At 62.0% G+C, this 56,181-nt stretch carries 53 protein-coding genes and 2 pseudogenes (2 of these 55 running past the window's edge); 35 read left to right on the top strand and 20 right to left on the bottom strand.

The features are described 5' to 3' along the window. The 5 genes and pseudogenes from ACN6KF_RS00540 to ACN6KF_RS00560 form a co-directional block, all read left to right on the top strand. Positions 1-112: the 3' end of a YceI family protein gene (locus ACN6KF_RS00540; RefSeq protein WP_434954952.1), read on the top strand. It extends 479 nt beyond the left edge of the window; 112 of the gene's 591 nt are visible here — the last part of the coding sequence; its start codon lies beyond the left edge, outside the window; the stop codon is at positions 110-112. A 14-nt stretch (positions 113-126) separates the two neighbouring features. Then, positions 127-687 carry a cytochrome b gene (locus tag ACN6KF_RS00545; protein ID WP_434954953.1) on the top strand — a complete coding sequence of 187 codons (561 nt, stop codon included), beginning with the start codon at positions 127-129 and terminating at the stop codon, positions 685-687. Between the two features lie 76 nt (positions 688-763). Continuing rightward, positions 764-1,423, top strand: coding sequence for a nitrile hydratase subunit beta (nthB, locus tag ACN6KF_RS00550; protein WP_434954954.1), 660 nt, complete (start codon positions 764-766; stop codon positions 1,421-1,423). Further along, positions 1,392-1,652: pseudogene (locus tag ACN6KF_RS00555) on the top strand (nitrile hydratase accessory protein); the annotation flags it as partial. The gene nthB and the pseudogene ACN6KF_RS00555, both read left to right, overlap by 32 nt. Positions 1,653-1,654: 2 nt before the next feature. Continuing rightward, complete coding sequence (locus tag ACN6KF_RS00560; protein WP_434954955.1) at positions 1,655-2,278, top strand: DUF1287 domain-containing protein; 624 nt, start codon at positions 1,655-1,657, stop codon at positions 2,276-2,278. Between the two features lie 320 nt (positions 2,279-2,598). Here the strand turns inward: ACN6KF_RS00560 and ACN6KF_RS00565 are convergent, their stop codons facing one another. From ACN6KF_RS00565 to ACN6KF_RS00580, 4 genes are all read right to left on the bottom strand, one after another. After that, complete coding sequence (locus tag ACN6KF_RS00565) at positions 2,599-4,035, bottom strand: homospermidine synthase (protein ID WP_434954956.1); 1,437 nt, start codon at positions 4,033-4,035, stop codon at positions 2,599-2,601. Between the two features lie 119 nt (positions 4,036-4,154). Then, on the bottom strand, positions 4,155-4,721 hold the full coding sequence (locus ACN6KF_RS00570; RefSeq protein ID WP_434954957.1) for a GNAT family N-acetyltransferase: 567 nt from the start codon (positions 4,719-4,721) through the stop codon (positions 4,155-4,157). A 159-nt stretch (positions 4,722-4,880) separates the two neighbouring features. Beyond that, entirely contained in the window at positions 4,881-6,011 is a 1,131-nt protein-coding gene (locus tag ACN6KF_RS00575; RefSeq protein ID WP_434954958.1) for a type III PLP-dependent enzyme, read from the bottom strand. Between the two features lie 672 nt (positions 6,012-6,683). Further along, the gene (locus tag ACN6KF_RS00580; protein ID WP_434954959.1) at positions 6,684-7,307 is read right to left on the bottom strand and encodes a DUF2239 family protein; all 624 of its coding nucleotides are present in this window, start codon (positions 7,305-7,307) and stop codon (positions 6,684-6,686) included. A gap of 187 nt (positions 7,308-7,494) precedes the next feature. Here ACN6KF_RS00580 and ACN6KF_RS00585 point away from each other — a divergent pair, with 187 nt between their 5' ends. The 6 genes from ACN6KF_RS00585 (at position 7,495) to ACN6KF_RS00610 (ending at position 12,185) form a co-directional block, all read left to right on the top strand. Then, positions 7,495-7,983 carry a DUF305 domain-containing protein gene (locus tag ACN6KF_RS00585; RefSeq protein WP_434954960.1) on the top strand — a complete coding sequence of 163 codons (489 nt, stop codon included), beginning with the start codon at positions 7,495-7,497 and terminating at the stop codon, positions 7,981-7,983. An 11-nt stretch (positions 7,984-7,994) separates the two neighbouring features. After that, on the top strand, positions 7,995-9,449 hold the full coding sequence (locus ACN6KF_RS00590) for a YncE family protein (RefSeq protein ID WP_434954961.1): 1,455 nt from the start codon (positions 7,995-7,997) through the stop codon (positions 9,447-9,449). Between the two features lie 117 nt (positions 9,450-9,566). Continuing rightward, positions 9,567-10,094, top strand: coding sequence for an RNA polymerase sigma factor (locus ACN6KF_RS00595; protein ID WP_434954962.1), 528 nt, complete (start codon positions 9,567-9,569; stop codon positions 10,092-10,094). Then, positions 10,091-10,867, top strand: a complete 777-nt coding sequence (locus ACN6KF_RS00600; RefSeq protein WP_434954963.1) for an anti-sigma factor family protein — start codon at positions 10,091-10,093, stop codon at positions 10,865-10,867. Before ACN6KF_RS00595 ends, ACN6KF_RS00600 begins: the two co-directional genes overlap by 4 nt. A 115-nt stretch (positions 10,868-10,982) precedes the next feature. After that, complete coding sequence (locus ACN6KF_RS00605) at positions 10,983-11,387, top strand: ester cyclase (RefSeq protein WP_434954964.1); 405 nt, start codon at positions 10,983-10,985, stop codon at positions 11,385-11,387. 210 nt (positions 11,388-11,597) lie between these two features. Further along, positions 11,598-12,185, top strand: coding sequence for a GNAT family N-acetyltransferase (locus tag ACN6KF_RS00610; protein WP_434954965.1), 588 nt, complete (start codon positions 11,598-11,600; stop codon positions 12,183-12,185). Between the two features lie 30 nt (positions 12,186-12,215). Here ACN6KF_RS00610 and ACN6KF_RS00615 read toward each other — a convergent pair whose 3' ends face one another. The 5 genes from ACN6KF_RS00615 to ACN6KF_RS00635 all read right to left on the bottom strand — a co-directional run bounded on the left by ACN6KF_RS00615 (position 12,216) and on the right by ACN6KF_RS00635 (position 18,940). Further along, entirely contained in the window at positions 12,216-12,902 is a 687-nt protein-coding gene (locus ACN6KF_RS00615) for a DUF1523 family protein (protein ID WP_434954966.1), read from the bottom strand. Positions 12,903-13,021: 119 nt separating this feature from the next. Further along, positions 13,022-14,356, bottom strand: a complete 1,335-nt coding sequence (locus ACN6KF_RS00620) for a DUF6638 family protein (protein WP_434954967.1) — start codon at positions 14,354-14,356, stop codon at positions 13,022-13,024. A 160-nt stretch (positions 14,357-14,516) separates the two neighbouring features. Then, positions 14,517-16,466 carry an ATP-binding protein gene (locus ACN6KF_RS00625; RefSeq protein WP_434954968.1) on the bottom strand — a complete coding sequence of 650 codons (1,950 nt, stop codon included), beginning with the start codon at positions 16,464-16,466 and terminating at the stop codon, positions 14,517-14,519. A gap of 64 nt (positions 16,467-16,530) precedes the next feature. Continuing rightward, on the bottom strand, positions 16,531-17,673 hold the full coding sequence (locus tag ACN6KF_RS00630; RefSeq protein WP_434954969.1) for a hypothetical protein: 1,143 nt from the start codon (positions 17,671-17,673) through the stop codon (positions 16,531-16,533). Between the two features lie 187 nt (positions 17,674-17,860). Further along, entirely contained in the window at positions 17,861-18,940 is a 1,080-nt protein-coding gene (locus ACN6KF_RS00635; protein WP_434954970.1) for a coiled-coil domain-containing protein, read from the bottom strand. Positions 18,941-19,789: 849 nt separating this feature from the next. Between ACN6KF_RS00635 and ACN6KF_RS00640 the strand changes: the two genes are divergently transcribed. The 3 genes from ACN6KF_RS00640 to ACN6KF_RS00650 are packed head-to-tail and all read left to right on the top strand — an operon-like array spanning position 19,790 to position 21,245. Then, a complete protein-coding gene (locus ACN6KF_RS00640; protein ID WP_434954971.1) occupies positions 19,790-20,158 on the top strand; it encodes a hypothetical protein in 369 nt (122 codons plus the stop codon). Next, entirely contained in the window at positions 20,155-20,439 is a 285-nt protein-coding gene (locus ACN6KF_RS00645; protein ID WP_434954972.1) for a DUF1488 family protein, read from the top strand. The genes ACN6KF_RS00640 and ACN6KF_RS00645 overlap by 4 nt, the downstream gene beginning before the upstream one ends. Next, positions 20,439-21,245 carry a transglutaminase-like domain-containing protein gene (locus ACN6KF_RS00650; RefSeq protein ID WP_434954973.1) on the top strand — a complete coding sequence of 269 codons (807 nt, stop codon included), beginning with the start codon at positions 20,439-20,441 and terminating at the stop codon, positions 21,243-21,245. The genes ACN6KF_RS00645 and ACN6KF_RS00650 overlap by 1 nt, the downstream gene beginning before the upstream one ends. A 109-nt stretch (positions 21,246-21,354) precedes the next feature. Here ACN6KF_RS00650 and ACN6KF_RS00655 read toward each other — a convergent pair whose 3' ends face one another. The 3 genes from ACN6KF_RS00655 to ACN6KF_RS00665 are packed head-to-tail and all read right to left on the bottom strand — an operon-like array spanning position 21,355 to position 22,294. Further along, complete coding sequence (locus ACN6KF_RS00655; protein WP_434954974.1) at positions 21,355-21,618, bottom strand: hypothetical protein; 264 nt, start codon at positions 21,616-21,618, stop codon at positions 21,355-21,357. Next, on the bottom strand, positions 21,618-22,058 hold the full coding sequence (locus ACN6KF_RS00660) for a hypothetical protein (protein WP_434954975.1): 441 nt from the start codon (positions 22,056-22,058) through the stop codon (positions 21,618-21,620). Before ACN6KF_RS00660 ends, ACN6KF_RS00655 begins: the two co-directional genes overlap by 1 nt. After that, complete coding sequence (locus tag ACN6KF_RS00665) at positions 22,055-22,294, bottom strand: hypothetical protein (protein WP_434954976.1); 240 nt, start codon at positions 22,292-22,294, stop codon at positions 22,055-22,057. Before ACN6KF_RS00665 ends, ACN6KF_RS00660 begins: the two co-directional genes overlap by 4 nt. Before the next feature lie 753 nt (positions 22,295-23,047). Here ACN6KF_RS00665 and groL point away from each other — a divergent pair. From groL to ACN6KF_RS00680, 3 genes are all read left to right on the top strand, one after another. Then, the gene (gene groL / locus ACN6KF_RS00670; RefSeq protein WP_434954977.1) at positions 23,048-24,670 is read left to right on the top strand and encodes a chaperonin GroEL; all 1,623 of its coding nucleotides are present in this window, start codon (positions 23,048-23,050) and stop codon (positions 24,668-24,670) included. Between the two features lie 136 nt (positions 24,671-24,806). After that, a complete protein-coding gene (locus tag ACN6KF_RS00675) occupies positions 24,807-25,034 on the top strand; it encodes a hypothetical protein (protein WP_434954978.1) in 228 nt (75 codons plus the stop codon). Positions 25,035-25,162: 128 nt separating this feature from the next. After that, positions 25,163-25,297: a hypothetical protein gene (locus ACN6KF_RS00680; RefSeq protein ID WP_434954979.1), complete on the top strand. Its 135-nt coding sequence runs from the start codon at positions 25,163-25,165 to the stop codon at positions 25,295-25,297. A 148-nt stretch (positions 25,298-25,445) separates the two neighbouring features. Here the strand turns inward: ACN6KF_RS00680 and ACN6KF_RS00685 are convergent. From ACN6KF_RS00685 to ACN6KF_RS00720, 8 genes and pseudogenes are all read right to left on the bottom strand, one after another. Further along, positions 25,446-26,110 (bottom strand): annotated as a pseudogene (locus tag ACN6KF_RS00685) (agmatine deiminase family protein). A 96-nt stretch (positions 26,111-26,206) separates the two neighbouring features. Continuing rightward, entirely contained in the window at positions 26,207-26,521 is a 315-nt protein-coding gene (locus ACN6KF_RS00690; protein ID WP_434954980.1) for a MocE family 2Fe-2S type ferredoxin, read from the bottom strand. A gap of 26 nt (positions 26,522-26,547) precedes the next feature. Further along, complete coding sequence (locus tag ACN6KF_RS00695; RefSeq protein WP_434954981.1) at positions 26,548-27,561, bottom strand: sterol desaturase family protein; 1,014 nt, start codon at positions 27,559-27,561, stop codon at positions 26,548-26,550. Between the two features lie 12 nt (positions 27,562-27,573). Next, positions 27,574-28,365 (bottom strand): 3-methyl-2-oxobutanoate hydroxymethyltransferase, encoded by a 792-nt coding sequence (locus ACN6KF_RS00700; protein WP_434954982.1) that lies wholly within the window; start codon positions 28,363-28,365, stop codon positions 27,574-27,576. Between the two features lie 94 nt (positions 28,366-28,459). Beyond that, complete coding sequence (locus ACN6KF_RS00705; RefSeq protein ID WP_434959581.1) at positions 28,460-29,467, bottom strand: LacI family DNA-binding transcriptional regulator; 1,008 nt, start codon at positions 29,465-29,467, stop codon at positions 28,460-28,462. Positions 29,468-29,729: 262 nt separating this feature from the next. Then, positions 29,730-31,013 (bottom strand): HlyC/CorC family transporter, encoded by a 1,284-nt coding sequence (locus ACN6KF_RS00710; protein ID WP_434954983.1) that lies wholly within the window; start codon positions 31,011-31,013, stop codon positions 29,730-29,732. Between the two features lie 111 nt (positions 31,014-31,124). Next, positions 31,125-32,243 (bottom strand): 3-dehydroquinate synthase, encoded by a 1,119-nt coding sequence (gene aroB / locus ACN6KF_RS00715; protein ID WP_434954984.1) that lies wholly within the window; start codon positions 32,241-32,243, stop codon positions 31,125-31,127. Then, positions 32,240-32,857 (bottom strand): shikimate kinase, encoded by a 618-nt coding sequence (locus ACN6KF_RS00720; RefSeq protein WP_434954985.1) that lies wholly within the window; start codon positions 32,855-32,857, stop codon positions 32,240-32,242. The genes aroB and ACN6KF_RS00720 overlap by 4 nt, the downstream gene beginning before the upstream one ends. A gap of 132 nt (positions 32,858-32,989) precedes the next feature. Between ACN6KF_RS00720 and ACN6KF_RS00725 the strand changes: the two genes are divergently transcribed. The 18 genes from ACN6KF_RS00725 to ACN6KF_RS00810 form a co-directional block, all read left to right on the top strand. Further along, a complete protein-coding gene (locus ACN6KF_RS00725; RefSeq protein WP_434954986.1) occupies positions 32,990-33,154 on the top strand; it encodes a hypothetical protein in 165 nt (54 codons plus the stop codon). Positions 33,155-33,318: 164 nt separating this feature from the next. Beyond that, a complete protein-coding gene (locus ACN6KF_RS00730; RefSeq protein ID WP_434954987.1) occupies positions 33,319-33,573 on the top strand; it encodes a hypothetical protein in 255 nt (84 codons plus the stop codon). Beyond that, entirely contained in the window at positions 33,570-33,989 is a 420-nt protein-coding gene (locus ACN6KF_RS00735; protein ID WP_434954988.1) for a methyltransferase family protein, read from the top strand. The genes ACN6KF_RS00730 and ACN6KF_RS00735 overlap by 4 nt, the downstream gene beginning before the upstream one ends. 135 nt (positions 33,990-34,124) lie before the next feature. Next, positions 34,125-36,182, top strand: a complete 2,058-nt coding sequence (locus ACN6KF_RS00740) for an FUSC family protein (protein WP_434954989.1) — start codon at positions 34,125-34,127, stop codon at positions 36,180-36,182. A gap of 75 nt (positions 36,183-36,257) precedes the next feature. Beyond that, positions 36,258-36,953 (top strand): acid phosphatase, encoded by a 696-nt coding sequence (locus ACN6KF_RS00745; protein ID WP_434954990.1) that lies wholly within the window; start codon positions 36,258-36,260, stop codon positions 36,951-36,953. Positions 36,954-37,012: 59 nt separating this feature from the next. Continuing rightward, entirely contained in the window at positions 37,013-37,951 is a 939-nt protein-coding gene (locus ACN6KF_RS00750; protein WP_434954991.1) for a site-specific tyrosine recombinase XerD, read from the top strand. A gap of 786 nt (positions 37,952-38,737) precedes the next feature. Then, the gene (rfbC, locus tag ACN6KF_RS00755) at positions 38,738-39,319 is read left to right on the top strand and encodes a dTDP-4-dehydrorhamnose 3,5-epimerase (RefSeq protein ID WP_434954992.1); all 582 of its coding nucleotides are present in this window, start codon (positions 38,738-38,740) and stop codon (positions 39,317-39,319) included. Further along, positions 39,319-40,371 (top strand): dTDP-glucose 4,6-dehydratase, encoded by a 1,053-nt coding sequence (rfbB, locus tag ACN6KF_RS00760; RefSeq protein ID WP_434959582.1) that lies wholly within the window; start codon positions 39,319-39,321, stop codon positions 40,369-40,371. Before rfbC ends, rfbB begins: the two co-directional genes overlap by 1 nt. 149 nt (positions 40,372-40,520) lie before the next feature. Next, positions 40,521-41,459, top strand: coding sequence for a dTDP-4-dehydrorhamnose reductase (gene rfbD / locus ACN6KF_RS00765; protein ID WP_434954993.1), 939 nt, complete (start codon positions 40,521-40,523; stop codon positions 41,457-41,459). Positions 41,460-41,521: 62 nt separating this feature from the next. Then, positions 41,522-42,403: a glucose-1-phosphate thymidylyltransferase RfbA gene (gene rfbA, locus ACN6KF_RS00770; protein ID WP_434954994.1), complete on the top strand. Its 882-nt coding sequence runs from the start codon at positions 41,522-41,524 to the stop codon at positions 42,401-42,403. Positions 42,404-42,571: 168 nt separating this feature from the next. Beyond that, a complete protein-coding gene (locus ACN6KF_RS00775) occupies positions 42,572-43,606 on the top strand; it encodes a hypothetical protein (RefSeq protein ID WP_434954995.1) in 1,035 nt (344 codons plus the stop codon). 169 nt (positions 43,607-43,775) lie between these two features. Continuing rightward, positions 43,776-45,617, top strand: a complete 1,842-nt coding sequence (locus ACN6KF_RS00780) for a Hint domain-containing protein (protein WP_434954996.1) — start codon at positions 43,776-43,778, stop codon at positions 45,615-45,617. A 131-nt stretch (positions 45,618-45,748) separates the two neighbouring features. Further along, positions 45,749-46,255 carry a helix-turn-helix domain-containing protein gene (locus ACN6KF_RS00785; RefSeq protein WP_434954997.1) on the top strand — a complete coding sequence of 169 codons (507 nt, stop codon included), beginning with the start codon at positions 45,749-45,751 and terminating at the stop codon, positions 46,253-46,255. A gap of 426 nt (positions 46,256-46,681) precedes the next feature. Continuing rightward, positions 46,682-47,158, top strand: coding sequence for a hypothetical protein (locus ACN6KF_RS00790; protein ID WP_434954998.1), 477 nt, complete (start codon positions 46,682-46,684; stop codon positions 47,156-47,158). A 565-nt stretch (positions 47,159-47,723) separates the two neighbouring features. Continuing rightward, the gene (locus ACN6KF_RS00795; protein ID WP_434954999.1) at positions 47,724-51,605 is read left to right on the top strand and encodes a glycosyltransferase; all 3,882 of its coding nucleotides are present in this window, start codon (positions 47,724-47,726) and stop codon (positions 51,603-51,605) included. A gap of 119 nt (positions 51,606-51,724) precedes the next feature. Beyond that, entirely contained in the window at positions 51,725-54,700 is a 2,976-nt protein-coding gene (locus ACN6KF_RS00800) for a glycosyltransferase (RefSeq protein WP_434959583.1), read from the top strand. A gap of 105 nt (positions 54,701-54,805) precedes the next feature. Then, positions 54,806-55,459 (top strand): ABC transporter ATP-binding protein, encoded by a 654-nt coding sequence (locus ACN6KF_RS00805; RefSeq protein WP_434955000.1) that lies wholly within the window; start codon positions 54,806-54,808, stop codon positions 55,457-55,459. A gap of 7 nt (positions 55,460-55,466) precedes the next feature. Further along, positions 55,467-56,181, top strand: the 5' portion of a protein-coding gene (locus ACN6KF_RS00810) for a KpsE/RkpR family capsule polysaccharide export protein (RefSeq protein WP_434955001.1). 542 nt of this gene lie beyond the right edge of the window; the window shows 715 of its 1,257 coding nt (coding positions 1-715); the start codon lies at positions 55,467-55,469; its stop codon lies off the right edge, out of view.

Below are 56,181 nucleotides of genomic sequence, written 5' to 3' on the forward strand. Positions count from 1 at the left end.
CTTCCGCGCGACCGGGGTGATCAAGCGCCTCGCCTTCAACATGAGCGCGGGCTTTCCGGCGATCAGCAACGATGTCGACCTGATCGTCACCACTGAGGCGCAAGCCCAGTGACGGGAGGCGTGGTGATGAAGGCGAGGCCATCCCTCCGTCATCGCTGGAGTGCGACCGGGCAATTCCTGCATTGGTCCTGCGCCGCGCTCATCCTGTTCATGCTGGGGCTCGGCCTCGTCATGGTGGAATGGGTGGAGGACCAGGGCGAGCGCTTCGATCTCTATCAGCTGCACAAGAGCCTGGGTGCCCTCGTCTTCCTGATGATGGCCCTGCGTGCCGCCTGGCGCCTCCTGGCCAGGGCACCGGTGCTGCCGCAGACCATGCCGCGCCATGAGCGCGTGCTGAGCAAGGCGGTGCATGCGGCGCTTTACGGCCTGATCTTCGCCATGCTGATCACCGGCTATGTGATGATCTCGGCCTCGCCTCTGCCGCTGCCGATCCAGCTGCCGGGGGGAGGGCATGTTCCCAATCTCGTTGCGCCCGATTTCGAGCTTTCCGAGCAGATGAAGGCGCTGCATCACCGGGTCGCCTGGATCTTGATCGGCCTCGTCCTCCTGCACGTGGCCGCTGCCCTCAAGCACTGGCTGTGGGATCGCGACGGCGTGCTGCAGAGCATGCTGCCGGGGCGAGGGTGAGGCTTCATTGCTTTTGCCAAGCGGGACCGACTCCGCGTAAGACAGGCTGGTGGCCTTGCCTTTCTCGGAGTTTGGCATGAACGGTGCGCAGGACCTCGGCGGCATGATGGGCTTCGGACCGATCGCGCCGGAAAAGGACGAACCTTTCTTCCACGCCGCCTGGGAGAAGCGGGCGATGGCGGTGACGCTGGCGATGGGCGCGACCGGCTCCTGGCCGCTCGACGCCGGGCGCTATGCGCGCGAGAGCCTGCCGCCGGCGGACTATCTGTCCTCCTCCTATTACGAGATCTGGATCAAGGCCCTGATCAAGCTCATGCTGGCGAAAGCGCTGGTCAGCGAGGCAGAGCTTGCCGAGGGGCAGGCGATCGAGCCGGGCAAGCCGCTCAAACGCGTGATCAAGGCGGCCGAGGTGCCGGCCGCGTTGGCCGCCGGCACGCGCTGCGATCGCCCGGCGAGCCAGCCCGCGCGTTTTGCCGCCGGCGAGGGGGTGCGGGCACGCAACGAGCACAAGCTCACCCATACGAGGTTGCCACGCTATGCGCGCGGGCATCTGGGTACCATTGTCGAAGCCCATGGCATGTACGTGCTGCCTGACAGCAACGCCCATGGCGAAGGCGAGAATCCCGAATGGCTCTATACGGTGCGCTTCGCCGGTACCGAACTCTGGGGGCCGCAGGCCGACCCGACGCTGACCGTGATGCTCGATCTGTGGGAGAGCTACCTTGACCCCGCTTGACGCCATTCCTTCCATTCCGCGCGACCGCGGCGAACCGGTATTCCGCGAGCCCTGGGAGGCCCGCGCCTTTGCGCTTGCCGTCTCCCTCCACGAAAAGGGCGTGTTCACCTGGCCAGAATGGGCGCAGGCATTGGGCGGCGAGATCGCGGCAGCGCCCGCAGACGACGGCTCGCATTATTACAAGCACTGGCTGTCGGCGCTGGAGAAACTGGTGGGAAGCAAGGGCCTGGTATGAACGAAGTCACGCGTCGACGGGTCCTGCTATCGGGTCTTATTGCCCTGGCTGCCGGAATGGTTGGCGCGCAGAGTGCGGAAGCCGCAGCAGCCGGTTGGCGCGAGAACCTGGTGGATGCGGCGCGGGGACAGATCGGCGTCACCACCCTCTATGATCCCGCCTATAAGCGCATCGCCTATCCCGGCGGCGACGTGGCGCCCGAGCGGGGCGTGTGCACCGACGTGGTGGTGCGCGCCTATCGCAAGGCCTTCGCCCTCGACCTCCAGCGTCTGGTGCACGAGGACATGAAGGCCGGCTTTGCCGCCTATCCCAGGAATTGGGGCATGCGAGCGCCGGATCCCAATATCGACCACCGCCGCGTGCCCAATCTGATCGCCTTCTTCAAGCGCAAGGGCACGGTGCTGCCGGTGACTGCCGATCCGTCCGATTACTTGCCGGGCGACCTGGTCACCCAGATGCTGCCCGGCAATCTGCCGCATATCCTGATCGTCTCGTTGGAGGTCTCGGCCGAGACGCCGGGGCGCAGGCTGGCGATCCACAATATCGGGCAGGGTGCGCGGGAAGAGGACACCTTGTTCGCCTTCCCGCAAACAGGCCATTTCCGTTTCGCGCCGGCGTAGGAGGGCTTTTTCCCCTACGTGCTCAGCGCTTCAATCAACTCGGCCTGCATTCCATCGTTGCAGGATAAGGCGCGGCTGACCTTCTCCAGCGCAGCTGGGGAAGGTGGCATTTCGAAGAAATGACGGATGGGATGTGGGCCGCTAGCGGGGCCTGAACCAGTTGAGCACAGGCTCTACATATTGTTGGGGGCCGGATCGGATGGGTGGAGCTTGCGGGCCACACCCCATCCGACCCGGCCTTGCCGGGTCGCCTTCCCCACTGCGTGGAGAAGGCTTGTCGCGTCTCGCTTTGCCGCCTCTCAATGAGAAGGCAAGATCGTTCACCGCACCAGGATGTTGCGGAACTGCCAGGGATCAGAGGTGTCGATGTCCTCCGGGAAGAAGCCCGGCCGGCCGTCGAGCGGGGTCCAGTCGGTGTAGTAGCCCTTGACCGGGCCGAGATAGGGCTTCTGCACTTCCAGGCAGCGGCGGAAGTCCATTTCGTCGGCTTCGACGATGCCGGCTTCCGGATTCTCCAGGGCCCAGACCATGCCGGCCAGCACGGCCGAGGTGACCTGCATGCCGGTGGCGTTCTGGTAGGGCGCGAGCTTCCGGGTCTCCTCGACCGTGAGCTGGGAGCCATACCAATAGGCGTTCTTGCCATGGCCGTAGAGCAGCACGCCGAGCTCGTCCGCACCGTCCTCGATTTCCTTCTCGTCGAGGATGACGAACTTGTCCTGCGCCTTGCCGGCCGCGCCGAACATCTCGTGCAGCGAGAGCACGGCATCGTTGGCCGGGTGATAGGCGTAGTGGCAGGTCGGGCGGTAGACCGCCTCGCCATTCTCGCGCACCGTCAGGTAGTCGGCGATCGAGATCGCCTCGTTATGGGTGACGAGGAAGCCATATTGCGGGCCGGGCGTCGGGCACCAGCTCAGCACGCGGGTATTGGCGCCGGGCTGCAGCAGGTAGATCGCCGCGCCGCAGCCTTCCTTGTGAGTGCGGCCGGTCTCGGGCATCCAGGTCTCGTGCGTGCCCCAGCCCAGCTCCGCCGGCTGCAGGCCTTCGGAAATGAAGCCTTCCACCGACCAGGTGTTGACGAACACGCCGCGCGGCTTTGGATGCTTGGCGCGCTGGGTATCGCGCTCGGCAATATGGATGCCCTTGACGCCGACCTTATGAGCGAGCGCGGCCCATTCCTCACGGGTCTTGGGGTCGGCGGAGCCATGGCCGGTTGCCTCGGCGACGTCGAGCAGGGCCTGCTTGACGAACCAGGAGACCATGCCGGGATTGGCACCGCAGCAGGAAACGGCCGTCGGGCCACCGGCCGTGCGGCGCTTGGCGGCCAGCATGCTCTCGCGCAGGGCATAATTGGTGCGCGCTTCAGGACCGGCGTTCTTGTCGAAATAGAAGCCGAGCCAGGGCTCGACCACCGTGTCGATATAAAGGGCGCCGAGGCTGCGGGCGAATTCCATCAGGTCGACGGAACCGGTGTCGACCGAGAGATTGACGCAGAAGCCCTGGCCGCCGCCGGCGGTAAGCAAAGGCTGCAGCAGGCTCTTGTAGTTGTCCTTGGTAACGGCCTCCTGCACGAAACGAATGCCGTGCTCCTCGATGATCTTGCGGTCGGCATCGAGCGGATGTGGGTCGATGATGACCATGCGCTCCTTGTCATATTCGAAATGACGCTCGATCAGCGGCAGCACGCCGCGACCGATCGAACCGAAACCAATGATCACGACGGGGCCGGAAATCTTACCGTAGACAGGCCATTGAGCCATTCAATCCTCCAAAATGTGCGAGCCCCAGCGTTTAGGGGCTGGGGCCCGCGGGTGCAAGTTTTGTCGCGAATATGTGAAGACGCGATGACGCCTCGGGCAAAGGGACCCTTCCCCGAAGATTACGCTGCGAAGCGGAAAGTTGCTTCGTTGGCTGCCCTGGCAACGAGCGCCGCGAAGTCGGGTGCGGTTTCGAGTTCGCCGGTGGCGTTCACCAGGCCGGCCGCTCCCACCAGTCCATCGGGCACCAGCTCCAGGCCGAGGAAGCGGTTGCGCTCCACCGGGCCGGGCAGCCAGAGGCGCTCGGTGAGATCGGTCGAAAAGCCGAAACGGCTGTAATAGGGAGCATCGCCCACCAGCAGGATGGCCTTGTGGCCATATTCCTGGGCATAGCCGATGCCGTGCCACATCAGGCGCGCGCCGAGACCTTCGCTGCGATACTGGCCATCGACAGCGAGCGGGCCGAGCAACAGGGCCGACCGGCCCGGGCCGGCGGAGATGTTCCACAGGCGCAGCGTGCCGATCAGCCGGTTGTCATCGACGGCGGTGAAGGCCAGGCCCTTGGCCGGCAGGCGGCCTTCGCGCAGGCGCTCGCTGGTCTTGGCGAAACGGGACGGACCGAAGCAGGCGCCGAGCAGCGCCTCGCGAGCTTCGAGATGGGCAGAGGTTTCGGGAACAATACGGATCATGGCCGTGGCTCCTGGCAAAAGGAGAGCGACAGCCCTCGCACCGATGAAACGGCCGTACGGGACACAACTATCCCCACAGGCCGGATCGGACGCCCGGCTTGGGAGACGACGGAATGGCTGGAGGTCGGAGGAGCGGTTTCTACCGCTCCTCGCTGAATCTCAGATCACCACGGAAGCCAGCGGCGGGAAGCCGTTGAAGCCGATGGTGGAATAGGTGGTGGTGTAGGCCCCGCAGGCCTCGATCAGCACCTTGTCACCGATCGACAAGCTCACTGGAAGATCATAAGGGGTCTTCTCGTAGAGCACGTCGACGCTGTCGCAGGTCGGTCCGGCCAGGACGCAGGGCGCCTTGGCATCGCCGTCCCGCTCGGTGCGGATCGGATAGCGGATGGCCTCGTCCATGGTCTCGGCGAGGCCATGGAACTTGCCGATGTCGAGATAGACCCAACGGATCTCGTCCGTTTCGGCCTTCTTGGACACCAGCACCACCTCGGCCTCGATCATGCCGGCATCGCCGACCATGCCGCGGCCCGGCTCGATGATGGTCTCGGGCAGCTGGTTGCCGAAATGGGTGCGCAGCGAGTTGAAGATCGCGTCGCCATAGGCGGGAACGCCGGGCATGGCGCGCAGATACTTGGCCGGGAAGCCGCCGCCCATGTTGACCATCGACAGCGTGATGCCGCGCTCGGCCATCTCGCGGAAGATGCCGGCAGCCGTGGCGAGGGCGCTGTCCCAGGCCTGAACATTGCCCTGCTGCGAGCCGACATGGAACGACACGCCATAGGCAGTGAGGCCCAGGATCTGGGCATGCTCAAGCACGTCGGGGGCCATGGACGGGGCGCAGCCGAACTTCTTCGACAGCGGCCATTCGGCGCCGGCGCCATCGCACAGGATGCGGCAGAACACGCGCGAACCAGGGGCGACGCGGGCGATCTTCTCGACCTCGGCCACGCAATCGACGGCAAACAGGCGCACGCCGAGCTGGAAGGCGCGAGCGATGTCACGCTCCTTCTTGATGGTGTTGCCGAAGGAGACGCGATCGGCACCGGCGCCGGTGGCCAGGGCCTGCTCGATCTCCACCACGGAGGCGCAGTCGAAGCTGGAGCCGAGGCCGGCCAGCAGGTTCAGGATCTCAGGAGCCGGGTTGGCCTTGACGGCGTAGAAGACGCGGGTGTCCGGCAGCGCATGCGCGAACGCCCGATAATTCCGCTCCACCACGTCGATGTCGACGACGAGCCGGGGGCCGTCGGCGGGGGTGCGTCGGAGGTAGTCGAGGATGCGGTCGGTCATGGCGGGTCTCCCCAAAATCCAAAAGTCTCAAGGATCGGTGCGTCGCCGCGGCCGCCGCGGGGTGGAGCCGCGGACGATCGATGCTGATGCGCCGCCCACCGCCGGAAAGGCCGGATGCCTCGCCGCGACGGGATGCAAATCGCCACGCAACGGAACAAGCCGCCGCATGGTTCGGAACTGCCTTGGATTGGATCGGGATACCCGGTCCGCACGCCTGGCAAAGAGAAACAAGCCTCTTCAGTCGCTGGATATGGAAACCAGCCGAGACCAAAAAAGCCCGCTTCGTCGTTGCTTCAAGCTGCGTCCCCCGCGGAGTACGGGGTTCACCGGTCGCCTCCGGCTGCCGATCGTTGTTCGGGATTCGATGACTTTGGCACCTCAGTGCTTGATCACCTCAAGAGACCACTGCCGCGATCCCTAGTCCATCCCTGGCGACCGTCCAGCCTCTTGTCTGGATGTCCACCGACCGACACGCGGCCACAGGCACGTGCGAAATTGGGCAAGGCGGGAAATAGGAAGAATGGGCGTCATATGCAAGAAAAAATTTTCGCCCGGGCCGAAATTTTTCTGCGTTGCAAAAAGTGAAAATTCGCGTGGCCGGCAAAGGAGTTACGTCAGGGGCGCCCGGCAGGTTTGTCACGAAGGCTGGCCGGAGCCCGATCTTGGCCTGTTTCAGGCGTGCAGGCTCCCGATTGCGGGCTTGTATCGCTCCTGCCCCTTGCCATTGCCTTGCGGTGCAAGCGTGAAGGCCGCCTCCGCCAGCTTGTGCGCGTGCCTGCTGATGTCATCGGGCCAGCCGGCGATCATGGCGGTGAATTTTTCGTTGTCGCCGGCGAACAGGGCGCGAATCGCTTCCTCGTAATGTGGTTCGTTGCCGGCCATGGCGCTCATGAAACGATAGGCAGCCTCGCGCGCTTCACGCAGCCGATCCGTCGCCTCGGAGGCATGGCGCGCTTCGTCCACCAGCCGGCGCAGCACCACCGACGCGCCGCCCGGCTGTGAGGCCAGCCAGTCCCAATGACGCGGCAGCAAGGTGATTTCGCGGGCGACGACGCCGAGCTTCGGACGCCCAGGCCCACGTGGCGGTGGCTCGATCAAGGCATAGCGGGCGCGGATGTCATCCGGCGTGCCGCGCAAATCCAGGTCAACAGGCCGACCGGTGGCATCTTCGAACACCTGTACGGGCAACGCCTCACCCGAATCCTGGGCCTGGCGGATGGCCAGGGCAACGGTGGTTGCGTCACCTTCGGCCAGACGCTGGCGTCCGGCAAAGGCGATAAGGGCAAGATGGGTCATGATCCCGGGTCCTGTTGGGCGCGCAGGATAGGCTTGGGTCGAATGGATGTCAATATTATCCGGGTGAATATGGGTCCGATAGGGAGCCCGAGACAGCAAAGCAGAAAATTTCCCGCGCGATGGAATAAACGCTGCCCCCGGTTGTCCACCCAGTTGAGCTCGTTCGAAACACCACGGGACACCAAACATGATCGTTCAGCGCAAGGCCGCCCTCGTCGTGCTGGCCTGGATCCTGGCTGCCGGCTTCGTGCCGGCTGCCGCCCACGATACCGAGCACCATGGATACGAGGCCATGCCGGCTTCCGCCGAGGCACCGTTCCTCCGGGAAAACGATGCCGCGATGTCGAAGATGATGAGCGCGATGGCGGTCAAGCCGACCGGCAATGTCGATCGCGACTTCATCGAGATGATGATCCCGCATCACCAGGGCGCGATCGATATGGCCCAAACCTATCTGCGTTACGGCAGCAATGAACAACTCAGGCGCATTGCCCAGGAAATCATCGTCGAACAGCAACAGGAAATCGCCGCCATGCGCCTGGCAGTGGGGGATCCGGTGCCTCCTCCGGCCGCCGCTCCGACGCAGGCCCGGCCCTTTGCCGGCGTTCTCCTCAATCCGCCCGCCAACGACAATCCCCCGCCTCCTGCCATGTCGATGACGGGAGCGGGCAAATGAAGGACTCATCCATGCGCCGCACCCTTTTTGCCTTCGGCCTTCTCGCTGGCACCATGCTGGCACCGGTTGCCGGTTTTGCTGGGCAGGTGCCAGGATCGGCGTCGGGTGCCGACATTCCGATCAGCCACAGGGATCGCCTCTATGCGGCCGAGCAGTTCTCGAACACCGTCTCGGTCAGCGATCCCGTGGACAACAAGCTGCTCGGCGTCATCCGGCTCGGTGATCCCCAGCCGGGCAATCTCAGCCCGCTCTACAAGGGTCAGGTGCTGGTCCACGGCATGGGCTTTTCTCCCGACCATAAAACGCTGGCCGTCGTTTCCATCGGCTCCAATTCCGTGACCTTCATCGATACAGCGTCCAACGCGGTCAAGCACACCACCTATGTCGGGCGTTCCCCGCATGAAGCCTTCTTCACACCGGATGGCAGCGAAGTCTGGGTGACGGTGCGGGGTGAGGATTATGTCTCCGTCATCGATGCCGGCACCTTCGAGGAAAAGCTAAGGATCAAGGTTCCCGGTGGGCCGGGCATGCAGATCTTCTCGCCGGACGGCAAATACGGCTATGTCTGCTCGTCATTCAACCCGCAGACGGTCGTCGTGTCCACGGCCGATCACAAGATCGTCGGGAGCGTCAAGCAGGTGAGCCCCTTCTGCCCGAACATTGCGGCCTCGGCCGATGGAAAGCAGGTGTGGTTCACCCTCAAGGACATAGGCAAGACGCAGGTCTTCAAGGCCGAGCCTCCTTTCGATCTCGTCAAGACGCTCGATACGGGGCCGATCACCAATCACGTCAACCTCGTGGTCAACAAGAACGGCAGCTTCGCCTATGTCACCATTGGCGGGTTGAACGAAGTGAAGGTGTTCCGCACCGATGATTTCCGGCAGGTCGCGACCATTCCGGTCGGCAATCTGCCACATGGCATCTGGCCCTCCGGCGATGGCAGCCGGGTCTATGTCGGCCTCGAGAATGCCGACCAGTTTGCCGTCATCGACACCTTGACCAACAAGGTGATCGCCACCATTCCGATCGGGCAGGCGCCGCAGGCCGTCGCCTATGTCCCCAATGCCGTGCCTGAGGGCGACGGCCTGCAGAACCTGGTGCCGCTCGGCACTTCCGGCGAGGCCGCCCATCTGAAGCTTGCGCCCGGGGGAAGAGGGGACAAGACCGCCCCGACCAGCGTATCCTTGTTTGACCAGGGCCTGACTCAAATCCTCCAGGCCGCCGTCAGTGGACTCGAACCGAAGAAGTCCTATGTCCTTGCGCTTTCGAGCCAGCCGGATGGAGGAGGCCCGTTGCAGCCGCTTTCGGCCTTCACCACGAACCCGGCCGGCTCCGCCATCGTCAATGCCGTCGGACCGATACGCCAGATCGTCGAAGCCAGGCACAAGGACGAGAGGCGGTTCCTGGTGGTTGCGGCCTCCACGCCGGGAAAGCCCGACGAAGTGGTCCAGGTGCAGGTTCAATGAGCGACCGGCGCGCTCGCTTCGGCCATCCCGGCGAGCGCGCCATCGAGCGGGAGCAGCGTCAAGGCCATGAGTGATCTAAAGCCATGAGTGATCTAAAGCCATGAGTGACCCAAAGCCATGAGGGACCTGCAAAGGCTTGTCGAGCCGATGATCCCCGCCTTGCGACGGTATGCCCGCGCCTTGCTGAGGGATGCCGTCGCCGCCGATGACCTGGTCCAGGATTGCCTGGAACGGGTGATCGCGCATTGGCAGCAGCGGCGCGGCAAGGATCCGCGCACATGGGCGTTTGCCATCCTGCACAATCTCGCCGTCAACCGGCTTCGACAGAAGGCGCGGCGTGGCGATCATCTGCCGTTCGAGGATGTCGAGGAAGGCGTTCTTGTCCATCGGCCGGCCCAGGAGGACGCCCTGGTCCATGCCGACCTCGTCTCGGCGCTGGCGCAGCTTCCGGATGACCAGCGCAGCCTGCTCCTGCTGGTCTGCGTCGAAGATCTTTCCTACGCCCAGGTTTCCGACATATTGGCGATCCCGATCGGAACCGTCATGTCGAGGCTCTCACGCGCCCGCGAACGCCTGCGGCAAATTCTTGAAAACTCTGACCGATCTGCCACCAGGCGCGGCGGCCATCTGCGGAGTGTGAAATGACTGACAAACCGATTTCCGAAGATGATCTCCACGCCTATATCGACGGCGCCCTCGACGAGGCCCGCAGGGCGGAGATCGCTTCCTATCTCCACGCGCATCCCGACATCGCCGCCCGCTTTGGGTCCTATGCCGGCCAGCGTTCGGATCTGCGTACCGCCTTTGCTGCGATCGCGGACGAACCCATTCCCACCAGGCTCAACCTGGCTCACATGATCGATATGCAGCGGCGGCCCCACGTTTCGCGATGGTGGGCTACGGCCGCCGCCATCCTGCTTCTCGCCATCGGCGGTTCGGGGGGATGGCTTTTGCGCGAGATGACATCCATACCCCAGGAGGGAGTGGGCGCCTTGGCCCGCGAGGCGTCGGCGAATTTCAGTGCCTATGCCTCGGATACCGTCCGGCCGGTCGAAATCCGTGCCGACAAGGCAACCGAGCTCGCCGATTGGGCGGCTGAACGGATGGGGCGCAGGCCTGTCTTGCCGGACCTGTCGAAGGCGGGGTACCGGCTGATGGGCGGGCGGGTCGTGTCAACGCCTCACAGCCCGGCGCTCATGCTGATGTATGACGACGATCGCGGCGGCCGCCTCGTGATGTTGACCAGGCCGATGGCCGTGGACCAGGACAGGGCGATGGCGGCCCATTCGGAAGGCAAGGTCGATGGCTGGACCTGGGCAAGCCGTGGCATGGGCTACAGCCTCGTCGGATCAATGCCGGCCGAGACGCTGCATCCGCTGGCCGACGATATCCGCAAGCAGGTTCTGGGAAACATATAGGCGTTGCGCCTGGCCCATCCGGGGTCGATCATCGCTGCTACGACCGGACAATGATTGCCGGGGCGGGCGTCGGTGGGTGGACAGGTCTGGTGATGGATCTTTGGGGAGGTTGAGGATGGCCGAAGAAAACAAGCAGTTGGTTCGTGACTTCGTGGAGCACGTCATCAATGGCCGGAATCTCGATGCTGCCGGCGATTACATGGCGGAGGACATGATCGAGCTGGTTCCCTTCCCAGGGCAAGGGCCTGGTCTTGCCGGGCTGAAGGATGTGCTTCGCGGCATGTTCGCTGCGTTTCCCGACATGCACTGGACCATCGAGGAACAGATCGCCGAGCAGTCCAGCGTGCTGACCCGCTTTACATGGACAGGCACGCATGAGGGGGAATTCTTCGGTGTTCCCGCCTCGGGCCGCACTGTGTCGGTTTGGGGCATGGTGATCGATGGCTTGGAGCGCGGCAGAATCAAGCGCTCGCGTATCCTGATGGACGTGTTCGGCCTCATGCAGCAAATCGGAGCCTAGCCTACCCGCCAGTTCCGGCGCTTGCCGTTGGCCGGCCTCCGATTGCCGGTTTCCGCATGGCCTGAAAAAGGAGGAAGGCACCGGCTTTCATTCCCTGCATAGCAGCTTTGAGTGCGGTGCAGCAGAGGTCTCTTGCAATTATTGCTGCGGTGCACAATATTTGGCGCACAGGGAGGTGACGACTCGAGGGTAAGCCACGAGGACTGCGAGATGAACCAGGTCACCACCATAGCCCCCAGGGGCATTATCCGGCAGTTGAGACCGTCCGATCTGCCGAAGTTTCGCGATCACCTGCTGCGGCTGGACCGTGAGAGCCGGCATGACCGCTTCAATGGCGGCATCAGTGCCACCTTCATCGCCGACTATGCCGAGCGCAGCTTCCGCGGCGGCGCCACCGTCATCGGCTATGTCGAGGACGACCAGGTTCTCGGCGCGGCCGAACTTCACGAACTGCCCGAATTGTCCGAGCCGACGGCGCAGATCGCCTTCAGCGTCGAGCGTCATCGCCAGCATCAGGGCATTGGCGGACGCTTGTTCGCGCGCCTGCTGCTGCACGCTCTCGGCCTCGGCTATACCCGCCTCGAGGTCACCACCCATGCCGACAATGCCAGTATGAAGGCTCTGGCCCGCCGCTTCAACGCCAAGCTCAGCTTCGCGCAGGGCGAGACCACGGGCGTGATCGAGCTCGATCCGGCTGTGACGTTGGAGCACCCCGCCTTCGAGGCGATCGGCGAAATGCTTCCGGGACCGCTGACCCTGACGATCGTGGGCGATGGTATCGCGCGAGCGGCAGCCTGAGGCATTCAGGCCGGAGACGGATCTCCAATCCTACTTGTAGCGCCGCTGGTTCTTTGGCTTCCAGCTATCCAGCCAGCGCCGGATCCGTGCCATGAAACCCGTGGCCCGGCTCGAGACGGCGACGGCATGATCGTCGACGGCATCAGCCGCGGCGCTGACATGGTTCTCGATACGGGTCAGCATCGGGTCGAGCCGCTCGCGCTTGAAGCGGCGCAGGCGGAAATAGAGCCAGATCAGGGCGATCGCCAGACCGCCGAACACGAAGATCCGCATCCAGGGAATGACGTACTCGTCCGGCCCGCTGGCGGCGCGGATCGAAAGGACGTTCGGGAACATGGTCAAATAGGTGACGCGCCAGCCATAGCTCTTGATCACCACCCATTTCGGGCTTTCGGTACTGGACTGGAAGGACTGGGCCGCCGCCATCAGGTTGCCGGAGTCGAACTTGTAGTACCAGGGAAAGCCCCAGTCGGTATCCTCGTTGCGATATACCCTGAGGGTGCCGCTGGGGTAGACGGTGTTGATGAAGCGTACGTCGCGCGTATTGGTCGCCTGCACATTGGGCGCTTCACTGTCGAAGAAGCCGGAGCTGTCGAGGCGCTTGGTGTCGGTGCCGACGATGCGCACCACGTCATAGCGCGGCAGCACCTGGTCGAGCCAGCAATAGCCGACCGTGAGCACCAGGACGATCAGGATCCATTTGAACAGACGCAGCATGAACCAACCTTGGAGCGCGGACATCCCGGCGACATGCCTTCATGTCGCGGTGTCCGCTCTTAGCGATTTGAGAGGTAGGGTGTTTTTAAGGGGCGGACAAGATGTCCGCGCTCCATTCCTCACCCCTTCGGGATCGCGCCCCATGGTCCGGCCTGGGGCTGGGGTTCTTCCTCCGGCGTGCCGTCGCCGAACAGATCCTCCCAGGCATCGTCGTTCCTGAGTGCTTCATCCCGGGACAGGAACTCCACCACATAATCCTGCTTGCGCGGGGACCAACCCTGATAGGCCTTGTAGAAGGCCGGCTTGTTGCACAGGAAGAGCTGACGGATGTCGAGCGGCGTGAACTCGCTGAGCAACTGGTTGACGAGGTCGCGGTCCGGCAACTGGGCCGCACGATAGAGATAGAAGCAGCCAGGTTCCGACGGGCCGGGAAGGCGCGGATTCAGGCCCTGTTCGGCGGCACGCAGGGCTGCTTCCACCGCCTCGAATTCCGGCGGCAGGTCGTTGGCATGGCGCATGGCGAAGCGGCGCAGATCCTGCCGATTGAGCCGGGCCAGCTCCGCCGGTGCGTCATCCTTGCCGGCGAGGACGCTGGCCAGCATGAAATCGAGCCGCTGGCGCAGCAGCGCCTTGGCGTTGAGGTCAGCAGCCTCGAAGACCGAGGTGATCAGGCCGTTGAGCTGCAGGAAGTGCCAGACATCCACGGCGCTTTCGAGATTCTTGGTCTCCACGGCGCCGATCTTGGGAAAGCCCGGCGCCACGCCACGATAGAGCATGGCAGGGTAGGACATGTCCCGGAACAGATAGAGCCCGTCGAAATAATTGGTGTAGAAATTGCCCTGGCTGTAGTCGGTCTTGCGGAAGCGCACGGGGTTGCGGGTGATATCGCCAACCCGGCCGGCAAGCTTGATCATGCCGTCGATATAGGCGTCGTCCTGCCACAGATCGTCCTTTACGCGGAAGTCCTCGATCAGGCGCGACAATTGTTCGGCTTCGCCGAGCCGGTCGGTCGGCGTGTTGGCCTCGACGGTGACGGTGCGCAGTTCCAACAGGTCGGCCGGGCTCTTGATGCGCCACATCGAATGCACGAGTTCGCCCATCACGGCCTCGCGCACGCTCAACGCCATCAGCTCCTTGGCATTGTCCTGGATGAAGTTGCGCAGCACCGAGCGCATGGTCGAGAACTGGGCGTTCAGCAGCGGCGCCTTGAGCTGGTCGAGGCTGAGCAGGATGAACATCCGGTTGCAGCCCTCGGGATTGAGGTAGCGGATGTCGTCGAGCTCGTCGCCGACTTCCGGCGAGAAGCCGGAGAGGTCGATGTGGAAGTCCTCCAGCCCAGTGCGCTTGCCGATGAGCTTTTCCAGCGCCGCATTGTAGCGCGCCACCATGGTGGGGGAGGAGACCTCGATGAGGTTTCCGAACATCAGCCCCGCTTCGATCAGGCGCTCCATCATGACGATGACCTCGAAAGACTATCTGTCATTCCCGGCGCCGCCGCAGGCGGCGGGAAGGGAATCCAGGGGCTATGTGAACAACCCTTTGGCCCCTGGATCCCCTTCCCAAGGCCTTCAGCCTTGCCGGGGATGACAGAACGTCCAACGCCGATGATCACTATCATGTGCGCTGCTCCAGATAGCGTTTCTTGGCTTCCTCCATGCGGCCCATGTCGCGCACCGCATTGTCGATGGCCGCCTCGTCCGACTTGTCGGCATAGCGGAATTCGCTATCGGCGTAGCGATTGATCTCCTGGATCACCATTTCGACCGTGATGGGCTTGGCGAGCTCGGAGATCATCGCGAGCTTGGTAGCATAGTCCTTGGTGAGGAAGAGCTCGGGCTTTTCCATCCATTCGTCCGGCAGCTCGAAATCCATCGCCCTGACCTTGATGGCATCGGTGATGTTCTTGATGGCGCGGCCGGTGAAGCGCTCGTCTGCCTCCTGGATCGCCTTGAGATAGGCGCCGAGCCTGGCAACGGTGTCGAGCGCCCCGATCTTGCCCTGCACGCTGTCGAACACCTTTTTCAGGGCTTCCTCCTGCGGGCGCGAATGCGCGTCATAGGAGGCGGCCACCGCTTGCCGGATCTCCTGTGCAGCAAAGAGGTCGTGCTCGCCGAGCGGGATCTGGTGGCGCTTGCCGAGCAGCAAGGACAGGAGGTCGATATAGTCCTCCTTGCTCTGCGGCCCATCCACCAGGAAGCGGGCGCCGGCGCGCTGGCGCAGGGCGTCGTCGACATTTTCCGGGAAGTTGGAGAACATGCCGAAGGTGCAATTGCCGCGCACCACGGTATTGGCGCCAGCAAAACTCTCCATCAACACGGCCGTGATCTCGAGCTGGCCGGAGGAGGATTGCCGGTCGCCGCGCTTGCCGGCGAGCTGGTCGATGTCGTCGATGGTGCCGAAGCCGATCACGGCGGGGTCGATGATCTCGCGGATGAAGGCCTTGGCGTTCTGGGCCGACTTGCCCTGGTAGGAATCGATGCTGTCGGTGGAGAGGTTGGCATAGCGGAAGGGATAGCCGGCATTGGCGCAATAATCGTTGAGCAGGCCGGCCATCATCTGGATCAGCGTGGTCTTGCCGGTGCCGGGCTTGCCATCGCCCATGAAGGTGAAGATGAAGCCGCCGAGTTCGGCGAAGGGATTGAGGCGCTTGTCGAAATCATAGGCCATCAGCATCTTGGCCAGCTTCATCGACTGGTATTTGGCGATGTGGTTGCCCACCACCTCGGTCGGTTTCTTGAAGGCCATGATCAGCGCGGTGGAGCGCTTGTGGGTGGAGGGTGCAAAGCCGTTGATCTGGAAATCGTCCGCCTCGACGCGATAGGCGGCGCTGGTGAAGGCCTCCAGGCGCGGGGCGGTGCCTGCGCGCATGGCGACCGCCTCCATCAGCCGTTCGCACCAGGCCGTCAGGGTCGGCACCAGCTTGAGGCCGCCATCCATTCGGCTCAGGATGCCGTCGAGTTCCCACAGGGCGCCTTGCAGCGCGATGGATGGGTTGTCGGTGAGGATTTCCTCGAGCTCGCCGACCTCGGCCTGGCCCTCGCTCGCCTGTGCGGCGATGAGGAAGGAGAGCATGTTCGCCGTGACGTGCAGGGCGATCAGGGAGGCCGCGGTGAGGAGCTCGGCGAATTCGGTGCGCCTTGCCGGATCGAGGCGGCCCTCGCGATTGTCGCGCTTGAGCTGGCCGAGAGCGGTGCGCTCCTCATAGAGCTCGCCGACGGCCATGGCGGTGGCCAGCGCCCGGCGCAAAGCCTGCAGCACGCTGGCCTGGGCCGGGCTCATCAGGGCTTCGCCAGGATCGGCCTGGCTGATGCGGGCGATCAGATGGACGCCGTCCTGCGCCGCGCTGGAACGCGCGGTCAGGCCGGGCGTGGTGGCGCGGAACAGCCGGCCGGTGGCGGTGGGAATGCCGGGCGAGCGTTCGGCCGGCGCGGCGCCGGCTGGCGCGGCCTTCGCCTTGGCGATGCGCGGCGCATGCTCGAACCCCTCCATCAGGGCCAGGGCCTGGGGATACTGCGCGCGGATCGCCGCTTCGCGGATTTCCATCAGATTGAGGGAAGCGGTCATAGGGTCCTCACGGTCATTCTATGCTCCCCGCAAGGGGAGAAGGTTTTTCGCGCGGCGCTACCCATCACAACCCCGTCAGCAGCGAACCGTCCTCGCCCACCACATATTTACGCACGTCCCGGAAGCCGGGCGGGTCGCGGTCGACGAGAACCTGATAGGGCAGGACCGGCAGGATGAGCGAGCGTTCAAGCCTGGTCACGCCGGCTTCGGCGGCGGCGGGCTGGTACTGGTCGAGGTCGAAGATCTCGCGCTCCACCGTGGACAGGAGGCCGGCGGGCACTCTTTCGCTGCGGGCCGAGACCAGGGTCTCGATGGTCCAGGCCAACGCCCAGTCGCTGTCCTCGGTACGCGAGACCTCGGCAAGGATCTCGCGCAAGGGGCCGGTCTGCTCTGTGAAGGCATGCGAATACATCGGCCCGACATGGATGCGCCTCAACAGCTTGGGGTGCAGATTGTCGAAATCGACGTCGAAGCCGCGGGCGATGGTGAGGAGCTTGAGGCTGGAGAGCGACTGAGCCATCAGGTGGGACTGCACCTGCGGCCAGCGCATCTGATCCTCGTTCAGGATGACGTGCCCGGTATCCTCGACCACCAGGAGATAGATCACCGGCAGGCTGAGGGCGCTGTCATAGACGGCCCAGTGCAGGAGGTAGCGCCGGCGCTGCGCCTTGGCGTCGGACAGCAGCACGAATTGGGGATGGTTCTGGGCGAAGAACAGGCCGCGCGACTTCAGCGTCTCGTAGTAGATGCGCTGGCTCAGGGCATATTGCAGGCTGGTGGGCCTGGCCCGCTCGGAGAGGATGTGCGCGATCATCTCCTCCTTCAGCCGGACCTGGTCGGGCTGGTTGGCGAGGTGGCGGTCGACCTGCACGAGGTCGTTCGCCATCGTCATGATCTCCTGGAACACCGGAAAGCCGCTCTCCGAGCGGTCGATCGCCAAGGTGAGCGGAAACGAGGAGACCCGGCCCGACATCAGATGCTTGAGGCTGAGAGCGGTGAAGGTCTTGGCCAGGCGCTGGAGATAGTTCTCGATCAGGTCGAGCTGGATCCTGCCGAATTCATTGCCGCCATATTTGGTGTCGTTGGCCAGGCCGGTCTGGCCGGTGACCTCGCGCAAGTGGCGGATGATGCGGGAGAATTTGCCGAAATAGCGCCGCATCGCCTGGGTATCCGGCAAGGTGACGTGGTCGTTACCGGGAGGGTTCAAGGGCGGCCTCTAGTTCCTGATGGTGGAAACACCGATCTTGTCATGCCCGGGCCTGACCCGGGCATCCAGTGTTGATCCATCTTTGATGGAAAGGTCGGCTGGATGGCCGGGTCAGGCCCGGCAATGACAAAAGTCGAGCCACGGGAAACATCGTCACACGCACCGTTCCGAGATGGGTAAGCGAGCCTCACGCCCCGCCATAGAGGTTCTTGTCGTGCTTCTCGACGATCTTGGCGAAGCGGCGGGCGAAGCGCTCGTCGGATTTGGCCTTTTCTTCCAGGACCTTGCGGGCAAAGACCATATGGTCCTCGTGCTTTTCCATCATCTCGGCCATGCGCTGGTTGGTGGCCGAGCCGATGGCCGCCATGGCGGCCTGGGCCTCCTGGTCGGTCTTGACGCCGATCTCGTTGATGCGATGGGCGACGTCCTGCTGCTGGGCCGTCTTGAGCGACTTGGTGAGCGCGTCATAGAGCACCACGCGCTGCTTGGTGTCGGTCTGCAGCTTGTTGATCAGCACCATCTGGGTGGCCGCCTGGTTCTGCAGGCTGTCGACCCAGGTCTTGCCCTGCTCGATATAGCGTTCCAGCGTCTGCGACTGGGCGACCTTGACCTGCTCCTGCTGCACCAGCTCGTTGTAGATCCCGTTGGTCTGGGCGAGCTCGCTCTCCAGGCGCGTGCGGGCGGCGGCGTCCTGCTCCATCGAGATCTTGTTCTCGAGGTCGATGATCCTGGGGTCCATCGCCAGCACCTCGGCCCGGATCTTCTCGAGCTCGGCCACGGTGTTCTCGCGGTCGGTGAGGGTGCCGGTCAGGTTCTTCTCGACCCGGCTCTTGTGGTCGTTGAGCACGCCGAGCTGGCTCTGCAGCAGGTTGACGATGATGTCGGACTTGGAGATCAGGTCTTGCAGCTTGTCGTCGATGGAGGCGGCGCGCAGGCGCTCCTCGCGCATGGAGTCCGATTTCGCCGAGGAGAACATGCCCACGAAGCTCTCCCAGCCGGACTTCTCCCGCATGGCGTCGAATTCCTTGGAGAAGCCGGCGGTGACGTCGTCGAGGCCCATGATCAGCTCGGCGATGTTGGCGTTCATGGCATTGGAATGGGCATGAACGTCGTCGAGCGTGGCGTTCTGGATGTCGATGGAGATGTCCTCGCCCTGCTCCATCTTGGAATGGGCGCGCTCGATTTTCGAGCTGACCTCGGAAATCTTGGCTTGGGCGGCCTTGATCTCGGATTCGGCGGCTTTGATCGCGGCGTCAAACTCGGCCATGCGGCTCTCCCCTGGGTTGGCACCCCTGGAGCAAACGCGTTCATACCGAACGCTTATTTGTTCCAGGCTGATTGTTTCCAAGCCAATCCATCGGATTGGCTGGAGCGTCTTTGCGATTTCCGGCGGCTCCGCCAAATCGTAAGACGCTTTGAATATTGAGCAACCAGATAGGGGAAATCGAGGCAAGTTTAAAGGGCGTGGCAAAGGGGCGTCGACTGGCGTGTGACGTAGGGCACATGGGAACGGGGGAGAGGATCCGCGGTACCGCCACACCCTTCCCACGACCGCATGCGAGAGGGCGGTGGTCGGGGGCGATGGCGGCTTGACGGGTGCGTGTTCGAGGCGCGGGAAAAAAGGCGCATGCCTGGCATGTACTGCCGATGCTCGACCGAATAGTATCTGTTCAAGATGAATGGCAACATCCATAATAATTTAATCCGGATACAAAATCGCGTGCCATTCTTTGAAATATTTTAACATTGGGAAGTATTTTTCCTTCACCAAAAAATAAAATCAATTGCGCCTTTTTTGGAGCCCAATCGAAGCGCATATCTATAGGGGTTGTTGACTTGGCTGATTGCCTTTTCGAGAGGCAGAAGCTCAAAATATAGCCACTGCATGGCATATCGGCGTTTGTCTGTCGTTTGGAAGCTCCCGTGCCTACCCTGACGAGGAAACAATCCAGGGGCTCCTGGCTTGTGCTTCGCCGCGTGAGCTCCCTCGCCCACCTGCCTGGATCTGGCATGCAACGGTCACCGCGGCCGCCGGTACCGATCATTCCCTCCGATTCGGGCGCCGCACTCGAAAAGGGGAAGATCCGACAACGATGAAATCGTGCGGAGCGACGAGATGCTGATGAAGGTCGTGATCGAATTCTACCGCGTCCGTCAGGCTGACGATGCGCATGCTGTGATCGGCCGTGAGACCGTGGATGCCGCCAGCGTCGACGATGCGATCGAGATCGCCTGTCAGCTTTGGCGTACCCTCAACATGCCGCAGCAACCCGACGCCGTCACCATCAGTGATAGCGGAGGAAACCGCCTCTATTCGCACAGAGTCTCGGCAGCATCGCGCTTCTGGATGAAAGGGTGCCGCCTGAACATCGACAGCGACGAAAGTTCGTCAAAACAAGAAGTTCGAGCAAAGGATGTTTCCAAAGGGCGTTTTATGGAAATCGTACTTCGCTCGGGACCTGCCAGAACGGGGTACCAATCATGACACTCGCCTTTCCCAACCTAAGCCGTAGCTTCGATGAAGTACGGAACGCCGTCCGTTTCTTCGGGTATGATGGCATGTTTGAAATACGGTTCTTCGTCGAGGCTGGTGCGCTCGCCAAAGCGGCCACGATGTCACGCGGACCGACGGCATCGGAAGCGGAGTGCATTTCGGCTTTCGATGCCTTGCGGGCATCCATCCATGATGTCGCCCGCGAGGCCTATTCTCACGATCACCTCAGTTCCTACACGCTGACCGTCTCTGATTTCCGATCGGTGGTCTGATGCTGATCCGCTATGGCTACGAAATCACGTTGAACTGCCCACAACCGACCGCCTTGGTCTGCCTGATGTCTGTTCACGACGATCGCGCGGCCGACATTCGGGCCGCAGAAACGATCCTCACCACGCCACCCGCCGAACTGTCGACTTATCACGATCTCTTTGGCAATCGCTGCCGTCGGCTTGTGGCGCCGACGGGCGACCTGACCATCTGGGGCGATGCCACGATCGAGGACGACGGCAAGCCGGACAGGATATTCCCGTCCGCCCGGGAGTTCCCGGTGCCTGAACTGCCAGATGACTGCCTTGCCTACCTCATGGGGAGCCGCTACTGCGAAACGGATCGCCTCAGCCAGATCGCCTGGGATATGTTCGGCAAGATCGCTCCCGGCTGGGGCCGCGTGCAGGCAATCTGCGACTTCGTCCACGGCCACATCCGCTTTGATTACATGCAGGCCCGTTCGACACGAACGGCTTTCGAGGTTTTCCATGAGCGCATCGGCGTTTGTCGCGACTTCGCGCATCTGGCGCTAACGCTCTGCCGCTGCCTCAATATTCCCGCGCGCTACGTCAACGGTCATCTGGGGGACATCGGCGTCCCCATTGTCGACCCCATGGACTTCAGCGCCTGGATAGAGGTGTTCCTAGGCGGGGCATGGCATACGTTCGATCCGCGAAACAATGTTCCCCGGATTGGCCGGATCGTGGTTGCTCGGGGCCGGGACGCAGCCGATGTCCCTCTCATCAACTCGTTCGGCCCGCATGTCTTGAAGTCGTTTCGGGTCTGGACATACGAGGTACCAACGTAAAATGCTTCCCCTGCCGCCATTTGGCTCCGATTTGCAGCACATCGGCTGACCGCGTAAGTCCAGCCCGACGAGACTTGCGGTCGTGTTGCCGAGCCAATTCCGGCAATTGCTAAATCGCCGTGGAATCCTGTTCGAGCATGGCGTCGAACGTGGCAGGCGTGATGCTGGCAACCTGGATCGAGGTTTGTGGCTGTGAGAGCGCCGGCAGGTGGAAAAGAGCCGCTATGCGGCGATAGGCCAGAAACGACACGCCCTCGATCAGCTCTTCGTCGATGTCGACCCTATAATCTCCTGGCGGTTGATTTTCGTTGAAGCCATCGAGGCGGAATGGCTTGGTAAAAGTCACCGTCGAACGCGTCGTGCGGACATTCATCACACCTCTCCTTTGCCGACGGATAATTTCCGCTCTCGGCTCTTGCGAGAACGGGAGGACTTTCGCTCTACCGCCGCGGCAGCAAGGTAGGCTTGGATGGCTGATTGCATATGCTCGCGCCAGAGCGAGATCGGCATCGTACGCGTGACCACGGCATGGTCGGAGAAATAGCCGATTTTGGGCTGAAGCAAGGCGAGAACCGCCTTTTCCAGAAGGACGCCTCCGGGGCTGTTCATGGCTTGGGTCCTCACGTCGTCCCTAGAGCGACTTCCAAAAAGCGACAGATCTTTCGAATAAGAAAGTACGCTAAAACAAAGAGTTAGAGGAATCTGCCCTGCAGGCGGGTCACATTGCTCCAACACCGCCGTTTCCGCCTCTGATGGCACCCGGCTGATCGCCACCTTCGCTGCGACAACCAGATTCCGGGCGGGGGCGTTCATTCGACGACAGTTGCTCGGATTGCCCACGGGAAGGAATGAAATGGGCGAAAGGCCCCTTCGTCGTCCAGGCCTCTTGTCAGGATGGCCTGGAATATTTCCCGTTCGAGCAAATCTCGCTGAACCTGCAAGGAAAGTCTGTCGGGAGCTACCCGCATGGCGCCTCCTTCATTCTCCCAATTGGCGATCGCTTTGTCGAAGCCATCGTCGAATGGTGACTTGAAAAGAATTTGTCGCATCGGGGCCTCCTCACGCGGCGAAGCAAATGTCCAAAACGCTTCCTTCGCCTGGGCTTCGGCGCCACGCCAGAAGCGATATCGCTGTTCGCAAGACGTCTCGGGAAGGGCGTGGACATGCCATCGTGCGTATTGTCTGCCATGTCGCGACGTTCGCTCTGCAGTCGCGAGGTGCACCAATCAACGCCGTATGGATACTATTTCATGGCAGGTCTGGGCACGGCTTCACGCTCGGAAAATACAGAGATTCAAATAAAACCTTTTATTAAAGATCCCATTTCTAAATCCGCCATGCATTTTTCCATTAAAGAAAAATACTTTACTCCATATTCGTTTTAATATCGAGAATTATTTTTTAAAGTATACAAAAGTTGTGTTGGAATTTTTCGGTCAAGTGGAATTAAATTTTCTTCAATCTCTGGAATAAGGGTTGATTTTTATTTTCTAGCACTCATGTCCATGGAGTGCCAAAGAGTGTATAAAGAAAGGGGTGGCGTGTCGATGTGCGCCGAGCCTGAAAAGTGCACTTCAAAGACATTCGACCTCAGGCAGACCGAACCGTTGTCGGTCGCCTCCGCGGTGGGACGAGGTCGCTACTTCGAAACGGCAGAGCAGACGCGGGGCAAGGTGAGGCGATCCCGATCATGGGAGAGCAGCACCGTCGCCGTCCCGACAAAACGAAAGCCGTCGCTGAGGCGGCCGTAAACGCCGTGCTTGCCTTTGCCTTTCACACACAACAGAGACCGGAGTTCAACCATGCCCGCCAAAGATGTCAGATTCTCCAGCGATGCCCGTGATCGCATGTTGCGTGGCGTGGAGATCCTCAACAATGCCGTCAAGGTCACGCTTGGGCCCAAAGGGCGCAATGTGATCATCGACCGTGCCTACGGTGCGCCTCGCATCACCAAGGATGGCGTGACCGTCGCCAAGGAAATCGATCTCGTCGACAAATTCGAGAACATGGGCGCCCAGCTCGTGCGTGAGGTCGCCTCAAAGACCAATGACCTTGCCGGCGACGGAACGACGACTGCGACGGTGCTGGCCGCCTCCATTTTCCGGGAAGGTACGAAATTCGTCGCCGCCGGCATGAATCCGATGGATCTCAAGCGTGGCATCGATCTCGCCGTGCTTGCCGTGGTGAAAGATATCGAGACGAGGGCCCAGAAGGTGCGATCCTCGGATGAAATCGCTCAAGTCGGCACCATCGCGGCCAATGGCGACGCCTCGATCGGCAAGATGATCGCCAAGGCGATGAAGAAGGTCGGCAATGAAGGCGTCGTCACGGTGGAGGAGGCCAAGAGCGCCGAAACCGCACTTGATGTCGTCGAGGGCATGCAGTTCGACAGGGGCTATCTCTCCCCTTATTTCATCACGAATGCCGAGAAGATGTCGGTGGATCTGGAGGATGCCTATCTCCTGATTCACGAGAAGAAGCTGACGAGCGTCCAGGTCCTCCTGCCGCTCCTGGAAGCGGTGGTGCAGACCGGCAAGCCTCTCCTGATCATCTGCGAGGATGTCGAGGGTGAAGCTCTTGCAACGCTCGTCGTCAACAAGCTGCGTGGCGGCCTCAAGGTCGCCGCGGTGAAAGCGCCGGGTTTCGGGGATCGGCGCAAGGCCATCCTTGCCGATATTGCCACGCTGACGGGCGGACAACTCATCTCCGACGATCTTGGTGTGAAGCTCGAGAATGTCACGATCGATATGCTAGGCCGTGCCAAGCGCCTGCACATCGACAAGGAGAGCACCACCGTTATCGATGGTGCCGGCGACAAGAAGGAGATCACGGCCCGCATCCGGCAGATCAAGAACCAGATCGGAGAGACCAGCTCCGAATACGACAAGGAGAAGCTGCAGGAGCGCCTCGCCAAGCTCTCGGGCGGCGTGGCTGTTATTCGCGTCGGTGGCGCAACCGAGGTCGAGGTCAAGGAAAAGAAGGATCGTATCGAGGACGCGCTCAACGCCACCCGCGCGGCGATCCAGGAGGGCATTGTCCCCGGGGGCGGTGTCGCTTTGCTGCGGGCAAAGGCTGCCCTCCACAAGATCGTCTCGGACAATCCCGATGTCCGGGCAGGCATTGCCATCGTCATGCGTGCGCTCGAAGCGCCAATCCGGCAGATCGTCGAGAATTCCGGCGTCGAGGGGTCGACGGTGGTTGGCAAGCTTCTGGAAGCAAACAATCCCAATCTCGGCTTCGATGCCCAGACCGAGCGCTATGTCGACATGCTCGAGGCCGGCATCATCGACCCGGCCAAGGTGGTCCGGGCAGCATTGCAGGATGCAGGCTCCGTTGCGGCCCTGATGATCACCACCGAAGCGATTATCGTGTCGACCGAATCGGACGCTGCCGGCGCCATGCCAAATGGAGGAATGGGGTATTGATGGGGCATTCCGCCCCGCGATTACTCATCGTCATTCGAAGTTGAAATATAACTCAGATAATAAACTCAAATATTCGGATTAATTCTCTAAATTCGGGCTTCGAAAATGGAGGGGCGGTTTTTTTCAGGAGAGTAAAATGACAAATGTCGAATTGATGAAAGTCGAAGTACAGGGGAGCGGTCGCCTTCTGTTCAGCGTTCGAGTGCCTACCGCCGCGGGCAAGATGGAATTTCCGATCGCGATCGACGATCAGGGATCACAGGCCTTGAATGAGATTGCAGTCCTGCGCTCCACCATCGTCTTTGCCGAGGAATTGGAAGCCTCGGTTCGGCGTCGTCTCGGAGCGACGACTCACAAGCTCTGAACTCGAGGGGCCGCGACCTCCACCCGGATTTTCAGCCAGTGGCAGTTGGACTCTCGGCGAGATTTAGGGCTTTCCAATTTCGAACGGTCCGGCTGGTGAACGAGCCGGCAGCAGGGCGGGAATGTGGGATGCGTAGCCCGCGTCTCGCCGTTCCCGGCCTTTCGCCGCATGCTTGCACCGCTCGGATGACCAGCGCGACCGCCGGACCGAGCAAGGCCAGCAGGAAGCCCAACACGATGCCGGTCGAGGTCACCATCGGCTGACGGAACGGGGCAATTTCAGTCTCGAACGTCTTTTCTTCGCTCATCGGAACGCCTTTGCCTTTGGCATGGTCGAAGCCCTATTTCGGCTGCTGCTGCGTCCTGCAATGGATGCCGCCACCCGCTGCTGCATGCCGGCGATGCCGGGCAGTCAGATGATCTTTTCCAGCCCCAGGAGACGGAAGAGTTCCTTCTCGCAGGCCGCCTTGCTCACGCCGGGATTGCGGCTCGGATTGAGCACGCAGCTCTGCGTAATGATGGCTGTTCCTTCGCCTTCCACCTCGATGCCGCCGCCTTCCATCCCGAGGTCGGCCTCGATGAACCGCGCATCGAACTTGCCCGCCACGAAGGCGGCAAGTTGGCGTCTCTGGCATGGCTTTGCTTGTCGCCCCAGCCATTGAAGTTGAAGTCGACACCGCCTCGTTCGGCGGAGGCGTTCTTGACGAAGACGGGACCGGTATCGCGCATCCACAGATCGTCGATCGGTTGGACGAGCAGATTGACCGCCGGGCCGCACAGGCGCGCTGCGAGGTCATGCTCCTCCTCCCGCACGAGCATGTTCACCGTTTCATGCGCGGCAATGGCCTTGGCGATCTCCGCCAGGTTTTCCCGGGCGACGGAGCGCAACCTTTTGCCCCAGATCTTCGTGCTCGGGCCGAAGGCCATCCAGGTGGCGGCATGAGGCTCACCTTCCTCGGGCATGCGCCACAAGTTGCCGTTCCCCTGGGCAAGCGCCGGCACTTTATCGAGGCTCGCTCCAAGCACGCTACCGGCCGCCAGGACGCCTCGTGCCAGAATGGCTCTACGTGTCGGCATGTTACCCCAGGCGCAGCGAGTTCCGCACCCTTGCCCAAGGATTGGAGCATTTCATAGGGACTGCAATGAAGGGGGAGGGCGAGCGGGGAACCGCTGTCAGCCGGGCAGTTTGACCATGACGGTCCCATCGGCAATCCGCGCCGCGTAGACATTCAGATTCTTACAGGCTGGCAGTCTCTTCGCCTCGCCGGTGCGATAGTCGAAAATACCGGAATGCTTGGGGCATTCGATCTCGTAATCCATGACCAGGCCGTCGGCGAGATGAATGGCCTCGTGGGTGCACAGGCCGTCCGTACAGAAGACTTCGTCGGCAGGCGAACGGTAGAGCGCATAGGTCCGGCCGGCATGATCGAAGCGGCGCGCGCCTTCCTGTTCGATATCGTCGAGATGACAGGCGGAAATCCAGTTCATTTCAGTGATCCCCTCGCTTGATCTGGCTATTGGGCGGTGTTTTCGGCGTTGGCCCGCGCCCTGCGTTTCTCGTAGCGAGCCTGCATGCGGGCATCGCCGTCGGCGGTGCCGTCGTGCCAGGTGCCGAACCATTTGTCGAAAGGCACGAGGCCGTCGCCATAGTTCACCTCGAAGAATTTGTGATGCAGGTAATGGGTATAGGCATGGCTATCGATCGCAGCCTCCTCGCCCAGCTCGATCTTGTCGAAGCCGAGATGGCCGACCACGGCGCCGAAGCCGGCATAATGCAGCTGGTAGATCGCCAAGATCGGATTCGAGGGGATGATCAGATGGACCAGGGCCGAGGAGAAATAGAGCAACTGCTCCACCGGGTGCATCGAAAGCGAGGACCAGGGCGAGGGATTGACCGAGTTGTGATGCACGGAATGGATTAAGCGGTAGAGCGGGCCCCAATGGATCAGCCGGTGGATCGCAAAGAAATGCGCCTCGTGAAAGAGCGGCACGATCAGTGCCAGGCAGAACAGGTACCAGGGATGCTCGGCAAGGCTTACCCAGGGTCCCCAGCCATTGGCGGAGACATGGAGAAGGCCGACCTCGATCGCCGTCCAGATCGGAACGCCCGAGGCGAAGGTACGGATGATGCCGTCGAGGTTCTGGCTGTTGAACAGGAAAGCCGGATTGCTGGCGTCGCCCGGGAATTTGCCGTTGTATTTGAAGCGATTGCCCTGCCGGCGCAGGATATAGAGACGCAGCTCGAAGGCGCCGTAGAACAAGAAGACCGCCAGGCAGTTGATGGCGAAGAGCTGCAGTACCCAGCCCCAGTGCAGCGTTTTCAAAGCCTCCGTCTCAGGCACGGCAAAATACCCGTAGGCCGCGGCCGAAGCGGCGAACAGCAGGTTCCACGGCAGGAAATAATGGGGAAGCCATTTGAGGAAGGCGAATGGCTGGGGTGGCAGCACGAAGACCGGTGCGATCTCGATGCGGTTGGCGGGAGCCCAGTCACCGCGCTTGTTGCGCTTGCCGAAGGTCAAATCATCCATGGAGGTGCTCCGTCAGATTGATCGTGCAAGCGCGTGGAAGCGCTCGTAAGTGGCATCGTCCATGTCCACCTGGTGCTTGCGCTCGGGATAGGTGCCGTCGGCGACGTCGGTGGCGAAGGCGCTGAAGGCTTCGACGCGTTTGTGCTGCAGCTCCGACATCAGCGCCCTGAAATCCGCATAGCGCTTGGCATGGCGGGGATAATGGCCGGCGTGCGTACCGAGCACGTCGCTGGAGAAGAGGTATTGGGTATCGCAGGCAGAGCCGCAGCCCATCCCCATGGTAATCATCGGCGTATTGCGGGTGATGTATTCGGCCAGCCGCACCGGCACCACTTCGACCTCGATCGCGGCTGCACCAGCGTTTTCGAGATCCTTGACCGCCCGGAAGACGCGCACCGCTTCCTCCGGTGTTTTGCCGACGGCGCGAAAGCCCGTCCAGGTCCCACGGTTGGGCACGAGACCAACATGGCCGGTGACCGGAATGCCCTCCCGGGCCATGGCCTCGATGAAAAGCGGCGAATGGGAACAATAGATCGCATCCGCCCCACGTCTCAGCATCTGGAAACCAAGACGGATGGCTTCTTCGGGGGAGGCGACGGTGCCGTGCGGCATGCCGACCGAAAGAAAAGCCGCAGGTGCGGCCTGGCGGATGCCTTCAAGATGATGATCGGGCTCGCAGGAGAGGACGACGATGCCGCATTCCACCGCTGCAGCGGCTTCCTCCGCATTGTCGACATGCAGCTGCAGCCATTTTCTCTGACCCTTCCGGCTCTGCAGGTCATAGACCGTAATGCGTTTTCCCATGGCGTTCTTCCCGAAACTGGCGGGAGAACCATAGGCGGGGGCGGCAGGCCACGCCGCTGCTTTCCTGATCAAATCAGATCAAGAACCTCAAGCGTCACAGATTTTCGGAAGTGATCGTCACGAAGCGGATGGGGTCGTTTGCAAGGGGCGCGCCGACCAGGCCCAGGCGCGCCAGCATCAGGTCGAGCGCGCGCCGCGCCTGGGCCTCGGGTGCCTGATCGATCACCATCGACATGACCCCTTCTCGCAGCGCAACGGCGCTGCGCTCAGTAAGTTCGTGGCCGATGAAGAAAATCTCGCCGCCGCGCGGATGGCCGCGCAAAGCCGACGACAGCGAGGCGTTGGCGCCGCCTGCGTTGTAGAGACCGACCATATCGGGCCAGGCCCGCAAGGCCTCGACGAGCCTATTCGCACTGTGGTCGGCGTCATCCAGGCCGAACAGGACGGCAACGAAGAACAGGCCGTCGCGAGGCCGCTCCTGAAGATAATCGGAGAACCCCCGGATACGTTCGCGGTGCACCTGATAGGCTTGGCTGTGGCAGAGGGCGATGACCGAGCCCCGGCTCGGCTGCATCCGGGACAGGAAATGCGCGGCCGTACGACCAGCGGCGTAGTTGTCGATGCCGACATAGATAGCGTCGGTCCCCTCCGAACGCGTCACGATCTGGATGACCGGGATGCCTTCGGCTCTGACCTTCGCCAGGGCGGCTCGGATCAGTGGATGGTTGGGTACGGCGAGGATGAGGCCTGCCCGCCTCGCTTCGGGCTCTGCGATGCGCTTGGCGATCGCGGCAGCATCATGCTCGTCCATGAAGGTGCGATGCACGGCGAGCGATGCATCCAGGCCGGCGGCAATGCGTCCGAAGGCCTGTGACAGGCGCGAAAAGAAGGTGGTTTCAGGCCGCACGAGGATCACGTCGATCCGCAAAATACCGCGGTGCAGCTCCGGCAGCCGGCGCGGATAGTCGAGCGCCCGCGCGGCTGCGATGACCTTTTCGGTCAAGCGTGGCCGCACACCACCGCGGCCGTTCAGCACACGTTCGACCGTCGCCGTACCAACGCCCGCGAGGCGTGCGATCGCGTGGAAAGTCGGCTTGGGAATGGACCATCAACCTCGCTGGCGGGATCGCCAATACGCCATACCGCAAATCCTGAATGTCACCAAACGGGAGGCTGGGGCGGAGGATGAGGGGCAGTGAAGCGCGGCCTGTCCCATTCGGAACCGCCTGATTTCGAGGGAGAATGCGCACTTCCCGGATCGTGATTGTTCCAGCCAGGTGATCGGCACGGCCGCAAGTCCTCGGCTATGCGGCGGGCATCGCACCCAGCGAACCCGGATGGCTGGGGCGCGCCACGCCCTGCTCTCACCCCTCTGGCGTCTCTGCCACGATCGGGGTGATCCGCAGCGAGGCAATGCGGTTCTTCTGCTTCCTCAACACCTGGAAGCGATAGCCGTGGAAGGTGAAGGTCTGGCCGGCCTCGGGGATGGTACGGGCTTCGTGGATGACCAGGCCGGCGATGGTGGTGGCCTCCTCGTCCGGCAGGTTCCAGTCCATGGCGCGGTTGAGGTCGCGGATCGGCACTGAGCCGTCGACATTGACGGCACCGTCGGCCTGCGGGCGCACGCCCGTTACCACCAGGTCGTGCTCGTCGGAGATGTCGCCGACGATCTCCTCGATGATGTCCTCCAGCGTGACGATGCCGAGCACCGAGCCATATTCGTCGACCACGAAGGCGAAATGCTGCTTGCGGCGGCGGAAGGAGCGTAGCTGATCGACCAGCGAGGTGGTGTCGGGCACGAACCAGGCCGGCAGGGCGATCTCCTCGATGTCGAGCTTGAGGGGATCGTTGCCGGCGGCATCGAGGGCCCGCAACAGGTCCTTGGCATGCAGCACGCCGATGATGTTCTCGGGGCTGTCCTTCCATACCGGGATACGGGTATAGGGGGCGGCCAGCACGCTCTGCACGATCTGGGCAGGCCCCTCGTCGAGGTCGACCGAGAACATCTTGGTGCGGTGGACCATGACGTCGTCGACGGTGAGTTCCTGCAGGTCGAGCAGGCCGCCGAACATGTCGCGATCGGTCTTCTCCACCGAGCCTTCCTTATGCAGGAGATCGACGGTGCCGCGCAATTCGTCGGTGGCCGAGAGCAAGGAAGGATGCCTGCCGACTTCGAGCCCGAAGAGGCGCAGGATGGCACGCACCAGCCAGCCGAGCAGGCCGGTGACGGGAGAGAACACCACGACTACCAGCCTGACAGGCCAGGCCACGGCCAGGGAGAACCGCTCGGGGTAGTTGATCGCCAGCGTCTTGGGCAGGATCTCGACGAAGACGATGGTCAGCACCGAGATGACGATGGTGGCGTAGAAGATGCCGACATCGCCGAAGATGTCGAGCAGGATGCCCGTCGTCAGAGCCGCCGCGGCGGTGTTGACGATACTGGTGCCGACCAGGAGCGAGCCGATCATCGCCTCGCGGATGTCGAGCAGCTTGTTGACGATCTTGGCGCGCTGGCTGCCGTTCTTCTCCAGCGAGTGCAGCCGCGCCCGTGAGGCGGCGGTGAGGGCGGTTTCCGAGCCCGCGAAGAAGAAGCCCGCCAGCAGGAGCAGGAAGACGATGAAGAGCGAGTACCAGGCCTCGGGATGCATGGTCAGCGCCTATGGGATCGAGGAGGGAGCGCTGCGAGAGGCCTGCTCTTCGTCATCCCGTGCTGCGCCGCGTCCGGGATGACCCGGCGGCAGTGGCTTTGTATGGAGCCTCTAAACATCGGCGAGCTTCTCTGCCAGGAAGCCCGTCACGGCACTGGGATCGACATCATTGGCGATGAAGCTCTCGCCGATGCCGCGGGTGAGAATGAAGGTGAGCTTGCCGCGCTTGACCTTCTTGTCCTGCAGGATGGCGTTCATCAGATCATCAGCCGTGCCGACCCCGCCCCGCACCTGGTCGATGCGGGTGGGCAGGCCCGCGACGGAGAGATGAGCCGCGACGCGCGATGGTGTTTCCTGCGAGCAGAGGCCAAGCCGCGCCGAGAATTCATGCGCCAGCACCATGCCGATCGAGACGCCCTCACCATGCACGAGGCGGGCGGAATCATACCCTGTGACCGCTTCCAGGGCGTGGCCGAAAGTGTGGCCGAGATTGAGCAGGGCCCGCTCGCCAGTCTCGGTCTCGTCGCGGGCGACGATGCCTGCCTTGGCGCGGCAGGAGGTGGCGATGGCCTTCTCGCGCGCCGGCCCGCCGGCCATCACCTCCTGCCAATGCTCCTCGAGCCAATGGAAGAAGGGGGCGTCGTTGATCAGGCCATATTTGGCGACTTCGGCATAGCCGGCGCGGAACTCGCGCTTGGACAGGGTGTCGAGCACTTGCGTGTCTGCCAGCACCAGGCTGGGCTGGTGGAAGGCGCCGACCAGGTTCTTGCCGTGGCGGGAATTGATGCCGGTCTTGCCGCCCACCGAGGAATCGACCTGCGCCAGCAGGCTGGTGGGGATCTGCACGAAGCGCATGCCGCGCCGGACTGCCGCCGCCGCAAAGCCGGCCAGATCCCCGACCACGCCGCCGCCGAAGGCGACGACGAGATCGCCGCGCTCGACCCGGGTGGCGATCAGGCCCTCGCAGACCTCGGCGAAGGTGGCGAAGCTCTTGGACGCCTCGCCGGGTGTGACCGTGATGGTCTGGTGCGCGATCCCGGTGGCATCGAGGCTGTCAGCCAATGTCTTCAGGTGCAGGGCCGCGACATTGGCATCGGTGACGATGGCGAGGCGCGCCTTGGGTGCGAGGGCGGCGATACGTCGGCCGGCCTCGGCGAGCAGGCCCGGGCCGATGGCGATCTCATAGGAGCGCGCGCCCAGCGCGACGGGAACTACGATGGGCTGGCTCATGCGGATCTATCCGATCTTTCGGTCGACAAATGGTGTTCGAGGGCGGTAACGACATCTTCCAGCACCGCCTCCTGGGCAACGTCGCGCGAGAGCACGGTGATATCGGCCCCGGCATAGACGGGGTAGCGCGCTTCGATCAGCTTCCTCAGCGTGCCTTCCGGATCGGGCGTCTGCAGGAGCGGGCGGGTCGGCTTGCGACGGACGCGCCGCATCAAAACATCGAGTTCCGCCTTCAGCCAGATCGAAACACCGCAATTGGCAATGAGGGCGCGGGTTTCCTCATTCATATAGGCGCCGCCGCCGGTCGCCAGCACAATCGGCGTTTCGCAGGCCAGCAGCCGGGCAATGACCCGCCGCTCCTTGTCACGGAAGAAGGTCTCGCCATCCGCAGCGAAGATCTCCGAAATGGTCTTCTGGGCGGCTTCTTCGATCTCGGTGTCGGCGTCGCGGAATTCAAGGCCGAGCCGCCCCGCCAGGCGCCGGCCGACAGCGCTCTTGCCTGCTCCCATCATACCCACCAGCACGACCGACCGCCCCGCGAGGGCCTCCGCCACTTTCCTCTCGCGTTCGGCCGGGACAGGAGGTGTCGCAAAGCCGCTCATATCGTCCTGCATCAACAAGTTCATCGTTCTAATGAACCGGAGAGGGGCCTCGATGCAAGAGCCTCACGGGCGCGCGGACGGCACAACGCGATGGCGCTGCCCTGAATCGCGCATTATCCTGGCACCGTTGCGTCCAGGATCCTCATGCCCAGCCTCTTCCGCTTCCTTCTCATTCTCTTGTTGCTGGGGTTGACCGGTTTCGGCCTCGTCTATGTGCTGGGCACCTATGTGAAGCCGGCGACACGGCCGATGAGCCAGGATGTGCCGCTCAAGAACCTGGAGCCTCCAAAGGAGCCGGCCAAGCCCTAGCATGGGCAGCAAGCCGTAGGCATAGGCAGGCGGAAGGCAGTCCCGCACAAAGGCGGCGCTCGTGATCGGCGGCCAGGCTTTCCCGTTCAGGCTTCGTGTTCGGACAACTGCATTTTTGCCCAAGACGTGCGGGATGATGGCGCCACCCAATGGGGACGGTGCCCATGATCGTCAAACTGGTCCTGCACAATCTGGTGTTCGTCGGCATCATGGCCCTGGTGCTGTTCCTCTCGGCCGGCACGCTGCACTGGGCTTCGGCCTGGTTTTACCTGGTCGTTTCCCTCATTGTCGGCCTCGCCTCCGGCCTGTGGCTTGCCAGGACCGATCCCGGTCTGCTGGCCGAACGTATGCGGCTGAAAGCGCCCGAGCAGCCCAGCGCGGACAAATGGTTCATGCGGGTTTTCCTCGTGGTGCCATGACCTGGTTCGTGGTCATCGGGCTCGACCGGCGCCTGCAGGCCTCCACCATGCCCGTCCTGCTCCAGGGCATCGGGCTGGTGCTCTATCTGGCCTCGACGCTCTTCATCATGTGGGTGTTTCGCGAAAATTCCTTCGCCGCACCAGTGGTCAAGGTACAGGCCGAGCGTCACCATTACGTGATCTCGACGGGCCCCTACGCCGTCATCCGCCATCCCATGTATGCCGGCGTCATGCTCTATTTCATCGGCACGCCGCTGCTGATCGGCTCCTGGTGGGGCCTTGCCATGATGCCGGTTTTCTTCCTGGCGTTCGCGATCCGCTCCCGCATCGAGGAGCACACGCTGATGGGCGGCCTGCCAGGCTATGCCGACTACGCCGAGCGCGTGCGCTATCGCATGCTGCCCGGGATCTGGTGAGGCGAGGAGGGATTCGGAAACGATTGTTTCCTATGCTGCCGCTCCGAGCATAGCCGCCTCGGCGTAGGATGCCCTTCATGATCTCGCGTCATGATCCGGTACCAAATCAGCGACAAACCCTGTATGGCCGGTCTGATGTCTCGCCCGACCTTGCTTCCCGCGCGCCTGTCGTCCCGCCTGCCGCATCTGGTCCTGCCACCGCGGGCCGACTGGATCTTTGCATTCCGTACCACCGCCATCGGGCTCCTCGCCCTGGCGATCGCCTATGCGCTCGGGCTGGAGCAACCGCAATGGGCGATGATGACGGTCTATATCGTCAGCCAGCCCGTCGCGGGCATGGTGCTCGCCAAGGGCCTGTTCCGGCTGGCCGGCACGCTGATCGGCGCGCTCGCCTCGGTGGCGATGGTCAAGCTCACCGGCAGCGAGCATCTGCTTTTCCTGGCCATGCTGGCGGTGTGGATCGGCCTGTGCACCTTCGTAGCCTCCATGCTGCGCAATCCCGAATCCTACGGGGCGGTGTTGGCCGGCTACACCGCCGCCATCATCGGACTGCCGGCTTTCGACAATCCCCATCTCGTTGGTGAACTGGCCGCAGCCCGCTGCATCGAGATCATGCTCGGCATCGTTTGCGCGGGGCTGGCGAGCCGCCTGCTGCTGCCCCAGCTTGCCCGCGACCTGCTGGTCGAACGGGCGGGAGCAAGCCTGAGGGAGATCGCGCTCTATGGTGCGGGCGCCATCGGCGGCACGGCCAAGGCTGAACTCGACGCCCGCTACCAGCGTCTGATCGTCGATATCGAGGCGCTGGCCGGCATGCGTGCCTATGCGCGCCTGGAGGCACCGAGCCTGGTGACGCATGGCCGCATGGCGCGGCACACGATCGGCCACATGCTCTCGGCCATTTCGGCCGTGCACACGCTGCTTGCCCACGCCAGCGCCCCGGATTCGAGCTGGCGCCCGCTGCTCAACCGCATCAGGACCATGCTGGACGGCATCGCCCAGGGCGACTGGCTCACCCAGGACGTCCGCCCCTGGCGGCGGCAGATCGAGGAATTCTGCCGGGAGGCCGAGGCGATGCGCGGCGCGCAGCTGCAGCCGCATGAAGACCGTGCGGCGGCAGCGGCACGCATCACCCTGCTGATCGAGTTCCTTACGGCTATCCGCATGGTGCTGGAGGGGCTGGCCGCCCTGCGGTTGCGCGCGCCCGATCCGCCCGGTCAGTGGAAGCTGCCGGCCCTCACCATCGATCGCGACACCGAGGTGGCGGTCGTCAATGCCGTCAGGGCGGCGATTGCCACCACTATCGTCACAGCCTATTGGATCGCCACGCGCTGGGCCGATCTTGCCGGCGCAGCTGTGATGGTGGCGGTGATGTCGAGCCTGTTCGCCACCATGCCCAATCCGCTGCGCTCGGCCTGGGACTTCCTCAAGGGTACTGCCTATTCGGTGCCGGCCGCCTTCCTGGTCGGTCAGCTCATGCTGCCGCATCTGCCGGGGCTCCCCTGGCTGCTGACGCTGATCGGTCTGGTGCTGCTGCCGGCGGCGCTGGGCATGGCCAATCCGCGCTTCACGCCGATCGCCACCGCCTTCGCCATCAATTTCCTGCTCTTTCTCAATCCGCGCCAGCCGATGGTGGCCGAGCCCTGGCTTTTCCTGAATGCGGCGGTCGCGGTGCTCGGCGGCGGGCTGCTCAGCCTTGCCGTGTTCGCGGTGGTGCTGCCCCGCCGGCCGCAAAGCGTGGTCGAGCGGGTGGTGGAGGCCTTCCGGGCCGATCTCACCCGGCTTTGCCTGCATGAGCGCCTGCCCAAGCCCTCGGCTTTCGAGAGTCTGGCCTATGACCGCATCAACCAGCTGATGGCGCCGCTGGAGCGGGTGGGCAGCAAGGGCCAATATGTGCTGGACGGGAGCCTGGCCGCCGTGACCATGGGGCTGGAAATCCTGCGTCTGCGCCGCTTTCTGCGCGAGGGCCAGATCGAGCCCGACCATGCCGCCGCCGTCTCGGAGATGCTGGTGCGGCTCGCCCGCCTCCTGGCCATCCGCATCCCGCATGCCAAGCTGCTGCGCGACATGATCGGGGCACTGAGGGAACTTGCCGCCGTCATCGTCAAGGAAACCAGCCCGAATGCCCACCTGCAGGCCGCGGCCTCGCTTCGGGTGATCGCCTTGGCTCTCGAAGACCACCCGCTCTATTTCTGAATGGCGCAAAGCAGCGTCATCCTGCTGTCATCGGCGGCTGCCATGCGGGCGCGGCCCCATGCACAGGAGTGCTCCATGCGCACGATTCTCGCTGCCGCCGCCATGTTGGCGCTGGCCGCTTTCGCTCCCGCGAATGCCGAAGATGCCAGGCCCTTCACCGATGCCAAGACCATCGATCTCGTCACCATCCTGCCGCCGCCGCCGGCCAAGGATTCGGCGAAGACCAAGGCCGAGCTCGCCGAGATCCTCACTCTCCAGGTCGAGCGTACGCCGGAGATGGTCGCCCATGCCAAGGCCGATGACGAGGAGACCGTCTGGCGCTTTGCCGGCGAGCTGTTCGGGCCTAAATTCGACAAGGCCAAGCTGCCGAAATTCACCGCTTTCTTCGATCGCGTGGTCGAAACCGAAGCCGCCGTCGTCGATCCGGCCAAGAAGATCCTCAACCGGCCGCGCCCGCATATGGTGAGCGACATCGTAAAGCCGGTGGTGAAGATGTCGAGTTCGGGCGCCTATCCCTCGGGCCACACCACCCTCGGCACGCTGATGGGCATCGTCCTCGCCGACATGGTTCCCGAGAAGCGTGCCGAGATCATGGCGCGGGCCTGGGACTACGGCCATAGCCGCCTGGTCGCCGGCATCCATTACCCCTCTGACATCGAGATGGGGCGCATATCCGGCTCGGTGATCGCCGTCACCATCATGCGCCAGGACGATTTCAAGGCCGAGTTCGCGCCGGCCAAGGCGGAACTGCGCGCGGCACTAGGCTATTGAGCTGCCGATAGCCGGCGCGGTTTTCCGGCTGTTAACCTCGGCGGGCTTAGGCTGACGCCATGCCCAAGCCCGCCAGCGATAGCCGCCTGATCAATGCCTTCCTCGACATGGTGTCCGCCGAGCGTGGCGGCGCCGACAATACGCTGCAGGCCTATCGGCGCGATCTCACCGACTACAGCGATTTCCTGCGGGGCCGGGGCGGGGCGATCGCCACCGCCGGCGCCGACGAGGCGCGGGCGCATCTTGCCGCCCTGACGGACCTCGGCTTCAAGGCGACAACCCTGGCCCGTCATTTGTCGGCGATCCGGCAATTGCACAAATTCCTCTATGCCGAAGGTTTTCGTACCGACGATCCGACCGGTGTGCTCGACGGCCCCAAGCGGGGGCGTAGCCTGCCCAAGGTGCTGGATGAGGCGGAGGTCGATCGCCTGCTGGCGGCGGCGGCCGAGGGGATCGAGGATGCCGCCCGTCCTTTGTCGGAGCGTCTGCGGGCAGCGCGGATGAGCGCCTTGCTCGAGACGCTCTATGCTTCCGGGCTGCGCGTCTCGGAACTGGTCAGCCTCAAGCGTACCGCGGCCCGGCCCGGGCTCGACATGCTGAGCGTGGTGGGCAAGGGCTCCAAGGAGAGGCTGGTACCGCTCACCGAGGCTGCCCGGCGGGCCATGCGGGCCTATCTTGCCCTGCTCGCGGAGGCGGGCAGGGACGGCGCCTCTCCTTGGCTGTTCCCGTCTTTCGGCGAGAGCGGCCATCTCACGCGCCAGCATTTCGCGCGGGAATTGAAGCTGCTGGCGGCGAGCGCTGGCATTCGCGCCGACCGCATCAGCCCGCATGTATTGCGCCATGCCTTTGCCAGCCATCTCCTGCAGAACGGCGCCGATCTTCGCTCCGTACAGATGATGCTCGGCCATGCCGATATCGCCACCACGCAGATCTACACCCATGTCCTCGACGAGCGTGTGAAGTCGATGGTGCGCGACCTGCATCCGCTGGCGGATTGAGATTGCCGCGGCGGACCGCTTCGTCTGCAAGGCCTTGCGGTTCGGGCGCTACGTGAACCGGTGATGGCGTTATCCGGCTCCTCCGCTGTGCTCTTGCGAAGGCAATCGTCTTCGGACGGGCAGAGGAGTTGGCCGATTTCCGAACGCGATTTCCGCGGTTCATTCGTTCTATTCCTCACGGGTGATCAGGGCCTGTTTCGGTCGACGCGCGGCCTAAGGCCTTGAATTGAAAACGGAAACAGAAAGACCCATTTCTTCAATATACTTGATTAATTGGCGAAGTTTGTCGGAAGGCCGCGGGATTGAAGAGGTATCCACCGGCGGTGACTTGAGCAATTGCAGGGCGGAGTGTGCATATATTCGGATTATCGCAAATTTCCCTAAAGGTTTATTTGATTAACGCGATGTTTTTTTCTATATATTGTACATATTAGTAACATTTTTGCATTGCGTAGAGATTTTTTGTAAAAATCATATATTAATTTTTATGAATCTGACCTAAAAAATAGCGAAGTCAAAATATAACTCTGAAGATTACAATTTTATATTTTAATTATTGATTTTTACAAAGAAATATACTTAAGTTAAGTCATAACATTATGAAGTCATATATATTTATTTATATTGTACGTAATATTGTGTCTTATTTAGATTTGCATTTAATACGGAGCCGTTCGATAATGTAATTATATTCTACTTTATTTTTCACATTAACGAGAAATATAAACTTGACACCTGTAATGAATTTCAAATAAAACATTATAAATTCTGACGAGTGCCAGTTTGATGATCATCGAGCGTTTGTCCATTTCCGAAGTGGTGCGGGTCCGCCCGAGGCGCTTCGGCGATGCGCGTGGGTATTTCTCGGAAGTCTTCAATGCGCGCGCGTTTCGTCAGCAGGTGGCTGATGTCGAGTTCGTTCAGGACAATGAGGCTCTATCCGGGGCAGTCGGTACGCTGAGGGGCTTGCATTTCCAGCGCTCCCCGATGGCGCAGGGCAAGTTGATCCGGGTCATTCGGGGCGCGATACTCGATGTTGCTGTCGATATTCGCAAGGGCTCGCCTAGCTATGGCAAGCATGTTTCGGCTCGTCTCGATGGCACTGACGGTGACCAGCTCTGGGTGCCCGTCGGTTTCGCGCATGGCTATTGCACGCTGGAGCCGGATACGCTGGTTGCCTACAAGGTGACCAATTACTACAGCCCCGCCGACGACGGCGGCATTTTGTGGAGCGATCCGGCCATTGCCATCGATTGGCCTGTGCCGGCGCAGGGGCCGGTCCTTTCGGCAAAGGACCTCGAACTGCCGGCCCTGAAGGATTTGCCGGATTGCTTTTTCTACGATCATGAACGGGAAGGCGTCGCATGATGCGTGTTCTGGTGACAGGCGGTGCAGGCTTCATTGGTTCGGCTGTGGTGCGTCTGCTGGCGGGCGAGGGGGATGTCGAGGTGCTCAACTTCGACAAGCTCACTTATGCGGGCAATCCCCATTCGCTGCGTTCGATAGCCGGCTCACGAAACTATCGCTTCATGCGCGGCGATATCACCGACAGGCTGAAGCTGGACGCGGTCATGGCGTCTTTCCGCCCGAACGCTGTGATGCATCTGGCCGCCGAAAGTCATGTCGACCGCTCGATCGCCGGAGCCGACGACTTCATCCAGACCAATATCGTGGGAACTTATACCCTGCTGGAAGCGGCCCGTGCCTATTGGCGCACGCTTTCGGGTCGGGACCGCGACGCGTTCCGCTTCCTGCATGTCTCCACCGATGAGGTCTATGGCTCGCTCGGCAGCGACGGCCTATTTACCGAGACCACGCGCTATGATCCGAGCTCGCCCTATTCGGCCAGCAAGGCGGCGTCCGATCACCTCGCACGGGCCTGGATGCGCACCTATGGCTTGCCGGTCCTGATCTCCAATTGCTCGAACAATTACGGGCCGTACCACTTTCCCGAAAAGCTCATCCCGCTCGTCATTCTCAACGCGCTGGAGGGCCGCACTTTGCCGGTCTATGGCGATGGCAGCAATGTGCGTGACTGGCTTTTCGTGGAGGATCACGCCCGTGCCCTGTGGACGATCGTGCGGACGGGCCGGCCCGGGGAGACCTATAATGTCGGCGGGCGTAGCGAGCGTAGCAATCTGAGTGTCGTCGAAACCATCTGCGATGTCCTGGATGGCCTTGTCGGCGGCTCGCGTCCGCGACGGGATTTGATCGCCTTCGTGCCCGACCGTCCGGGCCATGACCAGCGCTACGCCATCGATGCCGACAAGCTCGAGACGGATCTGGGCTGGCGAGCCGTCGAGACCTTCGAATCCGGCATTCGGCATACGGTGCAATGGTATCTCGATAATGATTGGTGGTGGCGCCCGATCCGCTCGGGGGTTTATGCCGGCGAACGGCTGGGGCTCGTCAGCGCCTGAGCCTGCTGGCAGTCGGATCCAAGCAGGATTTCTCGATGAGGCCTGCGGATGAGCCTCATCGAGAAACCCTGCAAATGTTCAATATCCTGCGGCTTCCTCTCGATTGTGCCATGGCCCGGTCAAGAGGAAGCGGCTTAGGAGGTTTCGCGATGCGTATTGTGGTGACGGGCAGGGAGGGGCAGCTCGCTCACTCCCTGCGGGCCGTCGGCGCGTCTTCGGGCGTGGATATCGTCTGTCTCGGCCGTCCCCAACTTGATCTGAGCGAGGCGGCGACGGTTTCGGCCGCGCTGCTTGGCACGGGCGCGGACGTGATCATCAACGCCGCCGCCTATACGGCAGTCGACCGGGCCGAGAGCGAGCCGGAGAAGGCGCATGCGGTCAATGCCGCCGGTGCGGGGCTTGTGGCGCAGGCCGCGCAGCGGCTCGGCGTGCCGATTGTGCATATCTCGACCGATTATGTCTTCGATGGCGGTTGGCAGCATCCCTATCGCGAGGAGGATCGGGTTTGTCCGCTCGGCGCCTATGGCGCGTCCAAGCATGACGGTGAGCTGCGTGTTGCCGCCGCCAATCCGCGCCATGTCATCTGCCGCACCTCATGGGTCTATTCGCCCTATGGGCAGAATTTCGTGAAGACCATGTTGCGGCTCGCCGGCGAGCGCGACGAGGTCGGCGTCGTGGCCGACCAACTCGGCAGCCCGACTTATGCCCTTGATCTCGCCGAGACCTTGCTGCGGATCGCCCGGCGGGTCTTGGACGAGAAGGTCGTGGACGAGAAGGCGGCTGACACCCCCTTGTTCGGCGTGTTCCATGTCGCTGGCGGCGGACAGGCAAGTTGGGCCGACCTCGCCGAGGCGGTGTTTGCGGCATCGGCATCCTCCGGCGGCCCCTCGGCCCGCGTCCGGCGGATCGACACCAAGGATTACCCCACGCCGGCCCGCCGCCCCGCCGATTCCAGGCTGGATACGGGCAAGCTGCAGGAGCGCTACGGCATTGTCCTGCCCGACTGGCGCGCCTCGGTCGGCGACTGCGTATCCCGCCTGCTGGGCGCGCGCGCCGGCACCGGCTCATCCTCTTCTGCTTCGCCCTGATGCCAGGGCGTGTTTATCGCAATCGGCCGTCCGTGAGGCCTTGATCAAGGAATTTGTTGAGCATGCGTGGTATCATTCTGGCCGGCGGCAGCGGCACCCGGCTCTATCCGATGACCAGCATCACGTCCAAGCAATTGCTGCCGATCTACGACAAGCCGATGATCTATTACCCGCTCAGCACCTTCATGCAGGCGGGTATTCGTGAAATCCTGCTGATCTCCACGCCGCATGATCTGCCGCTGTTCCGCAAAATGCTCGGCGATGGCACGCAGTGGGGCCTGAAGCTGAGCTATGCCGAACAGCCGCGTCCGGACGGCCTGGCCCAGGCCTTCGTCATCGGGGCCGACTTCGTCGACGGGCAGCCCTCGGCGCTGATCCTGGGCGACAACCTGTTCTATGGTGCCGGCCTGCCCGGCCTGATGCGCTCGGCCGTCTCCCGCCAGAAGGGCGCCACGGTGTTCGCCTATCACGTCACCGATCCCGAACGCTATGGCGTAGTCGGCTTCGACGAGAATGCGGTGGCGACCTCGATCGAGGAGAAGCCCAAGCAGCCCAGATCCAACTGGGCAGTGACGGGGCTCTATTTCTACGATGCCGAGGTGGTCGACATCGCCCGGACCATCAAGCCCTCGGCGCGCGGCGAATACGAGATCACCGACATCAACCGCATCTATATGGAGCGCGGCAACCTGCATGTGGAGCGCATGCGGCGAGGCTATGCCTGGCTCGATACCGGCACGCCCGACAGCCTGCTGCAGGCCGCCGAATTCGTGCGCGTTCTCGAGCACAGGCAAGGCGTGCGGCTGGCCTGCCCGGAGGAGATCGCCTTTTCGAGCGGCTGGATCGACGCCGATCAGATGCGCCACCTCGCCAAGAAAGTCGAGAATAGCAGCTACGGCAAATATCTGCTGCGTGTGCTCGAGGAGGAGTCGCTGCTGTGGTGAAGCCAATGCGGCCGAAAAACCCAGCTTAAAGCGTTTCGCGATTTGGCGTAATCGCCAAGAATCGCAAAGAGACTCCCGCCAATCCGTAGGATTGGCTTGGAACCAAAGAGTGAGAGCAAACAAGCGTTTCCGTCTAAGCGCACTTTGCTCCAGGAATCGGGCAAGGTCATGCTGTTCAATATCGAATCGGACGAGGGCGGTGAGATCACCGGCTATGTCGTTCCGGACGATTACGAAAAGACGCCGATCCTGCACGTCCTCGTTGCCGGGCAGGTGGTGGCGCGAATCCGCTGCAGCGAGCCGCGTCCGGCCCTGGTGACGGCGGGCCGCCACCTCAACGGCCTGTGCGGTTTCCTGCTCAACAACGCCAATGTCCCCGGCCTCGGCGCCCTGCGCTATGTCGAGGTGGTGGACGAGGAAAGCGGTATCCTGATCTATCGCCGCAATCTCGATGACGAGGGCCTGCCCAACCGGTTGTTCAGGCTGGAGACCCACCTGTTTCCGCTCTGGGGGCTCGATGCCGCGCTCAAGCAGCATTTCAACTATTTCCACCGCGGCATCGAGCGGCTGGGGGCCGAGACGGCAACCCAGATCTTCCATCTGCAGCACGCGCATTCGCTCTATGTGAGCGGGCGGCTCACCCTCAAGCAATATGACGCGCTGATCTATGAACGCTTTACCTGGGTGACCTTGCTGCACGATCCCTATTACGAATTGGCCGAGCGGCTGATGGCGCTCAAGCTGGTGCCGAAATATGGCGATGCCCTGCTGGGACAGCGTGATCTCTCCGTCTTCAAGCCCGCCATCGATTTCGTTGCCACTCTGGAGACGGACGCGGAAGGATTGGTCCGAGCCTTCGCCGAGATGCCGGGGGAGGTGATTACCATCCTATCCAATCCGCTCGCCCGCCAGCTCGCGGCCGAGAGCTTCGAGGGGCTGTTGCCGCGCGGCGCCGTGGCGACGGCGCTCGCCAATCTCGCCACTGCCGGAGTGGTCGGTATCCGCGAACGTCCCCATGCCTTCGCCGAGGATCTCGAACAGATCATGCGCATGCCGCAGGGCGCCGTGCAGATCGCTCCCCTGTTGCCACCCGTGCAGGCCCTGTCGGAACGGTTGCGCAGGCTGCCGGAGACCGAGGTGCTGCTCGAGGCCGACCTCGATATTTACGGGCAGGTCAAAGCGGCTGTCGAACAAGGCGGCTGAGCAGGGTTGATGAAATGCGTTTTGCCCATCGTCCTGTTGGCAGCGCTAATTTATGTTTGCCGAAAGCAAACTTTATGTGCTATTCCAAAAGGCGTAAACGATACCTCATCGGAAGTACGGGGTGGCCGTGGGGGACAGGCCGGAATTCCGAGGGATACAGGAGGAATGAATGGCTGTTTTTGGACCTAACGCCGGCGGTGTCAGCTATGACATTACCCGTACTGGCGGAAATGTAATAACTGGTTTTCTAGACCAGGTGGCGATTTCGGGTGGAGCGAGCGGGACGACAACGCTTACCAATGTTCCCGAAGGAAATATTGTTACGACCAATGGCGGCACCGCGAGCATTGCCAATGCTTTGCTTGGGAGTACCTACGTCATTCCGCCAGGTGTAACGGGTAATGTTAGCATTCTCGTCAGCCTGGCCACCCTGACCCCCAACACGGTCTATGTTGGCGGTACGGCCACGATCAATTCGGGCGTCAATGCTCTTAGCGGTCTTGTGGTGAATGTCGATGGTGGCAGCGCGACGATGGCCAATGGCATTGTCGCGAACGCGTTGAGCGGCACCACAGTCAACCTGACGGACGGCGGCAGCTTTACCAATGGCAGCAATCTTGCCAACGTCTTGACCGGTTCGACGATCAACTATGGCCCGGGCGGCGGTACTTTCACCGTCAACGGCGGTGGCGCGCTAATCGATCTGTCCAGCACGACCATCAACGGCTTTGCGACGAATAACGGCCTGAACCATCTGGCGTTCCAGAACACCTCGGCTGCGGCAGCCACCTATCAGATTTCCAATAGTGGAAGTGGGCAGAGCATTGTGGTTCGCGATGCCAACGGCAATATCATCGCTCAAGCCAATATCGCAGGTCAGACGCTCAACACCGGCACCTACACGCCTGGCGATCCGGGCCCGCTGACCGTCGGCACCAATGGCAGCACCCTGACCATCACCGACCAGGCCGTCGTCTGCTTCCTCGCTGGCACCCTGATCCGTACGGCCACTGGCGAAGTTGCGATCGAGAAGATCCAGGTCGGCGACGAGGTCTTCGTTTCCATCAACGGCAAGGATGAACTGCGTCCGGTGACCTGGATTGGTTCGGGCCATGTGATGAGCAATCCCAACCGCTCCCTCGACATGGGCGGATATCCGGTGCGTATTCTCAAGGATGCCATCGCCGAGGGCGTGCCCTATCAGGATCTGCTGGTCACGGCCGAGCACAGCTTCCTCTTCGAAGGCAGGCTGGTACCGGTCCGCATGCTGGTCAATGGCCGGAGCATTTTCTACGACCTCTCCCTCCAGACTTACGCCTACTACCATGTCGAGCTGGCCGAGCACGCCATCATCCACGCCAACGGCATGCTCTCGGAAAGCTATCTCGACACGGGCAATCGCAAGAACTTCGTCGACCAGCATGGCGTGGTGCCGTTCCCCGGCAAGGCCAAGGACTGGGCTGTTGATGCCGCGGCGCCGCTTTGCGTCGACCGCGCTTTCGTCGAACCGATCTTCCGCGCCATCGAGGCCCGGGCTGCCCTGCGCAACGATCCGCTGCAGTCGCAGCCGGCCGTGCTGACGCGCGAAGCCGATCTGCATCTGGTCACCGAGAGCGGCCGCATCATCCGCCAGGCTCGCGAAGCCGATGGCATGGCGCTGTTCATGATCCCCTCGAATGTGCGGTCGGTGCGCATCGTCTCGCGTGCCAGCCGTCCGGCCGACACGATCGGACCCTATGTCGATGACCGCCGTTTCCTCGGCGTGCTCGTGGGTGCCGTCACGCTGCAGGACGGCAATGTCCGCCGCGAGATCGACACCCATCTGACCTCCCGCAATCTGCGTGGCTGGTCGGTGCCGGAAGGGGCTCGCCGCTGGACGGATGGCGATGCCATGCTGCCGCTCGGCGAGCGCGCGCCCAACGCGATCGCCATGCTGGGCCTGCAGGTCCTGGCTGCGGGGCCCTATGTGGTCGACGGTGACGCCGCCGCGGATGCTGTGCTGAACGGCTGACAATATCGACGACAAGAGCAGCCAGCCCTTGAACAGGGCTGGCTGGCATGCTTTTCAGGGGCATGCGCTATGCCACGATCCTGCAACCTGGCCAGGTTTGGACGTCTCCTAATCGCCGTGTCCCTCGGCGGGTGATCGTCGACGTCTTCAAGGGAAAGGTGCTGTACCGCATGGGTTCCGAGCCGGCCGACAGCCCCCCGCATGCGCATTCCCGCAGTGAATTCCGACGCTGGATCGCCGAGAATCAGGCCGAACTGGCGGATCAGGACGTCGAGGCGGGGCAGAAGGTTTCGCCCAGCGCCGAACTTGGAAAGCGGATCCGGGCATTGCGGCAGGCGGCCGGCATGACCCAGCAGCAACTTGCCGACGCGGTCGAGGTTTCGCGCGCGGCCGTCGCCTTTTGGGAAACCGGTAGAGAAGGCAGTGTCAACAAGCATCTGGCCGGTCTGTGCCAGGCCCTGGGTGTCGGTGAAGACACCTTGCTGAACGGGCTCGCCGAGGAGCGTATCGAGACCACCCTGTCGCCGGACGAGGCCGATCTCATTGCGCTCTACCGCATGCTCAGCCCAAGCCGGAAGCTGAGTGCACAGAAATGGCTGGAACGCCAGACGAATCAGCACGAACCTGATGACAGATGAGCCATCCACGCCAGCAGGAATCTGCTTGCATCGGAATTCGTCCCTAGATCTTGATTTTTCAAATTCTATCTTGGCTGAAAGCGCCTGCCGGCCTTTCTGGACAAAGCCTCCCCTATCAGGCTGGTCATCGTCGGCTGCCGTCCAGGAAAGGGTCTGGATTAGCCGAAAGTGCAATTGTATAGTCAAAAGAGGTATTCGCGCCACGGCGTCGACGGCGCCTCGCCAGGGACGGAATGGCACTTGTCATCGGAAGGGATCGCTTGGTGTCGGTCAGTCTCGCGAAGCTGTTGCATTCGCTCCCGCCTTCCTGCCTGTCTCGCGCGGCGACATTCGAGATTTGGCCTGAGTCCGGCCCGGACGCGTTGATGTCACCGCCGCCCCCCGCCGAACCCTGCCTGTTGCGTCCCGGCCATGGAAAGTAAGCTCATGCTGGACTCCCTGCCGCAAGCCGATATGGCGGATCACAGGATGGTGGGCGATCCGGCTCTACGCCTGCGGTTCGACGAGCGAGAATACAGGCCCGTGTCGATCGAGGGCGCTATCCACACCTTTGTCGTGCCGCCGGGTTTCAAACAGGCACGGTTCGTCTCGCGATCCGGCTGTGCCGAACCCCCCGGAGATGACGAGCGTCTGCTCGGCGTGGCCATAGGGCGCCTATGCCTGCGTGGCGCGCATGGCCTCCGCGAGATCGCGCTCGATCATCCCAGGCTGGAGCAAGGGTTTTATGCCTGCGAGCGTCAAGGTGAGGTCATGTGGCGCTGGTCGAACGGGGACGCCCTGATACCAGCCGACCTGCTGGACTATGACGGCTCTCCCCCGATCCTGCTCGAGATCCACCTTCACGCAAAATTGCCAGTCTACCGGGTCGAATCGAGCGGGAACCGCAGCGTCACTAACGGATGAGTCCACAAGAGAGCGGCCGCGTAGCGGGTCATTCCTAGTTGGAATAGGTTTTGCCGGGATGCGGTGGAAGTGCAGGAATGACACATTCATTCCTGTATTGGAGATATACGGCGTTTTTCTTCCACAGTTTTTACCTCGCGATCCAATCCTTGGGACCGCTTGATGTTTGTTTTCAATCCGGTGAAGATCAGCAACTGAACGAGGAAAACAGGAAAGATTCATATCTCCTACAGTTTTTTTTCGCGCTGATGATTTCCTGTGAAACTATATCCACAAACCACATGTCGTGCTGGATCGAAATATCATTGTCATGGCGACGCCGATCGTCAACAGATAGTAATCTGTTCGACGTATCGACGAAGATGCCAATCAGGAGCCAGCAGCCCAGGGATGATTGTTTTGCCGTTTGGCCAAGTTCCGCCGTTTGGCGGGGCGTCTTTACCGCCCGAGACCCGGCTGCAGGACGAGAACTGACCTGCCTCCGCGATCGGAACTGAAAGCGTGTTACGAATACCGGTGTAGTATGGGCAAGAGCTCTCGTTTCTGGACAAAATTGGCGCCGATCATGAAGGCGCCCCATTTCGTGCCGTCAGGGCAACAAGCCAACCCGGACCTCAATCTACCCGCCGGTTTCGACTGGCAGGTCTATGTCGGCGCCCATACCGATCTGCAATCCTTCTCGCAGGCCAGGGCCGAAAAACACTATGCCAGTCATGGAGCGGCGGAAGGCCGTCTCTATAGCGAGGAAGGCATCGGCCTGTTCATTGCCGAGCTCGAAGCCGAACATGGCAAGCTGCCGGAATTGTTCGACTGGAAGGAATATCTCGACCGCTATCCGGATCTCGCCTCCCTCGGCTCGTCCTATGCGGCGGCCAAGCATTTCCTGTTGCATGGCCGCAAGGAAGGGCGGGTTCCCTATCACTTCGATGCCGACCTCTACCGCGCCCTCTATTTCAAGGGCGTTCAGATGCCGAACGACGCCCTGCTCGAGCATTATCAGTCCATCGGCAAACCGGCCGGCGCGGTTGCCACCCTGGATCAACTCGCGCAACGCGAGGGGCTGCAGGATGGATATTGGCTGCGTTTTCTCAATCTGGAGGAGTTCAACCTCCTGAACTCGCGCTGGGTCGGGGAGGTCGCCAACAAGCAGGAGGCCCTGCAGGCGATGATCCGTGAAGGGTTCGAGCGCCTGGCGCCGATCTCCTTCGCACATGCCTTCGATCCGGTCTATTTTGCCGATGCCAATCCGGCCCAGACCGGCAAGACGCCAGCCGAACTCTATCAATATTGGCTGTTTACCGGACTGAAAGCGAAGGTGCCCGGCAATGCTGCCGAACATCTCAAGCTGCATGGCCTGGCGCTGCTCGAATATCCTGCCGGGTTCGACTGGCGGGCCTATGGCAGCCGGCCTGGCGTGACGCCAAGGCATCGCTGGGACCTGCTCTATCATCTCACCGTCAACGATGCGATCCCGGCCCACGAGATTCCCCTCGGGCCGAGCGGCGGGCCGGACTTCCTGCTGGCATTGGCGGGTGCCTTGAAGACGCGAAATCCCGACCGCGCGGCGAGCCTCTATGCCTTCGTCGACCGCAAGAACCCGCTCGGCCTGGCGGAGCGGGAGCGTTGGGCCGATTGCCTGGCCGCGCGGGAAAATTGGCAAGAGGCGCTGACCCTCTATCGCCAGGCCATCGATGCTGGCTCGATCCAGGTCAAGACCGCCGTCAAGGCCATCGAGGCCGCCCTGAAGATTCGCGAGCCGGAGCAGGCTGTGGAGGTGCTTCTCCAGACCAGGACGGCTTCCGGCGGTGACATTCGGTGGCGCGAGGCATTGCGCCTGACCATCGACGCCGCATTCCGGGAAGCCTGGATGGCGGCCGAGGAGCTCTATGCCAAGGAGCGTCGTCAGGAGGCTGACGATGTCATGGCCAAGGTGGTCGCCGATATCGCAAGCTGGTGGAACACCTTCGATCCGCCCGGCCCGCCGCTGCCGGCGACGCCCGATCAGCGTATCGTCATGCTGGCCAATGTCGATTTACGGCAATGCACGCAATATCGCGTCACCCAGAAGATCGAGATCGCCAAGGTGGCCGGCCTCAAGCTGGAGGTCTACACCCAGGCGGAAGTCGACGAGTTCATCACGGCCATGCCGGGCGCCAGTGCGGCCATCTTCTATCGCTTGCCCGCCCTGCCGTCGAACATCCGCGCCATCTCGATCTGCCGGGCACTCGGCATTCCCAGCTATTACGACATCGATGACCTGATTTTCGACGGCACCCATTATCCCGAGCCGATCGAGACCTATGGCGCTTCGGTCAGCAAGAATTTCTATCATTCGCTGCAGATGGGAGTGCCCTTGTTCCGGGCGGCCCTTGCCATGTGCGATTACGGCATCGCCTCGACGACCCTGCTCGCTGGCTACATGGAAAAGCTGGTGCGCACCGGCCGTTGCTTCGTGCTGCCCAACGGCATCGACAGTCATGACGCCGACCATTTCCAGCAACACATTCCACGCGTGCGCCGCAATGACGATGTCGTGCTGTTCTACGGCTCGGGCACCAAGGCCCACAACAGCGACTTCCTCGATCTCGTCGGGGGACCATTGCTGCACCTCATGGAACGCCACGCCAATGTGCGTCTGATGGTGGTGGGCTATCTTTCGCTCGACCAGCGTTTCGATGCGATGCGGGACCGCATCACCCAGCTCGAATGGACCAAGGATGTGCAGTCCTATTGGTCGCTGCTGGCCGAGGCCGACATCAACATGGCCGTGCTCGTGCCCGCGCCGACCACGAACTGCAAGAGCGAGATCAAATGGCTGGAGGCGGCCGCCTTCAACGTGCCTTCGGTGGTCAGTGCCACCCATCGCTACGAGGAAGTGCTCGAAGACGGTGTCGACGCCTTTCTCGCCCATACATCGGAGGATTGGGAGACAGCGCTCGAGACGCTGATCCGCTCCCCCGAACGCCGCCAGGCCATGGCCGAGGCCGCGCGCGCCAAGGCCGTGAATTTCCACAGCCTCGAACGCAACGCCGAGCGCTTCAAGGAGTTGCTGGCACCAGCCTTCACGCGCAGCGATACCAGGCTGCAGGTCTCCAGGCGCAAGAAACGGATCTTGTTCTTCAACATCTTCTTCCCGCCGCAGACCATTGGCGGTTCGACGCGTGTCATTCGCGACAATATCGACAGCTTCATTGGCTCGAACTTCGCCACCGAATGCGATTTTGCGGTGATGACGTCGGACAATGACAATCGCAAGGCCTATCAGCTCCGGGTCGAGAACTATAAGGGCATCCCGGTCTTCCGGGCCAATTCCCCGATCGAGGACATCCAGGAATGGCGCCCCTTCAACGAGCGCTATGGCGAGCTTTTTGCCCGTGTGCTGGAGTTCTGGCGACCCGATCTGGTGCACATCCATTCCCCCCAGCGAGGGAGTGCCTCCCTGATGACGGCCTGCATCCGGGCGGGCGTGCCCTATATCAACACCATCCACGACGGTTGGTGGGTGTCGGATTACAATTTCCTGACCGATATCACCGGCGCGCCGGTCGAGCCGGAAGAGGCGCTGCCCTCGAAGCCTCCCTTCGGCAAGTCGATCGGTCGTTCGCTCGAACGCCGCCGCCGCCTGCGCATCCTGCTCGAACGCTCCGCCGCCATTCTGGGGGTCTCGGATGCCTTCACCGAGATCATGCATCGCTCCGGTTATCCGGCGACGCGCTCGGTACCCAATGGTGTGCCGGCGATGGAGCGCGTCAGGAAGACCCGCTCCCCCAATGGCAAGATACGCCTGGTCCAGGTCAGTGGCGAAACCCATCATAAGGGGTTTCATCTCGTGCAGGCTGTCTTCAAACAGGGCCGTTTTGCCAATCTCGAACTGACGATCGTCGATCATCAGCGTTTCGGAGGTCCGGTGCTGGAAACCCGCTGGGGCGAGACGCTGGTGCGCTTCGTCGGCAAGACCAAGCAGGAAGACATGCACACGCTCTACGCCCAGCAGGATGTCCTGCTCGTGCCGTCGGTCTGGCCCGAAAGCTTCGGCCTGGTCTCGCGCGAGGCCACGGCCGCCGGCCTGTGGGTGATCGCCTCCGATCGCGGCGCGATCGGAGAAGGCATCGAGCATGGCATCAATGGCTGGGTGCTCGACGTCGCCACGATAGAACCGTTGTTGAGTACGCTCGAGGAGATCAACGCTTCTCCCGAGCGCTATCTCGATTCGCCGCCGGCTCTGGCCGTGAAGCCCCGGAGTGCCGCGGACCAAGCGCGCGATCTGATCGCGATCTATCGCGATATTCTCAAGCGCCCGCCCGAACAGCAGCCCTGGCCCTATTTCATGACCGGAGACTTCGTGGAAGACGAGGATGCCAGCCAGGAGGATCGCGATTGGCTGAAGGGCAAGCGCAAGACCTTCTTTGCCGACTTTGGCAACACCAAGGGAGGTGGCACCCGATGATGTCGCGAGAAGCAGAAAATACAAGAAAAAACAAATAGTTGTAGAAGAATGGCGTTTTTCCGAGATGCGTTGTGCTCTAGCGCGGTCGGGTATTGGGGGAGTGGAAGGCGTTGGAAGGGGTGGTTCTGGAGACGCTCACGGGTTCGGCTGACGGAGGCGGGCCGCTATGGGGCCGGTTCGACCCGGATTGGTATCGGCGAACCTATCCCATTGCGGCCGAAGAAGCGGATCCGCTGGAGTTCTATCTCACCCAGGGTATGAAGCTCGGGCATTCGCCCAATCGTTACTTCGACGAGGCTTTCTACGTTTCCGAGTACGATCAGGTGGCCCAGGAGATCGCCGAGGGGCGGATCACTTGTGGTTTCGAGCATTATTGCCAGAGCGGGCGCAGCGAGCGCTCGGCCCATTGGCTGTTCGAACCAGGCTTTTACCGCCAGCTTCACGCGGATTTGACCGATGCCGCCCTGATCAAGGGGGGCTTCACCAATCTCTATGACCATTATCTGAAGAGGGGAGCGCAGGAAGGCCGACAGGCCCATCTGCTGTTCTCGCCACAAATCTATCGCCGTCACATGGCCGACAATGTCGGCCATCCTGTGCCGCATGGCGTGGCAGCGTTTCAGCATTATCTGGCGTGGATCGACGAGGGCAGGGGGGATGTCACCACGTCCCCCTATTTCGACGCTGCCTGGTATTATCTGCATTATCCCGACGTCGAACAGGCCGTTGCAGAGCAGCGGTTCAAATGCGCGCTGCATCACTATTTGTCGAACCCAGATCCTTCCGCCTTCGATCCGCTCGAACATTTCCGCGAACGGTTTTACATCGAACGCTACGGGGATATCGAGAAGGTCATCGGCAGGGGCAAGTGGTTCCGTAACGCCTATCTGCATTTCCTGCGCTATGGCCAGCATGAGCTGCGCAATCCCACCAACTATATCAATCTGCAATATTACTGGGCCCGCCGCTCCAGCGTGGTTGTGAATGCCGAGCTTGCCAAGGTCGTCGATCCCTTCGCCCATCTCCTTACCGTCGGCCTCCTGAAAGGGCTGCCCTTCGCGCCGACCGGAGCCCCCATCGACGTGCCGGAGAAGCAGGCCCGCGCTCTGTTCCTCAGCCATGCCGAGAACATGGCCCCCCAACATGCGCGCCGGCCGATCGACTTCACCGTCGACGGCCGCGCCGATGTCTGTGTCATCGTGGTGGTGCACAACCATCTGGCCATGACATTGATGACGCTGGCTTCGCTGCGCGACAATTATGCCGGCGCCCTGCAGCTCATTCTGGTGGATTCAGGCTCGACCGACGAGGTCAAACAGATCCAGCGCTATGTCACGGGCATGGTGCATATGCGTTTCGAGACCAATGTCGGCTTCATTCACGCGTGCAACAGCGCGCTGCTGCACGCGAATGCCCCCTTCATCCTGTTCCTGAACAATGATGTGAAGCTGTCGACCGGGGCGATCGCCGCAGCCATGGCGCGGCTGGAGGCCGATCCGCAGATCGGCGTGGTCGGCGCGAAGGTGATCCGCACCAATGAAAAGTTGCAGGAAGCCGGCTGCATCATCTGGCGGGACGGCAAGACGAACGGCTATATGCGGGACTGGGCCCCGCTCAGCCCGGAAGCGAATTTCGTGCGCGACGTGGATTTCGTCTCCGGGGTCTTCCTGATGACGCGTGCCGATCTAATTGCAGAGATCGGAGGCTTCGATCCGCAATTCGCTCCGGCCTATTACGAGGATGCCGACCTCTGTCTGCAGGTGTGGAAGGAAGGCTACCGCGTCGTCTACGATCCGAATGTGGTGGTCTACCATTACGAATATGGCAGCTCGCGCGACTCGGGCGCGGCGTTCGGGCTGATGCACAGGAACCAGAAGGCCTTCCACGCCAAGCATTTCCAGGCTTTGAAGCATCGCTTTCCGAACACGCCGGAGGCACTACTGGAGGCACGTTTCGCCGGCAGGATCCAGTCGAAGATCCTCTATATCGAAGACTATATACCGTTGCGCAGCCTCGGAGCCGGTGCGGTACGCAGTAATGACCTCATCCGCGTGATGGCGGAGGCGGGTTATCAGGTCACGGTATTCCCGGTGCATGGCACGGCAGCGCCACTTACCGAAATCTATGCGGATTTTCCTGACAACGTCGAGATAATCCACGATCTCAATCATCATGATTTCAATAAATTCATTCATGATAGAAAGAGTTATTTCGATTGCATCTGGATTTGTCGGGCACACAATCTGAATTTTCTTTACGGATATCTTGAGGATCTCAATTTGAATCCGAACAAGACGAGCGTCATCCTCGATACGGAGGCGATATTTTCGCTTCGAGAGGAATTGCAGGCCAAGCGGGAAAACAGACCCTTCGATCTCGGCGAGGCCATGGCGCGTGAATTCCAGCATGGGCATTTCTGCCAGGAGATCATCACGGTCAGCCCGTCCGAAGCCGAAGTATTGCACAAATTCGGCTTCCCCCATGCCAGGGTCGTGGGGACCTATCGGCCCGTGACCCCGACCCTCCGCAACTTCCAGGACCGGGATGGCCTGGTCTTCGTCGGCAGCCTCTATGCCGAGAACACGCCCAACTACGATTCATTGAACTGGTTCATCGAGGAAATCCTGCCGCGTGTCGAGGCGGAACTCGGCTGGGAAACCCGGCTCAATCTGGTCGGCTACGTCGCTCCGGGCTTGGCTCTCGACCGTTTCCTGGCGCATAGCCGGGTCACCTGGCATGGACCTGTGGCCGATCTCACTCCGATCTACGATGCCTGCCGCATCGCCATCGCACCGACGCGCTTTGCCGCGGGGACGCCCTACAAGGTCTACGAAGCAGCTTCCTTCGGTGTACCCACGGTGATCACCGATCTGCTGGCAGCTCAGCTCGGCTGGAAGCATGAACAGGAAGTGCTCGCCGTGCCGGTGGACGATGCCGAGGGCTTCGCCGCAGCGATCGTCCGGCTCTACCGTTCCGAAGACCTGTGGCAGCGTCTCCGGCAAGGCAGCTGCGATAGGCTGCAATCAGAGCATAGCAAGGAAAGGTACAAAGAAGCTTTGTCGCATGTCCTGCCGGCCCTCGAACGGTCGCGTTGATACTGTGCCTGGCCATTTGAATAGTGAATTGAGCGTGAACCTGATATGGTGCCGTCGTCCGCGAGGGATGGGGCGTCAATCCAAGATGGCAGTTCTTCGGTCGACATGATTCAACTCAACAATGTGACGAAGTATTACAAGGTCGAGAAGCATCGAAAGATGATCCTCGACCGCGTCTCCATGATCTTCGATACGTCCTATTCCTATGGCCTGATGGGAGTGAATGGGGCCGGGAAATCCACTTTGTTGCGTTTGATCTCCGGTACGGAAATGCCTAATGGCGGCAAGATCCGTCGATCCGTCCGAATATCCTGGCCGATCGGGTTTGGGGGAGGCTTTCATCCTGCTATGTCGGGCCGCGAGAACGTACATTTCGTCGCCAGGGCTTATGGCGCCGATATCGCCAAGGCGGCTCGCTTCGTGGAGGATTTCTCTGATCTCGGCGACTATCTCGACGTCCCCATCAAGACCTATTCCTCGGGCATGGCGGCCCGCCTGGCCTTCGGCTTGTCGATGGCGATCGAGTTCGACGTCTACCTCATTGACGAGATCACGGCCGTCGGCGACGCCAAGTTTCAACTGCGCTGCCGGCAGGCTTTCGACGAGAGGCGTAGGAATGCCGGCCTGATCGTGGTCTCCCATTCGATGGGCACGATCGCGACCTATTGCGACCGTGGCGGTGTGCTGGCGGATGGACGGCTGACCATGTACCCGAACGTGCCCGATGCCATTGCCATGTATAACCGCTTGAACCGCTGACGGATCGATGAACGATATCCAGACTGAAATCGATGATCGGCAAAGCAGATCGATCGAACGCACGCGGTCCGTCTCCAGGGCGCTGTCAGATGCTTCGCGTCGCGCCCGCTTCTCCAGCCGGTCCAAGCAGGCCTTCTACGGGGCGCAGGGCCAGCGCCGGCGTGCGCGCGAACGCGTCATCCGCCTCGTTCTGCTGGTTCTTGTCGTGGTTCTGCCGAATATCGCTTCGATAGGCTATTTCGGTTTCATCGCTTCCGACCAGTATGAATCGATCGCCAAATTCACGGTCTCCAGCGGCGCTTTGCCCAAGATGGACGATCTCGGCTCGGCCACGGGCCTGCCGCCAATAGCGATCGTGCAGGATACGATGATCGTCGTATCCTATGCCGAGAGTCAGACTTTAGTATCAAAGCTGCAGGAATCCCTGGATCTGCGCAAATATTACAGCTCGGACAAGATCGATCATTTCTCCCGCTTCAATGCTGCGTTGCCGATCGAGAAATTTACCGCTTACTGGACACGACATTCCTCCGCTGCAGTCTCTATGCCATCCGGCATCGTCACGTTGCGGGTAAGGGCATTCAGTGCAGCGGATGCGAAGACGATTGCAACCGCGGTGATCGAGCAATGCGAGGCGATGATCAACCAGCTCAATGAGCGCATGTTCAAGGACACCGTCGCGGCGTCGGAGCGGGATTTGATGCTGGCTGGGGAGGCTCTCA

Source organism: Labrys methylaminiphilus subsp. lupini, from assembly GCF_051161885.1.
In the GTDB taxonomy this organism is placed as follows: Bacteria; Pseudomonadota; Alphaproteobacteria; order Rhizobiales; family Labraceae; genus Labrys.

Excerpts from the sequence above, each read along its gene's own strand:
- ACN6KF_RS00640 (WP_434954971.1), top strand. The coding sequence starts at position 19,790 with ATGCTGATGAAGGTCGTGATCGAATTCTACCGCGTCCGTCAGGCTGAC.
- ACN6KF_RS00780 (WP_434954996.1), top strand. The coding sequence starts at position 43,776 with ATGGCTGTTTTTGGACCTAACGCCGGCGGTGTCAGCTATGACATTACC.
- ACN6KF_RS00570 (WP_434954957.1), bottom strand. The coding sequence starts at position 4,721 with ATGATCCGTATTGTTCCCGAAACCTCTGCCCATCTCGAAGCTCGCGAG.
- ACN6KF_RS00605 (WP_434954964.1), top strand. The coding sequence starts at position 10,983 with ATGGCCGAAGAAAACAAGCAGTTGGTTCGTGACTTCGTGGAGCACGTC.
- ACN6KF_RS00735 (WP_434954988.1), top strand. The coding sequence starts at position 33,570 with ATGACCTGGTTCGTGGTCATCGGGCTCGACCGGCGCCTGCAGGCCTCC.
- ACN6KF_RS00565 (WP_434954956.1), bottom strand. The coding sequence starts at position 4,035 with ATGGCTCAATGGCCTGTCTACGGTAAGATTTCCGGCCCCGTCGTGATC.
- ACN6KF_RS00710 (WP_434954983.1), bottom strand. The coding sequence starts at position 31,013 with ATGCATCCCGAGGCCTGGTACTCGCTCTTCATCGTCTTCCTGCTCCTG.
- ACN6KF_RS00730 (WP_434954987.1), top strand. The coding sequence starts at position 33,319 with ATGATCGTCAAACTGGTCCTGCACAATCTGGTGTTCGTCGGCATCATG.
- ACN6KF_RS00795 (WP_434954999.1), top strand. The coding sequence starts at position 47,724 with ATGAAGGCGCCCCATTTCGTGCCGTCAGGGCAACAAGCCAACCCGGAC.
- ACN6KF_RS00585 (WP_434954960.1), top strand. The coding sequence starts at position 7,495 with ATGATCGTTCAGCGCAAGGCCGCCCTCGTCGTGCTGGCCTGGATCCTG.
- ACN6KF_RS00750 (WP_434954991.1), top strand. The coding sequence starts at position 37,013 with ATGCCCAAGCCCGCCAGCGATAGCCGCCTGATCAATGCCTTCCTCGAC.
- rfbA (WP_434954994.1), top strand. The coding sequence starts at position 41,522 with ATGCGTGGTATCATTCTGGCCGGCGGCAGCGGCACCCGGCTCTATCCG.
- ACN6KF_RS00635 (WP_434954970.1), bottom strand. The coding sequence starts at position 18,940 with ATGGCCGAGTTTGACGCCGCGATCAAAGCCGCCGAATCCGAGATCAAG.
- ACN6KF_RS00655 (WP_434954974.1), bottom strand. The coding sequence starts at position 21,618 with ATGAATGTCCGCACGACGCGTTCGACGGTGACTTTTACCAAGCCATTC.
- ACN6KF_RS00600 (WP_434954963.1), top strand. The coding sequence starts at position 10,091 with ATGACTGACAAACCGATTTCCGAAGATGATCTCCACGCCTATATCGAC.
- ACN6KF_RS00580 (WP_434954959.1), bottom strand. The coding sequence starts at position 7,307 with ATGACCCATCTTGCCCTTATCGCCTTTGCCGGACGCCAGCGTCTGGCC.
- rfbD (WP_434954993.1), top strand. The coding sequence starts at position 40,521 with ATGCGTATTGTGGTGACGGGCAGGGAGGGGCAGCTCGCTCACTCCCTG.
- ACN6KF_RS00695 (WP_434954981.1), bottom strand. The coding sequence starts at position 27,561 with ATGGATGATTTGACCTTCGGCAAGCGCAACAAGCGCGGTGACTGGGCT.
- ACN6KF_RS00575 (WP_434954958.1), bottom strand. The coding sequence starts at position 6,011 with ATGACCGACCGCATCCTCGACTACCTCCGACGCACCCCCGCCGACGGC.
- ACN6KF_RS00720 (WP_434954985.1), bottom strand. The coding sequence starts at position 32,857 with ATGCAGGACGATATGAGCGGCTTTGCGACACCTCCTGTCCCGGCCGAA.
- ACN6KF_RS00675 (WP_434954978.1), top strand. The coding sequence starts at position 24,807 with ATGACAAATGTCGAATTGATGAAAGTCGAAGTACAGGGGAGCGGTCGC.
- ACN6KF_RS00615 (WP_434954966.1), bottom strand. The coding sequence starts at position 12,902 with ATGCTGCGTCTGTTCAAATGGATCCTGATCGTCCTGGTGCTCACGGTC.
- ACN6KF_RS00625 (WP_434954968.1), bottom strand. The coding sequence starts at position 16,466 with ATGACCGCTTCCCTCAATCTGATGGAAATCCGCGAAGCGGCGATCCGC.
- ACN6KF_RS00610 (WP_434954965.1), top strand. The coding sequence starts at position 11,598 with ATGAACCAGGTCACCACCATAGCCCCCAGGGGCATTATCCGGCAGTTG.
- groL (WP_434954977.1), top strand. The coding sequence starts at position 23,048 with ATGCCCGCCAAAGATGTCAGATTCTCCAGCGATGCCCGTGATCGCATG.
- aroB (WP_434954984.1), bottom strand. The coding sequence starts at position 32,243 with ATGAGCCAGCCCATCGTAGTTCCCGTCGCGCTGGGCGCGCGCTCCTAT.
- ACN6KF_RS00690 (WP_434954980.1), bottom strand. The coding sequence starts at position 26,521 with ATGAACTGGATTTCCGCCTGTCATCTCGACGATATCGAACAGGAAGGC.
- ACN6KF_RS00680 (WP_434954979.1), top strand. The coding sequence starts at position 25,163 with ATGCGTAGCCCGCGTCTCGCCGTTCCCGGCCTTTCGCCGCATGCTTGC.
- ACN6KF_RS00790 (WP_434954998.1), top strand. The coding sequence starts at position 46,682 with ATGCTGGACTCCCTGCCGCAAGCCGATATGGCGGATCACAGGATGGTG.
- ACN6KF_RS00660 (WP_434954975.1), bottom strand. The coding sequence starts at position 22,058 with ATGAACGCCCCCGCCCGGAATCTGGTTGTCGCAGCGAAGGTGGCGATC.
- ACN6KF_RS00725 (WP_434954986.1), top strand. The coding sequence starts at position 32,990 with ATGCCCAGCCTCTTCCGCTTCCTTCTCATTCTCTTGTTGCTGGGGTTG.
- rfbB (WP_434959582.1), top strand. The coding sequence starts at position 39,319 with ATGCGTGTTCTGGTGACAGGCGGTGCAGGCTTCATTGGTTCGGCTGTG.
- ACN6KF_RS00740 (WP_434954989.1), top strand. The coding sequence starts at position 34,125 with ATGTCTCGCCCGACCTTGCTTCCCGCGCGCCTGTCGTCCCGCCTGCCG.
- nthB (WP_434954954.1), top strand. The coding sequence starts at position 764 with ATGAACGGTGCGCAGGACCTCGGCGGCATGATGGGCTTCGGACCGATC.
- ACN6KF_RS00545 (WP_434954953.1), top strand. The coding sequence starts at position 127 with ATGAAGGCGAGGCCATCCCTCCGTCATCGCTGGAGTGCGACCGGGCAA.
- ACN6KF_RS00775 (WP_434954995.1), top strand. The coding sequence starts at position 42,572 with ATGCTGTTCAATATCGAATCGGACGAGGGCGGTGAGATCACCGGCTAT.
- ACN6KF_RS00745 (WP_434954990.1), top strand. The coding sequence starts at position 36,258 with ATGCGCACGATTCTCGCTGCCGCCGCCATGTTGGCGCTGGCCGCTTTC.
- ACN6KF_RS00805 (WP_434955000.1), top strand. The coding sequence starts at position 54,806 with ATGATTCAACTCAACAATGTGACGAAGTATTACAAGGTCGAGAAGCAT.
- ACN6KF_RS00560 (WP_434954955.1), top strand. The coding sequence starts at position 1,655 with ATGAACGAAGTCACGCGTCGACGGGTCCTGCTATCGGGTCTTATTGCC.
- ACN6KF_RS00700 (WP_434954982.1), bottom strand. The coding sequence starts at position 28,365 with ATGGGAAAACGCATTACGGTCTATGACCTGCAGAGCCGGAAGGGTCAG.
- ACN6KF_RS00590 (WP_434954961.1), top strand. The coding sequence starts at position 7,995 with ATGCGCCGCACCCTTTTTGCCTTCGGCCTTCTCGCTGGCACCATGCTG.
- rfbC (WP_434954992.1), top strand. The coding sequence starts at position 38,738 with ATGATCATCGAGCGTTTGTCCATTTCCGAAGTGGTGCGGGTCCGCCCG.
- ACN6KF_RS00650 (WP_434954973.1), top strand. The coding sequence starts at position 20,439 with ATGCTGATCCGCTATGGCTACGAAATCACGTTGAACTGCCCACAACCG.
- ACN6KF_RS00595 (WP_434954962.1), top strand. The coding sequence starts at position 9,567 with ATGAGGGACCTGCAAAGGCTTGTCGAGCCGATGATCCCCGCCTTGCGA.
- ACN6KF_RS00665 (WP_434954976.1), bottom strand. The coding sequence starts at position 22,294 with ATGCGACAAATTCTTTTCAAGTCACCATTCGACGATGGCTTCGACAAA.
- ACN6KF_RS00620 (WP_434954967.1), bottom strand. The coding sequence starts at position 14,356 with ATGATGGAGCGCCTGATCGAAGCGGGGCTGATGTTCGGAAACCTCATC.
- ACN6KF_RS00645 (WP_434954972.1), top strand. The coding sequence starts at position 20,155 with ATGACACTCGCCTTTCCCAACCTAAGCCGTAGCTTCGATGAAGTACGG.